The sequence below is a fragment of the Lysinibacillus sp. Bpr_S20 genome (assembly GCF_023337835.1).
Classification (GTDB): domain Bacteria; phylum Bacillota; class Bacilli; order Bacillales_A; family Planococcaceae; genus Lysinibacillus.
Map to the genome: position 1 here is coordinate 1 of NZ_JALNLQ010000006.1, position 57671 is coordinate 57671.

Below are 57671 nucleotides of genomic sequence, written 5' to 3' on the forward strand. Positions count from 1 at the left end.
AGGTAGATAGGTTCGAGGTGGAAGTGTGGTGACACATGGAGCTGACGAATACTAATCGATCGAGGACTTAACCAAAACGTTTGAAACATTCAATGCACCGTTTATCCAGTTTTGAAAGAATAATTCTTTCAATTAAATATGTCTAGTGATGATGGCAAAGAGGTCACACCCGTTCCCATACCGAACACGGAAGTTAAGCTCTTTAGCGCCGATGGTAGTTGGGGGCTTCCCCCTGTGAGAGTAGGACGTCGCTAGGCGCAAAAAGTCGCTGCTGATAAACTCAGTAGTGGCTTTTTTTATATCCAAAGAATATAAAATTTCAGCAATAGATAAAGGAGACATTTCAACCAAGTGATTGGTGAAATGTCTCCTTTTTTATTTTATACAGTTGCTGCTCGTAGCTCTATACGGCGAATCTTACCAGAAGTTGTTTTTGGTAGCTCATCGATAAAGACAATACTACGAGGATATTTATAAGGCGCTGTTAATGATTTAACGTGCTCCTGTAGTTCTTTTGTTAACTCGTCCTCATCACGATCTCTAAAGCCTTCTCGTAAGATGACAAAGGCTTTAACAATATGTCCTCTAATTTCATCTGGAGCTGCAACAACAGCACACTCTTGTACAGCTTCATGTTTATTTAAAGCATCCTCTACCTCGAATGGCCCAATTGTATAGCCTGAGGAAATAATGATGTCATCTCCTCGACCTTCAAACCAGAAGTAACCGTCTTCATCACATTTAGCTTGGTCACCAGTAATATACCAATCACCGCGGAAGGCAGCTTGTGTACGTTCAGGCTCACGATAGTACTCTTTAAATAGAGCAGGAGATGTTTTGTGTACGGCAATATCTCCAACTTCTCCAACTGGGGCTTCGTTGCCTTCATGATCTATAATGCGAACAATATTGCCTGGTGTAGGAACACCCATTGAACCAGGACGTAACTCAGTATTTTCAAGTGTGCCGATTAATAAAGTATTTTCTGTTTGGCCATAGCCATCGCGAACTTTGAGTCCGAAGTTATTCATAAATGCTTCGATGACTGGGCGATTTAATGGTTCACCAGCCGAAACAGCGCTACGTAGTGAAGAAAGATTATAGTCTTTTAAATTATCAATTTTCGCCATAATTCGATATTCCGTTGGAGTACAGCATAATACATTGACCTTTTCATCTTGAAGCAGTTGAAGGTATGTTTTTGCATCAAATCCTCCGTGGTATACAAATGCAGTTGCGCCTAACATGATCGTCGATAAAAATGGGCTCCAAATCCATTTTTGCCATCCTGGAGCTGCTGTAGCCCAAACTAGATCACCTTCACGTACACCAAGCCATTGAGAAGCAGCTGTTCTAATATGTGCATATCCCCAACCGTGCGAATGAACAGCTCCTTTTGGTTTACCAGTCGTGCCTGATGTATAAGAAAGAAATGCCATATCATCTCTTTTCGTCGCCGCCGCTTTAAATGTATCCGGCTGCGTACTAGCCAATTCATTTAAAGACGTCCAATCACCTGTAGCAGCACCTATAACCAGCTTATTTTTTAAAGCATCTACTGATGAAGTAATATGATCTACCTCACTAGTGAATGCTTCATAGGCAATTACTGCCCTTGCAGAAGAGTGCTCCATACGATATTCTAAATCACTTGCACGTAACATTTCTGAACATGAAATAGGCACAATACCAGCCTTTAGACAGCCAAGGAAGACAAAATAAGCCTCAGGCAGACGTGGAATAATAACTAATACGCGATCTCCTTTTTGAAGCCCCTTCTTCGTAAAGGCATTCGCATATTGATTCATTTTTTGAACAAGTTCAACATAGGAAATTGTTCGGCGTTCCTGCTGCGCATTTAGCCATTGTATTGCTTGACGATTACTATCTTGAGAAAATTTCTCCAATTCCTCTGTAATATTATAGAATTCTGGTGCAATTAAATCGTTTGTTGCCATGTGAACATTCCTCCCCAAACAAATTTAATAGAAAATTCATAAAACTATTCTCATTTTAACAATTACAATAATATACAGCAAGAATATTCTGCGCATAAAATAGAAATATTAGATTTTATAGAGAACTATTAGGTTTTTGGTAATGATCAGGAATGCTTAGATAAAAAATATTAAAATTTTCACAAAAAGTATTGCATAAATTATAATGCTTGCTATAATAATAAATGTACTTAAGAGGTTTTAAAAAACCGAATTGAATAGTATTGTTCCGAAGTAGCTCAGTTGGTAGTAGCACCTGACTGTTAATCAGGTTGTCGCAGGTTCGAGTCCTGCCTTCGGAGCCATTTTTTTGCTCATTTTTAAAGTTGATGTTATACATATAAAAAGTTGTAAAATAAGTATTGCATTGAACAGTAATAAATGTTATCATAATTCTTGTCTTGTTTAAGACATTTAAAAAATGGCCCCTTGGTCAAGTGGTTAAGACACCGCCCTTTCACGGCGGTAACACGGGTTCGAATCCCGTAGGGGTCACCATTTTTAAAGCATTGTAGTAATGCAAAGGCTTAAAAAGAAAATAAACTGTGAAGAAATGAACACCTGTTTTTATGGAGGATTAGCTCAGCTGGGAGAGCATCTGCCTTACAAGCAGAGGGTCGGCGGTTCGAGCCCGTCATCCTCCACCATAATGTGTTATTTCGGAGGGGTAGCGAAGTGGCTAAACGCGGCGGACTGTAAATCCGCTCCTTAGGGTTCGGCGGTTCGAATCCGTCCCCCTCCACCAGTTTTATTTTAATGATTGGGGTATAGCCAAGCGGTAAGGCAACGGATTTTGATTCCGTCATGCCTAGGTTCGAATCCTAGTACCCCAGCCATTTTTATTTTGAGCCATTAGCTCAGTTGGTAGAGCATCTGACTTTTAATCAGAGGGTCGAAGGTTCGAGTCCTTCATGGCTCACTTTTATAGAATAAAGTATATTCAAAAGTGTAACATTAACTACAGATACTAATCTCTTGCTGAAAACAGCAGGAGATTTTTTTATACCTTTTTTAATTGTATAAATATTCACGAAAATGTTGAGTTGAGCCAGGTAGGATATAGGCTTTACAATAGTCTTACAACTTAAAGGGGGTATGAAAAAATGAATAAACTAAATATTGCTATTATTGGAGTACCGACTGATTATGGGCAAACTCGTAGAGGGGTAGATATGGGGCCAAGTGCTATTCGTTACGCAGGTGTTGTGGAGCGCTTAGAGGCAATCGGACATGCAGTACATGATCAAGGGGATATACGTGTTAGTCAAAAAATAGAAGGTACTGTTGTTGATAAACAACTACTTAATTTAGAGGAAGTTATTGATGTAAGTACATCCTTGGCTAATAGTGTAAATGAAGCGATTGAGCACAAGGCGTTTCCGCTTGTACTTGGTGGCGACCATAGTATTGCTATTGGTACACTTGCAGGGCTTGGTGAGCATTATAAAAATTTAGGCGTTATTTGGTTTGATGCGCATGCGGACCTAAATACACCTGATACGACACCGTCTGGTAATATACATGGTATGCCGCTAGCTGTTAGCATTGGACTTGGACATGAACGGTTAGTGAAAATTCGTAATGATGTACCGAAAATTAAACCTGAAAACGTCATTATTATTGGAGCACGTTCTGTAGACCCAGGAGAACGTGAATTAATTAGACAGCAAGGGATTAAGGTGTATACAATGCACGAGGTAGATCGTCTTGGAATGACAAGAGTAATGGAAGATGCACTTGCCTATTTAAGAGAGCGCAATATAGATGGTTTGCATTTATCACTTGATTTAGATGGGTTAGATCCTCTTTATACTCCTGGAGTTGGGACACCTGTACCTGGTGGTATTACGTATCGAGAAAGCCATTTGGCGATGGAAATGCTTCAGGAATCAGGTATGCTAACATCTGCTGAATTCGTTGAGGTTAATCCGATTTTAGATGAAAAGAATAGAACAGCTGATGTTGCAGTAGCATTGATGGGATCTTTATTTGGAGAAACGCTCGTTTAAAGAAATTTGACAAAAAATTACCTATTGCCACATTGTATAAAAATCTTTTGTTATAATTAATAACAAAATGAAACTTTTCTTATCGATGGGTCGTATAGTATAAGACAGTTGTAAAGGTGGAGAAATCGACACAATGGATGCGTTAGTAAACAAGAAAATAAAACAAGTGCTTAAAGGCGATCAAAACGCATTTGCAGATATTGTGAGTCTCTATCAGCACAAACTGTATCAAGTATGCTATAGGATGTTGGGGAACAAGCAAGAATCTGAGGACATTGCACAAGAGGCATTTGTTCGTGCCTATATGAACTTGCATACTTTTGATCAGAAAAGAAAATTTTCGACGTGGCTTTATCGCATAGCGACAAACCTTTGTATAGACCGTATCCGGAAGAAAAAGCCGGATTACTATTTAGATGCGGAAGTAGCTGGTACAGAAGGGCTTGATATGTATTCGCAGATCGCAGCAGATGACCAGCTACCAGAGGAACAGATAGAGAAACTGGAACTGCAAGATCGCATTCAATATGAGATTGGACGTTTGCCGGATAAATACCGTTCAGTTATAGTATTGAAATATATTGAAGAATTATCATTACAAGAAATTAGCGAGATTTTAGATATGCCTCTTGGAACGGTGAAAACGAGGATTCACCGCGGACGTGAAGCATTACGTAAGCAATTAAACAATCTGTAGGAGGGGAAGCGTCATGAATACTTGTCCAGAGCATATAATAGACTATATCCATGATTATTTAGATGGTGACATTAGTCGTGAGCATGAGCAAGAGTTAAAACGACATTTGCATACATGCAGTGATTGTAAACAGTTGATGCAGGAATTAAGTGAAACAATCGCCTTTGTGAAGAGTGCTTCCCACATTACACCACCTCCGCGTTTTGAAGAAGCTGTGATGGCTCGTTTACCGAAACCTAAAAGTCGTGTAGGTATGCAGAAGTGGATTCGCCGACATCCACTCTTTGTGGCAGCAGCAGTGTTTTGTTTATTTATGAGTGCAACTTTACTAGGTAGTTTTATGGATGACCAACATTTCTCTGTGACTAAACAACCGAACCTAGTTGTTGAAGGTCAAACGGTTATTGTGCCAGAGGGAGAAGTTGTAAAGGGCGACATTGTTGTTAAAAATGGTGATTTAATTGTTGAGGGTGAAGTGGATGGCAATGTTACCGTTATTAACGGACAGTATATGGCATCTTCGGCAGTTGTTTCAGGAAAAATAGAAGAAATTGACGAAGTATTCGAATGGCTCTGGTATACGATTAAAAATTCAGTTAAGTCTGCTGTGACATTCGAGGAGAAACAAGCAACTAAATAACACTCTATACGTCCTAATAGATAGTGCACGTGAGAGGCTGAACGGTCTACTCTTTTGAGTAGACTTTTTAATTGAAAAAAGTTACATTTGATAAGAATGTGCTATACTTAAATGTGTATGGATTCGCAATGAAAAGTGGGGGATGCCACGTGCAAATTATCGAACATTTCGCTAATTTAACACCTGTGAATATTGTTATTAACTTATTAGATGTACTGCTCGTATGGTACGTTGTTTATAAAATTTTAACCCTCATTAAAGGTACGAAGGCTGTCCAATTATTAAAGGGAATTTTCGTAATTATTATTGCGCGCCTTGCTACAGAGTTTTTAGGGTTAGAAACGTTAGGATGGATGTTACAACAAGTTATCGATTTCGGTTTCTTGGCGATTATTATCATTTTCCAACCGGAAATAAGACGTGGTCTTGAACAAATTGGTAGAGGGAAGTTATTCCAACGTTCAATTAATCAAGTTGAGGAAGAACAGACAAGGCTTATTGAGGCGATGAAGAAATCAGTTAGTTATATGGCCAAACGTCGTATAGGGGCGTTAATTTCTATTGAAAAAGAAACTGGTCTAAATGAATATATAGAAACGGGCATAGGACTAAATGCTGAGATATCATCGGAGCTACTTATCAACATTTTTATACCGAATACGCCACTGCATGATGGAGCAGTTATTATGCAGAAAGATAAAATCTCAGCAGCGGCTTGTTATTTACCGCTTTCTGAGAGTCCGTTTATCTCTAAAGAGCTTGGGACGCGCCATCGAGCTGCACTCGGCTTAAGTGAAGTGACAGATGCCATTACTATTGTTGTATCGGAAGAAACCGGTGCCATTAGTCTTACAATGAATGGTAATCTTCATCGAAATCTTTCTCTAGAGGAATTCGAAGAACTGTTACGTAAAATGTGGTTCGGATTAGCACAGGAGTCAGATGCAGCCTCTAAGTTAACTTGGAGGGGGAAAAAGAATGGATAAAATGATGGATAGCCCTTGGGTTTTACGAATCGTTGCACTATTTCTAGCCTTTTTGTTATTTTTCTCTGTTCGTACCGAATTATCTCCTAAAAATAAATCAATATTGAATGAGCAAACAGTAGTAATTCGCGATGTGCCAGTAGATGTTTTTTATGACGATAAGAATCTTATTGTAACAGGGATACCAAAGACGGTGAACGTTACGATAAAAGGTCCAACGCCACTCGCTTTAAAAGCTCAAACTTCTAGAGATTTTTCTATATTTGCGGATTTGAGTAAATTACTCATAGGTGAGCATAATGTTAGACTACAATACGAAAATATTTCGGATAAGTTACAAGTTACATTAGACCCAGCAACTATTAAGGTAAACATTGAGGAAAAAGTCACGCAGGAGTTTCGTGTTGACCCTGAGCTAAATACGCGTTTAATTGAAGAAGGATATATTTTAAATAGCATGTCTTCTAATCCAGCTACGGTGTATGTTACAGGTGCCAAAAGTGCCATTGAAAACATTAGTTATGTAAAAGCTACTGTTACGGGTGAACAAGGCTTAAGAGAACCGTTCTCACAAGTAGCGGAGGTTAAAGTATTAGATCGCGATTTAAATAAGTTAGATGTGACAATTGAACCGGCAACGGTGAAGGTACAAGTAGATATTGGAGCTTACAGTAGAGAATTGCCTGTTGTGCTTAAGGAAATAGGGAAAGCGGCGAATAGTATTACCGTCAACCAATTAACAATTAGTCCTACAAAGGTGAGAGTATACGGTAAAAAATCTATCATAGATGCTTTAACTGCAATACCATTAGAGGTTGATTTATCAAAAATTACAGAATCAAAAACTTATGAATTTGAAGTGAAATTGCCAGAAGGTGTGACAAAAATATCTGATTCAAAAATTAAAGTGAAAGCGGATATTACGAAGGTAGAGCAGGAAAAAACAACAACGACAACAACAACAACTACCACTCCTGCACCTCCACCTACTCCTCCGCCAACTTCGGAGGAATCGAAAACGCCTTCTGAGGACGACACGCCGCCTGCGGAGAAAACAGAAGATATTGATTCTTAAACAATAACTGACTATAATTTTATTTTGATTCAGTAGAGAGTTCGTTCTCTATCGGTAAGGTTATTCATTTTCAGATTTGAAACAGTACGAGAAAAGTTGCCCAGGCTAAAATCAAAATACTCTAGCCAATTTATCTGCGCTGTTTTACTAGTTCAGATAAATTTACATAGGGGCATAATTAATAGTTACCAGAGAATGAACGAAAATAGACTTTTCCAAAAGTAAGCAGATGAGCGGTCTAGTTGTCGTTGTAGACAAGCGTGACAACCGTCTTGCATTGAAGGAGAGAATAATTAAAATGGGTAAATATTTTGGAACAGATGGCGTCCGTGGCGTCGCGAATAGTGAATTAACACCGGAGTTTGCATTTAAGCTTGGCCGCGTAGGTGGCTACGTTTTAACGAAGGATGCAACTGACCGTCCAAAGGTTTTAATCGGTCGCGACACACGTATTTCAGGTGAAATGCTTGAAGGTGCACTTGTAGCTGGTCTTTTATCGATCGGCGTAGAGGTAATGCGTCTTGGTGTTATTTCAACACCAGGTGTGGCTTACCTTACTCGAATTATGAGCGCAAATGCAGGCGTTATGATTTCAGCATCACATAACCCAGTGGCTGACAATGGTATTAAATTTTTCGGTCCTGATGGCTTTAAGCTAACAGATGCGCAAGAAGCCGAAATCGAAGCAATATTAGATGCACAAGAAGATACATTGCCGCGTCCAATCGGAGCAGATTTAGGTTCTGTAAGCGACTACTTCGAGGGTGGTCAAAAATATATTCAATACTTAAAACAAACAGTGACTGAAGAATTTGATGGCATCCACGTAGCATTAGATTGTGCACATGGCGCTACGTCTTCACTAGCTACACACTTATTTGCGGATTTAGAAGCGGATATCTCAACGATGGGTGCTTCACCAACAGGCTTAAATATTAATGACGGTGTCGGTTCAACACATCCAGAGGAATTAGCTAAATTTGTAGCAGAAAAGGGTGCTGATGTTGGTTTAGCATTCGATGGCGATGGTGACCGTTTAATCGCAGTAGATGAAAACGGTAAAATTGTTGATGGTGATCAAATTATGTTCATCATTGGTAAGCATTTAAATACAGTTGGTCGCTTGAAAAAGCAAACAATCGTTTCAACGGTTATGAGTAATATGGGCTTCTATAAAGCTGTTGAAGATAACGAAATGCATAGTGTACAGACAGCTGTAGGTGATCGTTATGTCGTGGAAGAAATGCGTGCCAATGATTATAATCTAGGCGGCGAGCAATCGGGTCATATTGTTTTCCTAGACTTTAACACAACTGGTGATGGCTTATTAACAGGTATTCAGCTTGTTAACATTATGAAAGCTACAGGTAAAAAACTGTCAGAGCTTGCTGCTGAAATGAAAATCTTCCCACAACGTTTAGTGAACGTACGTGTAACAGACAAGCATGCTGTGACGGAAAATGCAAAAGTTGCTGCAGTGATTGCTGAGGTAGAAGCAGATATGGCTGGTAACGGTCGCGTGTTAGTGCGTCCATCTGGTACTGAGCCACTTGTACGAGTAATGGTGGAAGCAGCTACAGAAGGGGACTGCGAGCGTTACGTAGAGCGTATTGCAGATGTAGTCCGTGCTGAAATGGGCTTAACAGAATAACTACAATTACGCCAAGGCGATAATGATCAACTCGATTTCCTTTGAAAGGAGGTCGAGTTTTTTTATTAGAATGGATAAAAGCGAAAGTCGTGGATAGACTCCTTTGTTCTTTAAATATTGAAAGCTCACCGACGAAATGAATGTTTTTGAAACGAATGGGAACAGTAGTACAGAGTCACAATTACAAGGAGTGTTGAATCGCAATGGCTAAAATTGCTACAGTGATTACCAATATGTTTGAGGACGCTGAATATACAAGTCCTAAAGGAGCATTAGAAGCGGCAGGTCATGAACTAATAACGATTGATACGACGGCAGGCATTGAGGTAGAAGGTAAGCATGGAGAGAAAGTAAAAATTGATAAAGATATCGATGAGGTAAATGCTTCTGAATTCGATGCATTATTCATCCCAGGCGGTTTTTCTCCTGATATACTACGTGTAGATGATCGTATTGTGGCATTTGTCAAAGAATTTATGGATGAGATGAAGCCAACCTTTGCTATTTGTCATGGTCCTCAATTACTCATTACAGCAAAAACATTAAATGGTCGTGACGCAACTGGCTACAAATCGATTCGAGTAGATTTAGAAAATGCAGGTGCAATATTCCATGACGAGGAAGTGTTTGTTTGTCAAAAACAATTAGTAACAAGTCGTACACCAGAGGATCTACCAGCATTTAATCGGGAAATTGTGAAATTATTAGAGAATGAAGAAGGCTAAGTTTAAAAGGCACAAGTGAATTTACCTGTGCCTTTTATCTATAAATTACTTCTTTTTTAACGCTATAATAGCATTGGTAATTTGCCCAAGTCCGATACCAATGATAATGCCAACACCGGCACCGATTGCAGTGTCGATCCAGCCTTTATCTAAAAAAGCTTCGTAGCCACCGCCAGTTAGAAAACCAGTTAATCCTCCGATACCTAATCCTAAAAACAGGAAGCCGCCATAAAACAACCCGATTGCCTCATAATCTGCGGGATCACGATTTTCGTAATATTGCTTGAAGCGCTCATTTAAATCCTCTGATTGCTCAGAGTTACTGGCGAATTGCAATTCCTCACTGGCCTTATTAAAAGCTTCCTGCTCCGTTAACCCCTGTGACATTAAATCATTCATATAATCACTCATATAGAGTATCATGTCGTCTTGCGCTTCTCGCCCCTGATCGGAACGCCCTTTAAATTTGGAAAGGTGCTTGTCGACCTTACGTTTAGTTTGCCCACTTTTTTTTCGCAGCTTTTCAATATAAGTCATTTCAGCGTCCTGCAAATAATTCTGAGATTGTTCTTTCGCAAAACGATTCATTCTATCCTGTATTTCACGACTAAAGCTCATGTTTGTTCCCTCCATTATCTCTTAAAATTTCAATACGACTACTTAAAAAATCCCATTTAGCCCAGAAGGACATCAGTTTCTCTTTCCCTTGTTCATTAAGCGTATAGAATTTTCTTGGTGGACCCATTTCAGATGGCTTTTTGACAATATTGACAAGACGATTTCTTTCTAACCGCATAAGTAACGCATAAACAGTTCCCTCAGCTATGCCCTCGAACCCCATTTGCGTGAGATGTTTGACAATCTCATAACCATAGATTTCACCACGGCTAATAATTTCTAATACAATACCTTCTAAAACTCCTTTGAGCATTTCACTCAGATTATCCATGAACTCACCCCCGGGCTTAGCTTTACCTGTACTAAGTGTTGCTAAGTACTGTATATAGTATTGCTAAGTAGTGACTTTGTCAAGTGATAAAAAAATGGGATAACCGTGTTGCTAACCCAAGGAAGATTGCATCATATTTTTATTGGGAATTTCAAAATATTGTTTTATAGCAGATAGTTTGTCTACTTTTTGTCATTAAAAAGTAGGATAAATAGGTGTTTTTTATAACGAAAATTTGACGTACAGCATATGATTGAGTATGATGGAGAAGTTGAATATGAGGTCCGACCTTATCATTTAACGAGAGCGCATAAGGAGGGAAGAAAAGCGCAAAATCGGAAAACAATTATAGCGCCTGAGCTGAAGAAATTGGACGAAACTATCTTCAGCAGACGAGGTGGAGGTTTATCGAGAATTCGGCGGATGCCTCCCGATCGACATACCCGATTGTCACTTTCCATTTTGAAAGCATTTGAGTGATTGAATGTACAGAAAATGGAGAAGGTATAGTTAAAGCAATAGATAAATAGAGAAACCTCACGTATCGAATGGTTACTATTCAGATGACTGAATGAGTGTTAACACTGTGCATGTATGGCATGCTAATTTTCATTAGCAAAGCAGTTACATTCACAAAAATTTCGATAGGTTGAGGTCTAGTTTGTCATTGCGTCAAATTGACGATATCGGAGGATAAGAAATTTATGTGTGGAATTGTAGGATATATTGGTGAAACAGATGCAAAGGAAATCTTATTAAAAGGTTTAGAGAAACTAGAGTACCGTGGCTATGACTCAGCAGGTATTGCAGTGCGTAACGAAGAGGGTGTAACAGTCTTCAAAGAAAAGGGACGTATTGCAGATTTACGTGAGGCAGTGGACGAGGACGTTGCTGCAAAAGTGGGTATTGGTCATACACGTTGGGCAACTCATGGTGTACCAAATCGCTTAAATGCACACCCTCATCAAAGTGCATCAGGTCGTTTTACGCTAGTACACAACGGAGTTATTGAAAACTATCATTTATTACAAAAAACTTATTTAAAAGGTATTCCGATGAAATCTGATACAGACACAGAAGTCATCGTGCAATTAGTTGAGCTATTTGTGAAAGAAGGTTTAAGCACGGCTGAAGCGTTCCGTAAAACGTTATCTTTATTACACGGCTCTTACGCATTAGCTCTTTTAGATGCTGAAGCGGCTGATACAATTTTCGTTGCGAAAAACAAATCTCCACTTTTAGTAGGTATTGGTGAAGGCTTTAATGTTGTAGCTTCAGATGCGATGGCGATGCTACAAGTAACAGATCAATATGTAGAGCTACACGATAAAGAAGTCGTAATCGTACACAAGGCTAGCGTTGAAATTACAAAGTTAGACGGTTCATTAGTAGAGCGTGCACCATACACAGCAGAGCTTGATATGAGCGATATTGAAAAAGGTACTTACCCTCACTATATGTTAAAAGAAATGGATGAGCAGCCAACAGTTATTCGTAAAATCATTCAAGCATACGAAGGTGAGAATGGCGAATTAACAATTGATGCTGATATTTTAAAAGCATTACAAGCGGCAGACCGTCTATATATTATTGCAGCCGGCACAAGCTATCATGCAGGCTTAATCGGTAAGCAATATTTCGAAAAAATGGCTGGTATCCCAGTAGAAGTTCATATTTCAAGTGAGTTCGGCTACAATATGCCATTACTTTCAGAAAAACCATTGTTTATCTTTATTACACAATCAGGTGAAACAGCAGATAGTCGTCAAGTACTTGTGAAAATTAAAGAGCTTGGTTATCCAACATTAACAATTACAAACGTACCTGGTTCTACGCTATCACGTGAAGCGGACCATACACTGTTATTACATGCAGGTCCAGAAATTGCAGTAGCTTCTACAAAAGCATATGTAGCGCAAGTAGCTGTACTTGCTGTAACAGCATATGTAACGGCGAAAGCTAATGGCAAAGGCTTAGAATTTGATTTAAAACAAGAACTTGCGATTGCAGCAAATGGTATCCAAACAATTATCGATTCAAAAGATGTATTAGAGGATATCGCAGAGGATTACTTAAAAATCGCACGCAACGCATTCTTCATCGGCCGTAACATAGACTTCTATGTAAGCCTTGAAGGTGCCTTAAAGTTAAAAGAAATCTCTTACATCCAAGCAGAAGGCTTCGCAGGTGGCGAGCTAAAACACGGTACAATTGCCTTAATCGAAGAAGGTACACCAGTGTTTGCCCTAGTTACACAAGCAGAAGTAGGATTGAACATCCGTGGTAACGTCAAAGAGGTAGCTGCACGTGGAGCATACCCATGCATTATTGCTATGGCTGGCGTAGATGAAGACGGTGACCGTTTAGTAATCCCTCAAGTTCATGAATACCTAACACCACTTGTATCGGTAGTGCCATTACAATTAATTAGTTACTACGCAGCACTACACCGCCGCTGTGATGTGGATAAACCACGTAACTTGGCTAAATCGGTGACTGTTGAATAATACGCTATTTATGTTGAGTATTGAATTTTGATTAAAAAAGAAAAGAGCCTTACTACATTCTACGTAGTAAAGGCTCTTTTTGGTAATGGATCATAATTAAACTATTTTTCTGAATAATAGGTAATAACATTAAAATCTTATAGTGCTATCGTATTTATATCAAATTACGATAGCACTACTATTATTATCTTTCTATAAAACGTTTTCCTTTATTTAAACTATGTCAATTAGTTTCTCATTTCTAAGAGAACCGGTCCTTCTTCTTCAGATTTCTTTAGCTGCTCATTTGTAATAGTTAAATCCGATTTATTGAGTTCTTTTAATTCTTGTTCTATTTTCTTTTCATGTCGCTCAGTTTCCTTCATCCAGCTATCATAGCCCACTTGAAGAAGTTCTTTATTATGTCTAGAGAAACTGATTTGCACAGCTTCACCTTTATCAGACTTTACACGGAAGGAAATGTCCGCATTTTTACCTCCTTGTCTATCTTCTGAGTACCCTTGTCCGCTATACTCAACAGCTGTTATTTTACCAGATAATAATTGATATTTTTCTACTGCCTCTTTTGCTAAAATTTGATATTCCTGATTATTCTTTAATAGATTTTTATCCATGCCTGCATTAATTTTCGCTTTATGGTAAACCCACTTTGCTATCAAATGATTTTCACCTGTTACTGCATCTAATTGAAAGGCATATGACAGCATATCATTGATTTTAATGTTGGCTTCCCATGTAGCACGTTGCTGTGTCTCATTATTTACTGGGTTATATGTCATTTCCACTGTTTTACCATTTAAATCAAGTTTGAAAACCTTCCACAGATTTTGACTCGCAAGCTCTGCTGCCTCTTTCATCTTCATGTCGTTTACTGTCGGTTTGTCTTCTCCAACTAACTTTACTTTATAATCTTTCTTCACATAATCTTGCGGTACGCTTTTACTTCCGATTTCTGCATAAGAAACATTGTAGCTAGTAGGGACCGTCTGCGTTTTACCAAGTTCTGCTGCCTTAACTGTGTGATTAATACCACTAAAGACCATTGTCGTCATAGCTAATGCTCCTACAGTTCCAAGTACAAGATTTTTCATTTCACTTTTTTTAGCCATATTCAATCTCCTTTTCATTTTAATAAGTGTGATCACAGTTATAATTGTATAAACAGTAGGTTATCAAACTATCATGAACTTATTATTAACTTGTAAAAGTTAATTTGGCTGTTGTTCCCTTCCCGATTTCCGATGAAAAACTTAACTCTGCATGATGGTTAACTGCAATTTGCTTACAAAGCGTTAAACCTAATCCTGCACCTCCAGCAGAGCGACTTCGAGAAGAGTCTACTCGGTAAAATGCTTCTGTTATATGATTAAGATGCTCCTTTGACATTCCTTTTCCATTATCTTGAACGACAATTACCTTATGTTCATTCTCTATATATGCATTTAGTGTAATCAATCCACCTGAACTAGAAGCTTTGAGTGCATTATCGATTAAATTAACTAGCAGAATATGCATGAGATCTGCGTCACAAAACAGTGTATTAAAATGATGCTCATAGGAAATCTCAATTTGTTTTTCCTTTGCTTTCATAGATAAAGATTGCTCAACATCACGAATTAGCTCGCTCATTTCAATTTTTTTTCGTTCACTTTCGCTTGTGCGAAGAGTTGCCATCTCTAATAATAAAACGGAAATATTTTGCAATCTGCGGCATTCAGACATAATATAATTTGTTGCAAATATCCTATCTTCTTCAGTACGAACGATCTTCTGAATATATTCTGCATAGCCATAAATCGATGTTAAGGGTGTTCTAAGTTCGTGGGCTAAGTTATCTACAAACTGCTGCTTCTGTTCCGCCGCAATAGCCAGTTGCTGCATCTGACTTTGAATTTCTTCAGCCATATGATTGAAACTCTGAGCCATTTCAGCGAGTTCATCATCTCCTTTAACCTCAATTCGATTTCCATATTGTCCATTTGCAATACTTTTAGAAGTAGACGAAATGAGCTGCAATGGCTTAAACACACGGTTTAGTACAAATAATAAACATACTGCAAGCAATCCACAAATAAGCATCCCAATCAAAAACAGCGTAACCGTCATTTTGTACCATGAAGAAATAACGTCAGATACATTATAATAATAGGCAAGTGTATAGGAATCATATGGTGCTGGCAGAGTACCAACCACTCTGACGTAGTCCTTATCTTCGAGCTTTTCAATTGAAACGAGCCTTTCACTCGCTTTAATATTTTCGGAAATTTCAGGAAGTTTGTAAGACTCTTCTGTTAAATTTGCATACAGACGCTTGTTCTCCTTTGAAATAGTCAATATCACTTTTTGTTTGCTATAAAAATTAAAATAAGAGCGATAAAGAGACTCCACTCCACTATCGATAGAAACATCTCTATTTTCTAATGCGTTTAAATCCTTTGCATACGACGTTGCGATAAAATAATGCTCTCGTAGACTGCGATCTTTAGAACTTTCTAGATTGTTTATAAGCGTCATTGATGAAATGAGTAAAATTCCGCTGTAAAAAAATAAAAGAAAAAGGATAAATGTGAATAAAAAAGTCTTTATTTTCATATTTACACTTCCAAACGATAGCCCATTTTATAGACAGTTTTAATTCTTGATTCCAGTTTTAATTTCTTTCTTAGCTTTTGAATATGAACATCTACTGTTCTTGTATCCCCTATATAATCATAGCCCCAAGCAAGCTCAAGTAGCTTGTCTCGTGATAATGCAATATTGCGGTTATTTACCAATACCTCCAGCAAATCAAATTCCCTCGGCGTACATTCAACTAGATTTTTATGAAGGAATACTTGTCTGCTTTTAAAATCGACTTCCACACCATCTAATTTAAAATTCCTTGTTTCTTTGTTCGTGCGTCTTAATAATGCTTCTACTCGCGCCAACAGCTCCATCATATCAAATGGCTTAACAAGATAATCGTCAGCTCCGAGAGTCAGCCCCTTTACCTTATCTGACAGACTGCTTCGAGCTGTTAAAAAAATAGTAGGGGTCCCATGAATCTGCTGAAATACCTCATATCCATCAATCTCTGGAAGCATAATATCCAACAATACAAGATCTATTTCTTGCTGTGCAAGCTCATCAATCGCTTCCATTCCATCAAAAGCAGAAATACATCTATGTCCAACTGATTGGAGATTTCTTTTAATAAGCTCATTGATTGGAATTTCATCTTCGACAATTAAAATGGTTGCCACTAGAATCACCTCATCATTAGCATAGCATTTTAATGTAATAGAGTTGTAAAATCGGTTCTTCACCAAAAGTAGTGGTTGTCAAAATTAGCGACCTATTCTCAAACGTAAACGAAGGAATGAATAGTTGCCGGTATGGAGCGTTATAATAAAGTCATTTGGCAAAAACAATGGTTTAAATACTAGCAATTCACATCCGTTCGCTGAGAATAAAAGAAGCGAACGGATGCTTTTTTAAATTTGGATGTTTCATGGTAATAAAGATTAGAATCGTTTAAAAGAGGGTATTTCCTTACAAAGAAATAGTGATTGTCCTAAGCCAATCCGGATTCTATAATAGTGAAGGTAGATTAATTAAATAACAAAGAATGAGGTGGATTATGAAAAGGCAATGGAACTTAATATTAGCAATAATTGTGGTCTTAATTATCGCGATTTTTTCAGTGATCAATGTTGACCAGGTAACAGTTAATTATTTATTTGGAAAAGCTGAATGGCCATTAATCCTCGTCATTATTGGTTCAGTCTTATTGGGAGCCCTATTAGTTGGATTAATTAGTATGATGAAAATTTATCAACTTCAAAGAGCTTTGAAAAAGGCAGGAGGGGAAATAGATCAGCATTCTTAAATGTTGATCCATTTTTCTAAGAGTCCTAAAATAGTTAAGTATTTTATATCAATAATTTTAATCCCGTCCTAAAAATTAGGGCGTTTTTTTGTATTTAAGGTTAGAAAATTAAAACTCTGTATACAAATAAATTTGTTGATAGCTCTGAGGTAGTAACTATTGGGAAGCAAGCTCAATTATTAAAGAAAAAAGAGAATGGTTATGTTAGATTTGGAACGTTAATCAAAATAGATATACCGTTCATTTTTATCGTAATGGGGACGGCCTTCGGTGTTTAGTGTTTCTGCGCGACAATGGGGAATCATTGTGCTGAATGTTAGTTTAAAACAAAGGCGAACTGCCTATGTTTAATTCCTAAAGGAGCATTTTTTATTTTTTGGGTTAAATAAAATATAATATAACATATAACTTATTTTTAATCGCTTAGGTGGTTGAAAAATTTAACAATGAAATGAGCGAGAATCGTATGCAAGAAACAAATAAATTCCCACTCTTATCGGGAAATATTTCATTAGATTTAGTAAATACTGAGGTAGTAAGATGGGGACAACGATATGATCTATTTATCAATGATGAAGATATATTGGATTGGCTCTATGCGGTAAAAGAAGATAATTCGTTTTGGAATGAGCCACTGTTTATAAAAATTAAGGAACGATTGAGCCAAGTAACATCAAATATTTTAGAAATGCGGAAGGTTATAAGAAAAGAATTTGAAGCCATTGCAGAACAACATCACATTTCGAATAGTTTTATCACTTTTCTAGAAAAGAAAATTGAAAAAGCACCTTTTACATATAAACTGACAGAACATAAATTAATCCCTTTTCCGATTGGAGAGATTGAGGATGTACTTTTATCAATAATTGCTTTTGATGTATTAAGTTTAATCGAAGAAAATAAACTTACTTTTCTCAAGAGATGCTCAAATCCAGAGTGTGTTCTATTGTTTATAGATGTGAATGGGAGACGTAAATGGTGTTCCATGAAAATATGTGGAAATAGAAAAAAAGCGGCAAGATTTCAACATCGAAAATTAGAGGATAACTAAAGAATCAACTTTTTGAGAGTTGGTTCTTTTATTTTTGCTAATTTAAACTAACCCTCCAAATTTATATTTACAGGTTAGTTTTGTTAATGTAGAATAAATTGTAAATATGGGGGCGATAAAAATGAGTAGTGAAACGGCCATCAATCGTGGAGACAAGAAATTAATCAGTGATCGGTACCTATCGAAGATGAAGGGAAAAGGAAGAAGTCCATTGCAAGTTAATGTAAAAGACTCCTTTACGGGATTAACTGGCGGATTTCTAACAATCGTTACTTTAATTTATTTAACTAATATGACTTCTACTGAATGGTTAATGGCTCCGTTCGGCGCAAGTTGTGTGTTAGTATTTGGTGTTTGGAACGCACCACTATCACAACCTAGAAATGTAATTGGTGGTCATTTTGTTTCAACATTCATTGGTCTATTTGTATATCATCTATTTGGTAATGAACCGTGGGCGATTGCTTTTTCAGTTGGTTTAGCGATTGCAATGATGATATTAACGAAAACTACACATCCGCCAGCAGGAGCAGATCCACTTGTTGTTATGTTTGGAGTACATAGTTGGAATTATTTAATTTCCCCTGTGTTAATTGGCTCCATCATTATTGTGTTTTTTGCATTGTTAATCAATAACATGCGTAGGAACAGAAATTATCCAACATTTTGGATATAGATTAATTATCTATATGGGAGGAATTTAAGTGGACCACTATATTTTCAAGCAATTGAGATTTGTTCGAGAAAGTACACTAAGTCAAGTTTTAGGAATGAAAGACGAAGAATCACTATTAATACCAAAAGGTTTTAATAACAATATTAAATGGAATTTAGGTCATATCTATGTGATACAAGAAAAGTTCGGTTTCCAAATTACAGAAGAGGAAACTCAATTACCAAATTATTTTATGGAATTGTTTGGTTCGGGTACTAAGCCTACTGAATGGGGAAATCAAGAGTTGCCAACTATCCATGAATTAATTCAGTTGTTAAGAAATCAATTAGACAGAATTGAGCATAATTTAGAAGGCCGTTTAGAGGATGAGATAATCCCTTACACTACTTCTACAGGTCTTTTCCTATCAAAGGTGAAGGAATTAATTAGCTTTTGTCTATATCATGAAGGAATGCATTTCGATGCAATTAAATCAATCAAAAGAATGATTTAAATTATGAAATCTAAGTTATCTCTACATTGTATAATAAAAGTTTAGTTTAAGATTGATCAGAGAAAATGATCAATCTTTTTTACAAAAGTTGTGCAATGTTTCGCAAATAAAGACCCTGTTTTGATCAATCTTTTTCCAAAACGGGGTCTTTTAAGTTAACGTAAAATGTGGGTTGTGAGGTATTTTTCCCTATGGGTCGATATAATTTTCGTTTGCGATATTGTCTTCATAGACTGATACGTTAACCAATCTGCATAATTGTCAATGAAGCGCCAAGCGTACCGTTACTAGCAGTCGTAGTATTTGTGTTATCATCATTGAACATCTGAAGAACGTTAACACCGGGTCCAGTATTCAGAATGTATGCACCGGAGAGTTGTGCATCGACCCCAACAGCGCCTCCGTTACCAACATGACTCCCAAAAAGAGGAACCCCGTTCAGGCGAAGCGCGAATCCGATACCGCCAGTTGGCGTCTCAAACCCTTCCAAATAGCTATCGATCCAATAGACGCTATTCGGACTTAGATTGATATTTGGTGATCCAGGTGTATGTGTAATACCGATTCCATTGCTATTTATTGTTGAATCAAACACATAAGGTGACCCTGGTGTAATTACTTGCTGAATGAAGCTTCCTACCTTGATGTTGTTGGCTGTAACCGTACTGCCTGTAGCTCCCGTAGCTCCCGTAGCTCCTGTAGCTCCTGTAGCTCCCGTAGCTCCTGTAGCTCCTGTAGCTCCTGTAGCTCCTGTAGCTCCTGTAGCTCCTGTAGCTCCTGTAGCTCCTGTAGCTCCTGTAGCTCCTGTGGCTCCTGTGGCTCCTGTAGCTCCTGTAGCTCCTGTAGCTCCTGTAGCTCCTGTGGCTCCCGTTGGCCCTGTGGCTCCCGTTAGCCCTGTAGCCCCAGTCGCACCAGATGGTCCTGTGGCTCCCGTTAGCCCTGTAGCCCCAGTCGCACCAGATGACCCTGTAGCTCCCGTTGACCCTGTAGCCCCAGTCGCACCAGTTTGGCCTGCTGCAGAAGAAGCAGACAAGATGTTTTCCAGTTTAGATTGAAGGAGCAGTTCTTTCTTAATTAATCCTTGCATGGTAGTTTGAACACTTGAATTAACCTGCAGCAATTCATTGAGGGTCGCCGGAACCGAAAGTCCTGGCAGCGTACCAACAGCGTACTGGATTTTCTCCGCTTCGGCATTAATAATGTGTCCTAGCCCTAATTCTTCAATTGCTATAGAAGCTAATAAGAGGTTCAAGGCGTCATCTCTAGTAATAGTAATGTTAGGGGTTATATTAGGAATATTTGCTTGCGACACTGTCTTCATCCTTTCTCGATTTTCAAAGTCTTTGAATTTATCGATCTAATAGAGAGGTCTCCCTCCTTTTAGTCGTATAATGCAGAATATGATTTTTTCTCGTTAACGGTATGAGCTTTCAACCCTTAAAGAAGCCATTTTTACAAATACATACCAAAGTATTGAATCTCCCTAGAGTCGGACACGAAGAGCCCTGAAATTAATATTTTCACTTTAAGAGCGTATATATTTTATCATTGACTGCGGAGCAGGAATTTGTGGTTACTTGGTTTACTTATCGATTTATAAATAAAAATATATGGTTTGATGTGATAAAGAATAAAGCGAATTTGGAAGATAGTAATTCCGAACTCGCTTCTTTTTGTTTGAGTATGATAAAGGTTCATGAAAATTATCTTATAATTTTCAAGATGTTTAGGTATTCGCTTCCATGGCTGGTTGCTTCTAGAGTCTACTCACATAGTAAGAACACTGTTAGCCTTTCTCCAGTGCTTATCGTGCCTAAAAGAGTAAAAGAACTTTTTGGTAAAAATTAGTGTACATATAAACATAAAAAAAATACAACCTAATGTTAATGTCGAAATTTTAGGAGGTTACCATGGCTAATTCAAGACAATCGAAACCAGATGATAGATCCAATAATGTTGAACGAATTCGTGATATCGTTAAGAACACGGAAGAAAAACTTCATGAAGCGGAAATTAGTTTGGAATTTGCAGACCCTATGCAAAGTGAAATGATTAAAGAAAAAAATAAGCGACGTCAACAGTCAATTGAAGGTTTAAAAGAAGAAATGAAAGATGAAATGGCAGCACGTAAAAAAGGAGAAGTGTGAATTACTTTATTTTCTCTTCACATCTTCGGAACTATATAGAATTGATAAAAACCACCTCATTAGCGATTTTGAGGTGGTTTTTTACTGGATATTTGTGTTAAAATTAGTGCTTGTCTTGTGGAATATTGATAATGAGCCATTTATCAAGAAGGTTAATGAAGAACAATATAACTTTTTCTTGTGGCGATTGTTCAATTAGAACGATTGCTTTTTGTACTAGCTATGGTTGATTAGTTGAAGTACATTTAAGAGGGAGAAATTATGTTTGAGATTTCATTGTGAAGCTTTAGAAGATATACAGTTATTCGTGGATAATTAATGAAAAATACGTAGTTACATATTGAATAATTTTAACTGTTTAAGAAGTAAAGAGCACATCTCCAAAAGTTATGGAAGACATGTGTTGAAAAATATACTATATAATAAGTTGATTGGCGTGCAGACTGGACGCTCCCTAGAAGCTTGGCTTTGTAGCGAAAGCGAAGTGGAAGTCTTAAAGTGCCCAGTAGGAACGGATATCAACCACACGCTTTGGTGATGAGAGGGTAAATATGAGAAAAAAAGTTATTTTATCATTAATGTTAATGACATTTCTTTCTGCTGTAGAAGGAACAATTATTAGTACAGCCATTCCCCGTATAACGAATGATTTGTCAGGCGTCGAACTTGTTAGTTGGGTATATGCAATTTATATGCTTGCCACAGCTGTTTCGACGCCAATTTACGGGAAACTGGCTGATTTATTTGGCCGGAAAAAAGTTTTACTGATCGGGGCTACTATATTTTTAGTCGGCTCTGCACTTTGTGGCGTCGTTACGTCGATGGAACAGCTCATCGTCTTTCGTGCTCTTCAAGGTTTAGGTGCGGGTGCCATTATGCCAATAACAATGACAATCATTGGTGATTTATATAGCGAAGTGAAAGACAGGGCAAAAGCACAAGGGTGGATTAGTGCTGTTTGGGGTATATCGGGTGTGATCGGACCATTAGTTGGTGGATTTTTAGTGGATTCCCTTTCTTGGCGCTACATCTTCTTCTTAAATGTGCCATTTGGAATTATCGCGTGCTTAATGATTACAATTTATTATAAAGAATCTATTAAGCCTGCTAAGCATCATATCGACTATCTTGGTGCAACAGTATTTTCATTGAGTACAATCGCTCTTCTATACGCATTATTAACAGGTAGTAGTAAGCAAAACTGGGGGGACATGACGATTGTTGGCCTCTTAATCTTTGCAGCTATTTCATTCATTATTTTCTTATTCATTGAGAGAAAGTCTCCGGAGCCATTAATTCCACTAGCACTGTTCTCTAACCGTACATTATCTACTATAAACATACTAACACTTATTTCTGGTGCAATGCTTATTAGTATTACAATGTATCTTCCGATTTGGAGCCAGGGTGTATTAGGGAAAAATGCGACAGACGCCGGACTCATTTTAATGCCACTACCTGTAATGTGGACATTTGGTACTATTTTTTCTGGTAAATTAGTGGGTAAATTAAATACGAAACAAATCATTCTATTGGGAGCTAGCGTTCTTTCAGTAGCTGCTTTTTCATTATTTACATTGTCAACAGATTCACCAGCATTCCTTATTTATGTTGCAGTTGGATTATTCGGCTTAGGAATGGGGCTTATTACACCGATCTACATGGTAACAATTCAAGCGGCTGTTCCAAATCATACGCGCGGGACGGCAATTGGCTTAAACACATTTATCAATACGTTTAGCCAAACATTAGGAGCGGCAGTTTTCGGCGCGATGTTTAACACGATGATTCATGCACGTGGTATTAAAAACCTTGATCTTGTATCTTCTAGTGGACATGGAGAAACGACAGCAAACGTAGTAACTGAGTCACAAGAAGCATTAGCTTCAAGTGTACATTTTATTTATATGGTTACTTTTATATTAGCACTAGCAACTTTAGTAATTGTTTGGCTTTTATTAAAACCATCCACACAAATTAGTGAACAATAAAAAAAATATATAAATAAGCTATGAAGAAATTTTTCTTTATAGCTTATTTTTATTTTGTTTGAAGATGTGTTGTTCCAGAGGCAGAGCTGCTTTTTTGTTCTGCTAATAACGGTCACTGAACTGAATTGTGATAAGATAAAATTAACATAACTTATGATTAAAGGAAGATTTAAATGGAGAATCGATTTTCAATAGGGGAAATGGCTAAGCTTCATAATACAACTATAAAGACTTTAAGACATTATGATGAAATTGGAATATTAAAGCCTATTCAAATTGACATAAAGAACGGATATAGATACTATTCAACCGAACAATTTGAACAACTAAACACAATTCTTTATTTAAAGGAGTTAGGTTTTTCTTTAAAAGAAATCAAAGGTCACCTGGAACATAGAGATATTAATGGTTTTTTGGATTTGTTAAAGAAACAAAAAGAATTAACTGAAATTAAAATTATGGAATTAGAACAAGTAAACCGTAGATTTCAAAATCGAATTAAGGATATTAATGAAGCACGAGAAATAAAAGAATTAGGAGTTGTATCTATAGAAACATTTAAAGCGAGGAAAATTGTAAGGTTGATGGAAAAAATCAGTTCAGAACCTCAGCTGGAAGTTTCTCTGCAACAATTGAAAAATTTATCTAATATGAATTCTTCTATATTTATTGGAGGAGTGGGTCTTACGGTAAGTATAGATAATATATTAAATAACAAGTTCAATGAATATAACTCGATATTTATTTTAGTCGAGGAAGATGATATTCAAAGTCCTTTAGTGACAACTCTTCCAGAAGGTAAGTATGCCTGTATTTATTATAACGGAGATCATAACAATTCCCTCGGAAGTTATAGATCCTTACTAAATTGTATTCAAGATAAAGGGTTCCAAGTTATCGGGGATTCTATTGAAAGAACGATAATTAATGACTATATTTCAGGAAGTAAAGAAGATTACCTAACAGAAATACAAATACCAATAAAGTGTTGACCCTCCCCTTGCAGGAGGGTTTATATTTTGGGTTAAAAGTATTATCTAATAGGAGAAATGATTATGATTGGAACAATATTTAATACAATGATGATAATAGTCGGGAGTATTGTGGGAAGCATCTTTAAAAAGGGGATAAAAGATGAATATCATAATATTTTAATGCAGGCTATGGGGCTAGTAGCTATGGGATTAGGAATAAATGCACTAGTACAACATTTACCTTCAAGCAAATATCCAGTGCTTTTTATTGTAAGTTTAGCTATAGGAGGTTTACTAGGTCAAAAACTAAAGTTAGAAACAAGATTTAATGCATTAGTAAATAAGTACTCTAAGGGTAATTTAGCTGAAGGGTTATCGACTGCTATCTTATTATTTTGTATTGGAACTTTATCAATTTTGGGTCCTGTTGAGGCTGCGTTAAAGGGAGACTATACATATTTGCTTGCAAACGGTATGTTGGATGGAATTACTTCGATTGTTTTAGCTTCCACCTTTGGTATTGGGATAGCTGTTGCAGGGATAGTATTATTTGTATGGCAAGGTTCTATTTATTTAATTGCGATATTAATGGAGAATTCTTTAAGTAATGATCTTCTAAATGAAGTGACTATTGTAGGGGGTATATTAATATTAGCTTCAGGTTTAAGTATTTTAGGGATCAAGAAATTTAATACGTTAAATCTTCTGCCATCATTAATGATTCCTCCTATAGTATTTTTGATTATTCACTTAGCCCATTTATAATTTTAATGAGATATTGCAAGAAAGCGGAGTGTAAACGAAGCGGCAGCCCAGCCGGAGCGGAAATCAACCCCACGTTATAATGGTTGAAAAATAATTTATTGACAATTCAAATAAAGGGACTATAATATTTAACAAGATTTGCATAACGAAAAATTGTTGATAACGATTTGGAGTATAAGAGTAAAAGCGTTGAAGAGAACGAGTAATTTTAATGGAACTTACAGAAAGTAGCCGGTCGATGAGAGGCGCAAGGAAAGTTAAAATGAATACATCTTGGAGCTGCGTACCGAACTTTAAGTAGGCTACGACGGGTTTGCATCCGTAATTAATGCAAAGGTATCGCTATTTAGCCGTACCTATTGAGAAGGGTTATGTGAATAACTCTTAAATTAAGGTGGTAACACGTTCATACACGTCCTTTAGGTTGATTCCTAAAGGGCGTTTTTTGCTCTTATAGAACTTGCAATATCAATTCAATAGTAAGGAGTTGTATTGTATGTTTTTAAAACCAGAGGAACAATTACAAATTATTCAAAAGGGTGTAGAAAAGATTGTTAATGAAGAAGAGTTATTAGCAAAATTAGACCATTCTTTTAAGGAACAAAAGCCTTTAACGATTAAGCTTGGTTTAGATCCTTCTGCGCCAGACATTCATTTAGGGCATGCTGTTGTGCTACGGAAAATTAAACAAATGCAAGACTTAGGTCATCAAGTTGTCATTATTATTGGTGATTTTACTGGTCGTATAGGAGACCCGACAGGAAAAGCCAAGGGGCGCGTTGCACTAACTGATGAAATTGTAAAAGAAAATGCTAAAACATATTGTGAGCAAATTTTTAAAATTTTAGATAAGGAAAAGACCACTGTACGTTTTAATAGTGAGTGGTTATCAACTTTAACATTTGAGGAAGTGATCAAATTAGCTGCGACGACTTCTGTAGCGCGTATTTTAGAACGTGATGATTTCCAAAAACGTTATAACAGTCAAGTACCAATTGGCATTCATGAATTTTTCTATCCACTAATGCAAGCATATGATTCAGTTGAAATTTTTGCTGATATTGAATTAGGCGGTACTGACCAAACGTTTAATATTTTAATGGGACGTACATTACAAAAGCATTTAGGGCTGGAGAAACAAATTGCCATTTTTATGCCGTTATTAGAAGGTTTAGATGGTGTTGAAAAAATGAGTAAAAGTTTAGGGAATTATATTGGCGTAAATGAAGCACCAGAAGTAATGTTCAAAAAAGTAATGGAAGTACCTGATGCATTAATTATTAAATACTTTGAACTTGCAACAGATGAGCATCCTAAAGTGATAAAAGAAATAGAAAAACGATTATTAAAAGGCGAAAATCCGCGAGATATCAAACTAGAGTTAGCAGAAATTATTACTACTTTATATCATGGGGAAGAATCTATGAAGGAAGCGGAGCAATATTTTGAAATAGCATTTCAAAAGAAAAAAATCCCGGATAACATCCCCTCCATGTTAATCGAAATAGGAAAAGAATCTGTACTAGATATTATTCCAGCATTAATTGCCAATGATTATATTCAAAGTAAAAGTGAATTTATACGATTAATGAAACAAAATGGCGTTTCTTTAAATGGTGAAAAACTTACAGTAGAGGATACTGATAGAATAGTAATGAATGAAGAAGTTTTGCAAATTGGGAAGAAACGATTTGTACGATTTATAAAATAAATGTCCTTTTTCTTTTCCTTTTAGTTTTCCAATATAATAATTATGCAAGGATGTCTCCAAAATTTTATACGTTAAACCGTTTAGAATAGCCACATGGTTACTATGATAGAAGGAGAATTATGCAATTAATCCAAGTGCCTTCAAGTGTAATTGCTATAAGAAGAATCTACTTTTCATGTAGTGTAAGTTCCTTGCCATAAAAGATTTTGGTATAAAAATACAATAAGATGTCATGTCAAATTAGAAGGATATGCTTTTCAACATTCCAACACTAAAATTGAATTTTTTGTTAATTTCTCTCTCATTTTACCATTGCTATGCAAATTAATGGTATGCTATATCACGATAATAGTTTATGGAGGCGGTATTATGTATTACAGTAATGGTAATTATGAGGCTTTCGCACGTCCTAAAAAACCTGTGGGTGTTGATGAGAAATCAGCGTACCTTGTTGGTTCGGGGCTAGCTTCACTGTCAGCCGCATGTTTTTTAATTCGTGATGGTCAAATGAAAGGTGAAAATATTCATATTCTTGAAGAGCTAGATATCTCAGGGGGAAGTCTTGATGGTATTTTAAATCCTACTAGAGGTTTCATTATTCGTGGTGGTCGTGAAATGGAAGATCATTTTGAGTGCTTATGGGACCTGTTCCGTTCAATCCCATCATTAGAAATAGAAAACGCTTCTGTTTTAGATGAATTTTATTGGTTAAATAAAGAGGATCCTAACTATTCAAAATGTAGATTGATTGAAAATAGAGGACAAAGACTTGAGGATGATGGCAAGTTTACATTATCTGATAAAGCGTCTGAAGAAATGATTAAACTTTTCTTTACGCCTGAAGAGAAATTAGACGATGTGAAAATTACAGATGTTTTCTCTGAAGAGTTCTTTGAATCGAATTTCTGGCTATATTGGTCTACGATGTTTGCTTTTGAAAAATGGCATTCAGCAATGGAAATGCGTCGCTATATTATGCGTTTCATTCATCATGTTGGGGGCTTACCTGATTTATCTGCATTGAAATTTACAAAATATAACCAGTACGAATCGTTAGTACTTCCTATGATTAAATATTTGGAAAGCCATAATGTTGATTTCCAATTTAATACAGTTGTAGAGAATGTTTTAGTTGATAAAGTTGGCGACAAAAAAGTAGCTCACACTTTAGTGTTAAAACAAGATGGTGTGAAAAAGAATATTGAGCTAACAGAAAATGAATTAGTGTTTGTGACAAATGGTAGTATTACGGAGAGTACAACTTATGGTGACAATAATACGCCTGCCCCTGTAAGCACTGATTTAGGCGGTAGCTGGTCACTTTGGAAAAACATCGCTTCTCAAGACGCTGAGTTTGGTAGACCAGAGAAGTTCTGCGATGATCTGCCAGAAGAAAGTTGGTTTGTTTCAGCAACACTAACTACATTGGATGATCGAGTTGCTCCATATATTGAAAAAATCAGTAAAAGAGATCCATATGCAGGTAAGGTAGTTACTGGTGGTATTGTAACGGCTACAGATTCTAATTGGATGCTAAGCTATACATTAAACCGACAACCGCATTTTAAAGATCAACCAAAAGACCAATTAGTCGTTTGGATTTATGGTTTACTATCTAATAAACCAGGTGATTTTATTAAGAAAAGTATTACTGAATGCTCTGGTAGTGAGATCGCGCAAGAGTGGTTGTACCATATGGGTGTGCCTGTAGACGAAATACCAGATTTGGCGCAAAATTCTTGTAATACAATTCCATGTTATATGCCATATATAACTTCTTACTTCATGCCTAGAGCGAAGGGAGATCGTCCTTTAGTTGTACCTAATGGATCTACTAACTTAGCCTTCATTGGGAACTTTAGTGAAACAGAAAGAGATACTGTATTCACAACTGAATATTCAGTAAGAACAGCGATGGAAGCTGTTTATCAATTATTAGATATCGATCGAGGCGTTCCAGAAGTATTTGCATCGACTTATGATATTCGTACATTGTTATCTTCAACAGCTCGCTTACTGGATGGTAAAAAATTAACGGATGTTGATGCTCCATTTATCTTAAAACAAATAGGTAAATTTGGTATTCATAAAACGAAAGACACGATCATCTATGATTTACTTAAAGACAGTAAATTGATCTAAAGATATATACTAAAAAAGCTGATTCATAATTGAATCAGCTTTTTTTGTTCAGTTAAATAGTGAATTTTTTCATTTCATCTCTTAAAGCATCGACCATAACGGTTAGATCCTTCGCTTTTTCAGAAACAGTTTCAATGCCTTTAAGCTGTTCATTTGCGGATGCCGAAACTTGTTCTGCTCCGGCTGAGGTTTCTACTGCAGAAGCGGATATGTTTTGAACTGCACTAACGATTTGCTCCTTGCGCTCATTCATCTCATGAGATAAATGTTTTACCTCTTGTGCCACTTCACTTGTTTGATCTAGTGCTACCTTTATTGTATGGAAGATTTCGCTAGTATCATTTGTAGCTTTTACATTTTGTTCGACGATGCTAAGGCTTGTACTAATTTCCTGCACAGCACTTTTAGAAATAGCCTGAATGGCAGAGATTTTATGTTTAATATCTTCCGTGGCTATAGATGTCTGTTCCGATAATTTTCGAATTTCATCTGCAACAACCGCGAAACCTTTACCTGCTTCACCTACTCGAGCTGACTCAATGGAAGCATTTAGAGCCAATAGATTAGTTTGCGTTGCGATCTCTGTAATTGTATTGACAATACTTGATATATCAGATGAAGTTTTATTTACTTCTTGAACGATGTTACTTACTTGTTGAGAAGAATCACGGTTCTTTTCTGACCAAATAGACAGTTGGTTGATCGTTTCTACACCTTCATTACTTAACTGATCAATATCATCTGTCATGGAAGCAATCTTCTCAGTGCGCTCAATAACACGATCAATATTTCCAGAAAGTTGATTTAATTGTTCTGCACTTTGTTCTGTATCATGAGCCTGCTCTTCTGTAGCTTTTGCTATTTCATTAATAGCTGAGCTAATTTCGTCCGTTGTACGTACCGTATCTTCTGCTACTTGAATAAGAATCTTTGAGGAATCTGATAACTCGGTGCTAGTATTATGAATGTTGACGGTAACATTCTTTAATGCCGATTGCATGCCAGAGATGCCTTTTGCCATCAAACCGATTTCATCTTGATGGTGTAATAGCTTCTCTAACTCTGGATTTGCGGTAAAATCTAAGCTAGTAGTTTGATGAATAATATTTTCTAGATTTTTAATGGCAGCAACAATGCGACCAATAATCCACCACATTAAAGCACCTATAATAATAAAACTCACTATGCCAGTAATAATCTGGTATATTAATACAGAGTTTGTAATAGATTGAATGCCGCTTTCAGGCACCCCAATATCAATCACTCCATAAAGCTCTCCATCTTTATAGATAGGCTCCATGATGTCATATGTCCATATACCTTGAACTTCAGCATACCATCTTGTAAATTGTTTCTTTCCGTGTTTAGCACCGTCGATTGTATATGTATCCTTATACGATTTACCTAATTTCCCCGTATCACTATGTGCCACAGCTTTTACATTCGTATCAATGACAATAGCATACGTTACATTCTCTTGTTTTGCTTTTAATTCTACAAAATCTTGTAAAGATGAGATGGGATCTCTCTCGGAGTTTAATATAGTTTCTGCTTGCTTGGCGATTTCATAGACCTGTTCATTAGCTTTCTCAATTAGAACCTCTTTACTATTTTTGCCGACAATCCATACACTTAATGCGGAATTGAGTACAGAGGACAATAACAACAAACTTAATGTAAAAAATAATAATCGTCGCTTAATACTTTTGCTTTTCAAATAGTTCCCTCCTTTGAGTTTTATTGGAACTTTATGCCTATAAAAACTCGAATTTTAAGTATAGTATTATGCAATAAAACATGAATGTCAATAATAAATTGACAGACTTATTACTTAATGTGTGTCGAATTGAGGTATAAAAGTCCTTTGTTTTTCGGTTTTTTTATAGAGGTTTGAAAAGAGTTGAAATACCTAATTGGGGAAAGAAAACAGCACCAGTTGTTTTAAATATCCTCCCATTTACAATTTAAGTAGCAACCGACTTTTATTTCGTCGGTTGCTTTTTAGTACTATAAATAATAAATCAGTGCAACTAACGATCCATCAAAATGCTCTAACGATATGAAAGAGAAAAAAGAGGTGATGGCATAGAAGAAGGCTGCTTAAGACAGTTTGAATGTCATAGTGTGACAGGAGAATGTAAAGATATGTTGATCTATAGTTTGTTGCATACAGAGTTTTCGGAGAAGAATATATAAGTTTTATAGTAATTTCAAATGGATCATAATAATCCTGGCAATCGAGAATGATAGGGATACTATGGTGAATATGCTTTGTGATATTTGTAGAAAGTATTTATGAAACGGATTGTTAATATGATTTATAAGTGCGACAAAAACCTATTTAGTGATTTTTGTCGCACTTTTATATAGTTTCTATTTTCCTCTATTTCAAAAATTCCTGTTAATATAAATTCCAATATGTGATAATTACCATAAATTAAGGTAAGAAAAGGGTGATGAAATGGAGAAAAATACTTTAAATTTCAAACTAAAAAGTATTAAATATAGCTTAATTAGTTATATCATTATTTTTATTGTAACCTTAATAATCAGAGGTTTGGCAAATGCAGAACAGTATCAAAACATTGTATCTAAGGACGTTATTGAGGTTTTTAAAGTGTTCGCAAGTGCATTTGTACAAAATATAGGGATTGCTTTACTACCCGCAATGATCATTGGTTTCGTTTGTTATTTTTATATTTTCCCTAAACAATCAAGACAGTAGATATAGATCGATTGAAGGACTTAGAGGGGTGATTTTTCTTAGTGTCAATATACTTTAAGTTTTCAAATATTGGGTTTGTGACGTATTTTAAAGAACGAGGGGATGGATTAGGTTGGAAATATCAATTAATAGCTTACAAGAATGTGACGCGGAAGAATTATTAGAGTTTGAAAAGAATAATAGACTATTTTTTGAACAAATGGTACCAAGTCGTGGGGAAGATTATTATAAGTTTGAAACGTTTAACATAAAGCATAGAAAGCTTTTAGCTGAACAAGAAGAAGAGAAATCGAAATTTTACTTAATAAGGGATAACGCAGGCAATATTGTTGGAAGAATTAATTTAGTAGATATAGATACAGCGAACAATACAGCAGAAGTCGGCTATAGAGTAGGTAAAGAATATGGTGGAAAAGGAATAGGGGCGAAAGCCTTAAAGCTACTTTTAGAAACAGAGGTCAGTGTAAAAAAGATTAAAGCAAAAACAACGACAAATAATATTGCCTCTCAAAAGGTTCTTGAAAAAAACGGTTTTAAACAAGTGTGTACAAGTGGTGATGAGTTCGAAATGAATGGTCAAAAGATGCGGTTTATCGATTACATGTTGGAACTCTAAAAGCTATACAAATGTTGTTGGGGGAGTTTGTTAATTTGTTTTTGGTGGATAGTAAAAATCTTGTGAGGGGTAGTTGAAAGACGGTGTTTAAACGAATCTTGATACTTTTTTCAATTATTATAGCGATACTTTTGTTAATCATTACGACAAGTTATATTATTCATCACAACCAATTATCAAAGGAAGATCAATTATTTACGCCACCAGGGAAAATGGTAGAAGTGAATGGTCATCAAATGCATGTGTATACAGAAGGGAATGGAGAAGAAACGCTTGTATTTATGTCTGGAGGAGGCACAAGTTCACCTGTTTTAGATTTTAAATCATTATTTTCTCTGTTAAGCGATAACTATAAAATCGTTGTCGTTGAAAAGGCAGGCTATGGCTTTAGTGACATCTCAGATTCTGACCGTGATATTGATACAATTTTACAAGAAACAAGAGAAGCTCTATTAAAATCAGGTGTTGAAGGACCATATATTTTATTTCCCCATTCTATGTCTGGTATTGAAGCATTGTATTGGGCACAAGTCTACCCGAATGAAGTAAAAGCAATTATAGGGTTGGATATGGCTGTTCCTGCTACATATAAAGATTATGATCTAAATATGCCTCTAGTTCATGTAAGTGCCTTTGCTGCGAATATTGGTATAACTAGGTGGATTCCGGGCATTTCTGAAAGTGATGCCATAAAATATGGGACTTTAACCGATGAGGAAAAAGAATTGTATAAAGTGATTTTTTATCGTAGAACGGTAACTAAAAATATGTTGAATGAAATTAAGTCTATTCAGGCAAATGCTGAAAAGGTAGGAGCGGCTGGAATACCAAATGTTCCTATGCTGTTGTTCCTTTCAAATGGTCAAGGGACAGGCTGGAATGAAGAGGAGTGGAATGAATTTCAAAGAGATTTCATTAGTAAGCATAATGACGGCACATTCATAAAATTAGATTGCTCACACTATATTCATGATATTGAATTTAAGCGAATAGCTGATGAATCAGAAAAATATATAGAAGATCTTTAATCTTACACTATTCAAATTATGTACAATTTCAAAAGTCTACTGTCATTCAAATTGACGGTAGACTTTTCCTTTACTCAATAAATACTTGCCCTTTAATTCCTGACAAAACTTATGACCCTTTTTTTATAAAAAACATTAAATTTAATTTCCACTTGCAAAATATGTTTATTGTGTATATATTGTATATAAAGTATATACACAATATTTCGGAAGCGGAGTATTTTCCTGAAAGAGCTCAAGGAAATGCTTACATTATTGCATACGGAGGATGAAAGATGGAAAATGTCATTGAATTACAGCATGTTCATAAATCTTTTAAGGGATTTCAGATAAAGGATTTCTCTATCAACGTAAAAAAGGGTTTTGTAACTGGATTTATCGGGGGAAATGGTGCAGGGAAATCTACAACAATCAAGCTGATTATGAATTTACTAAGGCAAGATAGTGGTACTGTTTCAGTGTTTGGGATGAATTATAAGAAACATGAAAAAGAAATAAAGGAACGTATTGGCTTTGTCTATGATGAAAATGTCTTTTATGAAAACGTAACGTTAAAGGATATGAAAAGGATTATTAAACCGGCCTATAAAAACTGGGATGATGAAGCCTTTCAACGTTATGTTAATCAGTTCGAACTACCATTGAATAAAAATATGAAGACCTTTTCGAAGGGGATGAAGATGAAAGCTTCATTAGCTATAGCCCTAGCTCATCATGCAGAATTAATAATTATGGATGAACCTACTGCCGGGCTTGATCCGATATTTCGTAGAGAGTTACTAAATATTTTACATGAATTAATGCAAGATGAAGATAAAACGATTTTCTTCTCGACACATATAACAACAGATTTAGATCGAATTGCAGATTATATTACCTTTGTTCATAATGGTGAGCATATATTCACGAAGGAATTTTACAAGATTGAAGAAGAATATGCCATTGTCAAAGGGACATTGAATTTATTGGATCAGGAAACGGAACGAGAGTTTGTTGCCATCCGAAAATCGAACACAGGCTTTGAGGCATTAACTGCGGATAAAAATCGTGTGGCGAACATATTTGGGGATTCTGTCATTATGGAAAAACCGACGCTTGAAGATATTATGTACTATACGAAAAAAGGATGGTAATGGGATGGTTAATCTAATACTTAAGGATGTTTTAATTCAAAAGAAAATAATTTTAATATACATTGCTACAATTATACTTTATTTATTTATAGAGGTGTCCCTAGTAAAGATAGGATTCTTATATAGTATGGCTTTTATCACTCAGACCTTTGCTTATGATGAAAAAGATAACGCTAATATTTTGCTTAATTCGTTACCATATACGAGAAAGGAAATCGTTAGTTCGAAATATATAGGTGCATTGGTATATACGTCACTAATTATATTCATTACTTCTATAGCTGATTTCTTCTTAAATGGAAAAGAGGTATTGTTTTTATGGAAAGATATATTGCTAATTATCGGTCTTGTTATGGTCACTTTGTCATTTATACTGCCAATCTTTTATAAATTTAAAACGCAATCTTTAATGATTGCTGTAGGTGCTTTATTTGGAATATATATTTTAATCATTAAATTTTTATCCCCTAGTCTGAATGTTACATTAAGAGAATCGATACAAAAATTCATGACTTTACAAGAAACGCAAATGTATTTTGTAGCTATCCTTACAATCATTATTTTATATGTTGGATCGTGGCTACTATCTATTCGTATTTATACGAGAAAGGTTTTTTGAAATAGACTGTTTTCGTAACGATTATAGCTCTTCAACTAACTGGGCAGGTTACTTTATATGTTTGGGAGTAATAACAATTAGAGGGGGATATAACTTGTCTGATAAACAAAAAAATCCAATTCCATTTTTGAAAAAATCATGGGTATCTCTTATTGGTTCATTTTTATTGTCACAGCTAATATTTATTACATTTGAAGTAACAGGCTGGATACCTAATTTGAAAGACATTGATGGAACTCTATTCGGAAGAATTGCAAAATCCCCAATTTTCAATGAGTGGTTTTCTTTTTATGACACATCACATTTTAATTTATTTACTGTCTTTTTTGGTCTAGTACTTCTTGTGCCAGGAATAATAAATGCAATAATAGATATTTTTTTCACCAAGACTTCCAAAAGTAAAAGCAACAATCTTTGAGAAAACAGCTTGAGCCCATTGATGTAGGCTCAAGCTGTTTAAGTACGCTTAAACAAAAAGTCCCATATAATAAAATCTGAGTATAGCCGACCTTGGCTTCCGATGCCGATGTAACAAATGACAGTATACAAGCTGTCTGTTGTTAACATATTTAATAAACCGAGATAATTTTCGTAATAAAAATTCTAAAGGTTCATGCTAACGGAATAACCATCGTCTTCTGTACTGATCACATAAAAATAAAGAAGAGGTATTTGCATGCAAATTATTATTTCAAACAGTTCAAAAGAGCCGATTTATGAGCAGATTTATGCTCAGATCAAAAAGCTTATTTTAACAGGTGACCTACAAGAAGGGCAGTCATTGCCGTCTATGCGCCAGCTTGCAAAGGATCTAGAAATTAGCGTAATTACAACAAAACGCGCTTATGAAGAGCTAGAGAAAAATGGGTTTATTTATTCGATTGTTGGAAAAGGTTCGTTCATCTCTGAACAAAATAAGGAAATGATGAGGGAAAGAAAAATAAAGGTAGTTGAAGAAAATCTGTTGATTGCCATTCAAAATGCTAAAGAAATGAACATTGGCTTATCAGAGCTCAAAGAAATGCTCACGCTATTGTATTCAGAGGATGAGTGATGGAGAAAGCTACAAAAATCGTGGGACGAACATATTCGGAGATCCGATTATTATGATAAAGCCTACACGCGAAGATAGTTTGTATTATTGGAAAAAGGATGGTAATTGGATGATTAACCTTATACTTAAGGATGTTTTAATACAAAAGAAAATAATTTTATTTTACATTGCTACTTTAATAATCTATTTATTTGCAGGTGTACCCTCCCTAATACCTTTGGGAATTCTTTATAGTGTAATATTTATACTAAATACTTTCGCTTACGATGAAAAAGACAACGCTAATATGCTGCTCAATTCTCTACCATATACCAGAAAGGAAATTGTCAGTTCAAAATATATAGGTTCACTAATATTTACAACAATATTTATTTTCATGATTTATACGGGGGATTTCCTCATACATGGAAAAGGGGGTCTTTTTATATGGAAAGAGATGTTGCTTATTATGGGGCTAGTTATGGTCGCTATATCATTCATGTTTCCAATCGCCTATAAATTTAAAACGCATTATTTATTGATTGCTTTAGGTGTTTTATTTGGTATCTATATGTTAACAATTAGTTTACTAGTTCCTATAAATGATATCTTAAGAGAACTAGCACGAAAGTTCTTGACGTTACAAGAAACGCAAATGTATTTTGTAGCTTGCATTACGGTTATTATTTTATATATTGGGTCGTGGCTACTATCTATTTATATATATGAGAGAAAAGCTTTTTAACTTCTGCATGCCAAAGTACAAAACCGATTCCGCAAGGCATTATTGATCATAATAAAACGGCTTGAGCATAGGCTCAAGCCGTTTTCATACGCTTAAACGCAAGCCTCCATAGTACGAAATTCGCGATGACTAACGCGATTAAGTAAATGATTGCCCCATAAGTAGTATGAGTAGTCAGGAAGTAATGCAGTGCCGCTAGAGCACCTAATGGGATAAGCAATATAAGCGTTTTCCAGCTCTGAGCATCGCCAACTTCATTATATGGCTTTGTGAAAGGAATCTTGCTTCCCATGCCGATGTAACAAATGACGGTGTATATGCAGCTTGCTACTAAAACAATTAGCAAATCTGGGATAATTCTCGTACCAAAAATGAAGCAGAAAATGATGCTTAGAACAATATACAATGGAATATACAACTTAATCAGAAATGCTTTTAAGCTACCTTTTTTTAAATCTGTATAGTCTTTGATTGGAAAGACTTTATAGATCCAAGCTGCTTTATATTTTCCCGAATGTCCGAGCAAAAGTACAGCGGATGGAATAATTAGCATACTAAAATAAATATTTAAATAGCTCATGCTAATGGCATAATCAACCGTTTCGGACCTTGAAAAAGAAAACATAAAAATAAATGGAATAACAAAAGAATAGCCTAAAGATGGATATACTTTTAGTTTGAATTCTCGCTCCTGCTTCATCATAAGAGAGGCGAAGCGATAGAAAGCTCTTTCTTCTTTAGTTCTACAAATGATTGTTAACCAAAGCGTTTTAAGTCGATTGTTCTTTTCTTTTTTAGATTTGCTTGTGTTTAATAGTTTTTGAAGATTACGTTCAAAGGTTGGAATTAGTTTTAAATAAAGCCATATCGAGATGAGTGGCATAACGATAGCAAATATACTGAAGACCACTGTAAATATAGAATTGTTACCGTTTAGCAGTAGCTCATAAGGAGCGGCAAACCACATAGGGATTAGAAAAATACTCCACCAATGAAACACTACTGCCATATCAAAATTAACAAATTCAAAGGACCTAATAAGAACTTGATAGCCAATCATCAACATTAACGATAAGCCGATTTGTACATAATTGATGATATCTTTTAGCTTTTCACCATCAAAGAATCTTAAAATAGCTATATATAAAATAGCGGTTAATACAACAATAAAAATATTAATTAAAACTAGTAAGAGCACAGTTAAAATAAAGAATACAAACCCTTGTTGATATAGTCCCACCATAAGGGGGATGGCAGTAAATGCAATAGTCAAATACGTCAAGTAAATGAATATATGCATGAACTTGGCTGCATTAATTGTTTTAGCAGAAATCGGCTTGGTCGATAGGATACTTCTGTCCCGTACATCTAAAAGTACCGAAGAAAAATCAGAAATCAATGTCGTCATGATGATAAAAATAATCATGGCATAAGCAATACTCATCTGGAAAAGATAGTTTTGACCAAATCCCATAAAAGGAATGAGCATAAGTCCAATTAAAACGTAAATCCATAAAGATTTAATGTAGCTATATTTTTGCTCTTCCTTGTTTTTATTTGCTGATTGATTAAATATTGTTGGTACTTTACGCTCATCCATTGTTAGTTTAATATGGAGGATCTTTCTCATGCTGTCGTAATCAACGCCCATTTTCACAAAAATAAATTGAATCTTATCAAGCAGTTGTAGAACTTTGAAATCTTTCATAGTCATACCTCTTGTACAATAGAAACGAATTTCTCACCAATCTCCTGATGATCATGGAAGCCTGTTAGTTGGTTGAAAATCTTCTCCAGAGTCCCTTCAGTATTGTCTGCCTGTAGTTGGGCAAATGTCCCATCGGCAGCGATTTTTCCATCATTCAGCAGGATGATACGACTACTGATTTTTTCGACAACATCCATGATATGAGAGGAATAAAATATGGTTTTACCTTGGGCAGCTAGTTGAATCAAAATTTCTTTGAAGATCATCACACTGTTCGCATCTAATCCGTTGATTGGTTCATCTAAAAATAACAAATCGGGATTATGTATAAGACTAGCGATAATTAATAGCTTTTGCCGCATCCCTTTTGAGTAGGAAGATATTCTTGTATGATAGGCTTCTCCAACACCGAACAATGTCATTAAGGATTTTGATTTATCAGCAGCGACTTCGAATTCAAGGCCATAAAGCTGGCCGATGAAGGTTAAATACTCATAACCAGTTAAATTATCATAAACATCTGCTATTTCAGGTACATAGCCAATTTTCCTTTTATATTCAATGCTGTCTTGGCTGATATTCTCTCCGAAAAGCTTAACTTCTCCACTGTAATCGCCTTCTATCCCTAAAATGATTTTGACGGTTGTACTTTTACCTGCGCCATTCGGACCGATATAACCAATTATTTCTCCTCTTGAGACGTGTAAATCGATGCCTTTCAATATTTCCTTGTTACCATAACTCTTCGTCAAATTCGTAATCGTCAAGATTTCTTCCATGTTGCAGCCCCTTTCTGTTTATCCCGCAGTGCAGGCAGTAGTTTATCTGTACCGATAACCCTTAAAATCCCGATTAGTGAAGGCTAATCGGGAGAATGAAAAAATTCCTTGCAGATTGAAGTTTCACTTAATCTTATGTTTAGTGTAATTGATTTAGAGAAAATATCCATATATTTCACCGATTTACTTAAAAGCCTAACTCAACATCACGCGAAAGCGCGGAGGAGTAACCCCGTAATAGTTCAACAGATACTATTGCTCCTTATTGAATGCGTGTTTCTGTTTCTAAGTCAAAGAAATGCGCACGCGACATGTCAAATAGTAGATGAGCGACTTGGCCCTGTGTAATCTTTGTATCGGAGTTCACCCGTGCAATATAAGGCTGACCATTTAATTGGGCATGTAACATTAGCTCAGCACCTGTTAATTCGGATACTTCGATAGTTGCATCAACTGCTGTGAAGAACGGCTCGTGATTTACAGATGATTTTTCATAAATATGCTCAGGGCGAATGCCAAGAAACAGCTCCTTGTGTAAATAGCCTCGTTCTTTTAGTAATTTACTTTTTTCTGTTGGGATAGCTAGGGTCAAATCATCAATCTGAATCCCGTTTTCTTGCAAAGTACCCTTAAAGAAGTTCATTGATGGTGAGCCTATAAAGTCGCCAACAAATTTGTTCTCTGGTGTTTCATATACTTCTTCAGGTGTCCCGATTTGTTGAAGTAAACCATCTTTCATGACAACGAGACGAGTTGCCATTGTCATCGCTTCTGTCTGATCATGTGTTACATAAATCGTAGTCGTTTTTAAGCGTTGGTGAAGTTTTGTAATTTCAGCACGCATTTGTACGCGAAGCTTTGCATCTAAATTGGACAAAGGCTCATCCATTAAGAAAATATTTGCATCACGGACGATTGCTCGACCAAGTGCTACACGTTGTCTCTGCCCGCCTGACAGAGCTTTCGGTTTGCGATCTAAATACTTTTCTAAATCGAGAATCTCGGCTGCGTTATGAACTCGCTCTTTAATCTCCTGCTTAGAAAACTTACGAAGCTTTAAGCCAAAGGCCATATTATCATAGACGGTCATATGCGGATATAGTGCGTAGTTTTGAAAAACCATAGCAATATCCCGTTCCTTAGATGGTACATTGTTCATTTTCTTGCCATCAATTAAAAAATCACCAGACGAGATTTCTTCTAAGCCGGCAATCATCCTCAACATTGTAGATTTCCCACAACCAGAAGGACCAACAAGTACAATAAACTCGCGATCTTGAATAGTTAAATTAAAATCAGATATAGCTTTTACGCAGCCATCGTATGTTTTAACAATATTTTTTAGTATGATTTTTTCCATGTTCATAGTCCCCTTTGTTCATTTTTTTTCTAGGGAATATTCTTATTTTTGTTGTTGAAGTGCGGTGCAGCCATTTACGCAGAAATACTAGCATTTTCAGTGTAACATTTTGTATTTCAATGAACATTAGGAAGTATCAAAACGAATAGAAGGAGAGGTAGAAAGATTGATAACATTTTTGGAGGGCTATCCCATATAATTAATAGATAGACTATTTTTCGTTATTCAAATAAATGTATTTTTAATCCTCAGTTATAATAGGCGCAATTCTTCATTTTGAAGGATTGCATTTTTTGTGAGTTAGAAGCCATACCACAAGGAAGGGAAAATCCCTATACTGTGGACCTTTTGAGTTAGATACGATTATGCAAAAATAAAGCAAGGGGGTACAGAAAGTGTTTAATGATTTTAAGCTTATCGATGAACGCCCGGTTTATATTCAATTAAAAGATTATTTGAAAGAAATGATTATGAGGGGGCACTTGCTGGAGCATCAGAAGCTTCCATCTACCCGTGAACTTAGTAAATTATTATCGGTCAGTAGAAATACTGTACTGAATGCATATGCAGATTTAGAACAAGAGGGCATCATCTATGCAGTGAAAGGAAAAGGGAATTTTGTAGGGAAAGTCGAAACGTTGAAAGCTTCATCTATCGAATTTAATTGGAAGGAGAGGCTTAATAACGTTACCTTGTTAGCAGATGAATTAGATTTAATGAAACAAGATAACCACTGGGAAAAAGGGATGATTTCCTTCAATAGTGTTGCCCCTGAAGAAAAGCTTTTTGATGTTGAAAATTTTAAAAGAGCCTTTCTGACCCGGATGTCCCTTGAAGGAGATATCGTTTTGAATTATGGATATGCAAAGGGCTATAAACCTTTAATCGAGTACCTCCTTCACTATATGGAAATGAAGGGGATAAATATTTCCAATAAGGATATTTTGATTACGAATGGCTTTACCGAAGGATTAGATATTCTGTTATCTTCCTTAGCGAAAAAGTCTGGACGTGTTATTTGCGAAAATCCTACTCATCATGCAGCATTAAAGCTTTTTCGCTTACATGGATTTGACATCCACGGAATCGACATGAAAGATGACGGTATCGATATTGAACAAGTTGAGAAAAGTTTATCGAAAAAGGAATTTGATTTTGCTTACTTAATCCCGTCTTACCATAATCCGACAGGCATTGTTACCTCCTCCGAAAAAAGAACTGAAATTATTAGGCTTTTTTCACAATATCAAATTCCGATTGTGGAGGATGGATTTAATGAGGAATTACGTTATTCAGGCGCGCATTTAGCACCACTAATGACTTTTATTGGCGATGGTAACAATGTTATTTATATTAGTAGCTTTTCTAAAATACTTTTTCCAGGCTTAAGAGTTGGCTGGATATTAGCCGATAAGGAACTCATCCACTGTCTGGAAAGTATGAAAAGAGCACGTACAATTCATACATCGACGCTAGATCAAGCTGTGCTTTATCAATATTTACAGGATGGGTATTTTGAAAAATACTTAAAAAAAGCAAAGTTCGTTTATAAGAAAAAATATGAGTTAGCTCGTCAAGCCTGCAAACAATATATTCCTTTCAAAAGAATGACTGGAGATGGTGGACTTCATCTTTTTATTGAGCTAGAAGATGGAATGAATGCCCGTGCACTATTGGAAAAGTGCTATCAAAGGGGAGTTGTTTTTTATCCTGGTGACGTTTTTTACAGCAATGGCGAGGGCAGTAACACATTTCGCTTAGGATTTTCTCGGCTAAAAGAAGAGGATATTGTGCGTGGTATTAAGATTATTGGTGATACTTTGAAAAATGAAATGGGGAGTTGAACATATGAAAGTTGGCGTTATTATGGGGGGCGTTTCCTCGGAAAAGCAAGTCTCTATCATGACAGGGGAAGAAATTATCGCTCATTTAGATAAAAGTAAATACGAAGCGGTAGCTATTAAACTAAATGAAAATAACACGGCAGAGCTTATTGAAAAGGTGAAAGATATCGATATTGCTTTATTAGCGCTACATGGGAAATTTGGAGAGGATGGCACAATTCAAGGTGTACTAGAGACTATGGGTGTTCCATATACGGGAAGTGGTATACTTTCAAGCAGTATTTGCATGGATAAAAATATTTCAAAAAAAATTCTACGTTATGACGGCATTGAAACACCGGATTGGCTTCATCTTTCGAATAGCGAGGAGCTTCAGTTGGATGAACTAGACAGAATGGGATATCCATTAGTCGTAAAGCCTAATTCGGGTGGCTCCAGTGTAGGAGTAAAAATAGTTGATGATAGAGATGCCTTACTAAGATCGGTTGAGGAAGTATTCAAATGGGATTCTGAAATCATTATTGAGAAATATATAAAGGGTGAAGAAATAACATGCTCCATTTTGGACGGCGAGCTATTTCCAATCATTTCGATTCAACATACAGCGCAGTTCTTTGACTATAAGGCGAAATATGAGGATGCCGCTACGATAGAGGAGATTGTAGAACTTCCACCGGCAATACATGAACGAGTTGCTGAAGCCGCAAAAGGTTGCTATAAAGCATTAAAGTGTAGTGTTTATGCCCGAATCGATATGATGATCAAGGATGAAATCCCATATGTAATGGAAGTTAACACTTTGCCAGGGATGACAAAAAACAGCTTACTCCCAAAAAGTGCTTCCGCGGCAGGAATAACTTATACAAAGCTTTTAGATAGGATAATTGAAACTTCCTTACGGATTAGGGAATAAAGGCTTCATCATTAATTTAGAATGAACCATGCATATAAGTTGATTGGAGTGGAGACTGGGCGACTCCTTGGGGACCAGCGATATAGTGGAACGAAGGCTAAATGCATCACGTCCTGTGATAACGCCTTCGTGACCAACATCCTGTTGGCCCGAGACCCTGGAGCGAAGCGAAGCGGGAAGGGGAACGAAGGCTAAGAGCATCACGTCCTGTGATAACGCCTTCGTGACCAACATCCTGTTGCCCCGACGCCCCCAGGAAAGCGCCCAGTCGGAACGGAAATCAACCACTCGTTATGGTGGTGATAATCAAATTGGATAAGTATGAGTCTAAAAATAGCATTGAAAAAACACCTTTATGTTGATAAGAGATTAAACTCATTTTCAACAAAAGGTGTTTCTCAGTGGCCTAATTAAGCTTTAGACAATTCAATAAATCCATGTCCAAAGACATCTCGTACATCATGAATGGCAATAAAGGCATCCTTGTCTATTTCTTTGACAATTTTCTTTAGTTTTACAACTTCTTGTTTACTAATAACAATATACAGAATTTCTTTTTGTTCCTTCGTGTAATAGCCATGGCCTGATAGAACCGTCACGCCTCGATTCATAAAACCGTTCACATGACTGGCAATCTCTTCTGGCTTTTTCGAAATAATCGTAACGGCCTTTTTCGGGTTTACACCTTCAATAACAAACTCCATCACCTTTGTTCCAACATACAGCATAATAATAGTAAGCATTAATGCTTCTGCCCCGATAATAAAGTACGATGAAAAAGCTACAATTAAATCAAAAAACAATAAACCGTAACTAATACTCCAGCCTAAATATTTGTTCGTCATTCTAGCTAAGATTGTGGAACCTGCTGTTGTTCCACCAACTCTTATAATTAAGCCTATGCCAACTCCAGCGAACACGCCACCAAAAATAGTATTCACGATAATTTCATTTGAAGAAATTGACCAAGACTCTGTTAAATGTAAAAACAGTGAATGGAGGGAAACGGCAATAATCGTATAAATAGTTGTTTGTCTACTTAAAAATTTATAGCCGACTACCAATAAAGCTGCGTTTAACAAAAGGCTCACAATACTTGGCGACCATCCAAACAAATAATAGAAGATGATTGTTACACCCGTTACGCCACCTTCACCTAAATCATTAGGTATAACAAATAAGTTTACCGCCAGTGCAAATAACAGCGCTCCGACCGTAAGCATTAAAAAATCCATACTGAACTTCTTCATATATACACCACCACAACAAATTGATTTTTTCCTAAATACATACTATATCAAGTTCTAGACATTTTATATACTTTTTGGAATGTTCGTTTATGATAAATCTATACTTGTTAGTATGTCCTTTATTAGAGAAAAAGTCGAATTGAAAATAATCGCTGCTATTAAACAGTTATGTGGAATCAAGCTGAAATCAGCTTATAATATATACTATATCCGAACTTAAAATTAGACCGTTAGAGTTGTTTTAAAAAGAGGATGTGAATTGGGGGAAGGGATATCTTTAAAACAAATGATAAGGAGTGTTAGCAGCAGTTATGGATCAATCTTTAGCAATTCGTACTATGAAGATGAGTTTGAGAATATTAAATGTATTATTAATCGCTACTATAAGCATCATATCATCATGTGTTTTAGTACTCTTTGGTTTATTCGTTGTAGCATTAACAGTCTCGGGTGAGAAGATTATTAAATGGGTTTTAGATTCTAACATTGACATTTCTTTTAATTTTAATGGAATGACTGTTTTTCTTAATAAAGATGTAATGAGTAATTTTATTTATGATAAAAGTGAAGCAATCGTATTAATGTTACTTTTGATGATCTTTACGTTGATTGTTCTGTCAATTTTTATTTTATTATGGAAGTTTGTTAAATCGGCAATTGTTGGGGATGTATTTACTCTCAGAAATAGTAAAAGAATAGAGTTAGTGGGATATAGTTTGTTAATTTTAAGTGTTTTAAGTAATACGGTTCAAGCATACCTAGTTTCAACGGTACTACATATGCTTATAAATAATCATGAATTAGACAATATTGAATGGATTCAAACCGTATCTTTTAGATTTTTTGATATAAATTGGAGCATACTACTATGTAGTTTTATAGTTTGGACAATTGGTAGGATATTTAGATATGGCTCTTTTTTGCAAGAAGAGTATGATGCAACAGTATAGGAAGTGAAGAAATTGACGATTATCGTGAGATTGGATCGTGTATTGGCAGATAGGAAAATGCAATTAAGTGAGCTTGCGGAAGCAGTAGATATATCGATTGTCAATTTATCGAATTTAAAAACGGGGAAGGTAAAGGCAATACGTTTTTCTACGTTAAATGCAATTTGTAAAGCATTAGATTGCCAACCTGGTGATATTTTAGAGTATGCTGAGGATACTTTTGAGTAAAAAATTATATTGTTTAATTTTAGCAGTATATAGGATGGAAGTACGTATAAGTACATTTCTAGAACAAGTTGCATAGGATAACCTTATAATGTGTGAGGGGATTGAGAAAATGTACTACATTCCTTATTACGGAAACGTGCCTATGTATAACTATGGAGAGCAACTTGTTTATTGGCCACCTCCTTATCAGGTAGGGTATGCGAACAGAGTGGAACCTTCCCGTTTTTCCGATGGTGGAAGAATGGAATTAAAAGATTATGGGGCTCAGCCACTTGTCATCAATCTTGAAGGTGCAGCGAAGCAAAACGATACTTATCGTACGGCTCTGTGGACGGGAAAAAATTTGCAGATTACGTTAATGAGTATTAATGTTGGTGATAATATCGGTTTGGAAGTACACCCAAATGTTGATCAATTTTTATATATTGAACAGGGTGAGGGACTTGCTCAAATGGGCCCAAGTAAAAATAATTTAAACTATGAAAGAAAGGTCAATGAAAATTATGCTGTAGTAGTGCCCGCTGGAACATGGCATAACGTCACGAATACAGGGAATGTGCCACTAAAACTTTATTCCATATACGCTCCTCCAAACCATCCGTTCGGTACGGTACATGTGATGAAAGCAGACGCTATGGCCTCGGAAGCGGACTATGGTCAGGGCAATGAATAATCAATATAACCTTTTCTCGATCATACAAAAGACAACTCCTACTTAGAGAAGTTGTCTTTTTTGACGTCGTTTAAACGAAATATATATAGATAATAAGCCATTCAATGATAAAAGGGTCACCAGTGCTATGGCCAAAAATGCAATGTCAGGAGCAAAATATCGAATAGTGTGCCAAGGTGTTCCTGTGTTATAGCTTAATAATGGAATGGTGATTATGGCCAATACTAAAAGTAAAAAACCGAATATACCCGACACTCTTCCTTTATTCGTTTTAACCTTTAATAGAAGATAGATAAACATCACAAAAAGTAAACATATTATAGCAATTGTTATGACTTGAAATGTTGGTTTATATGGAGGTGCGTCAACGGGCTCTTTTCCCTTTAAAATATCGATAATCCCTTGTTTCAAGTATAGAAGTGACTCTTCCTCGAATATATGACTTTTGTTAGTAAGAATCACACCACCCCAATCGGTTTCAGGTAGATAAAATACTTCTGAGCGTGCGTCAGGGTTTGAACCAGAATGCCATATCATTTCTTCTTTAGATTCTGGATATGAGATTCGTACACCCAAGCCGTAATATCGATACTTACTAGTTTGAACAAAAGGCGATATATAAAGGTTTATCGCATTTTTGCTTAAAAAATTGTTATGCTCATGTTGACTTAGAAGTTTAATGTACTGCACCATATCTGTTGCACTTGCTGTTATGTACCCATATGGTGCTCCTCCATTATCATATGTGACTGCACTTTTTACAGGGTGACCGAGCCATGATTGATAGCCAGATAAGTATCCTTTTTCATAAGCCATGCTACTATTAGCGGCTGCATTTTTCATCCCTAATGGAGAAAAAACTTGTTCCTCCATAAACTCAGAAAATGTTTGATGGGTCACTTCTTCGATGAGAGCGCCAAGAATAGAAAAGTTAGCATTACTATACTGATGTTTTTCTCCAGGAGCAGCAGTCAGCTTCACATTCGATAAGCTTTCTACATTGTCCTTTATAGCACTTAAATCTTTAGATTCCTTGTCCGATATAGCTAAGCCAGAATAAGTGCTTATCCCACTTGTTTGCGTAAGTAACTGTTTAATTGTTATTTGAGAAGCGGCTTGTTGATCTTGCAGGGTAAACCACGGCATATACTTTTGCACGGGGTCATCTAATTGAATGATGCCTGCATCAACCAGCCTCATGATGCCTAAGCCTGTCAATGATTTACTAATAGAGCCGACTACAAATGGAGTTTCAGCAGTTACCTTTTCTTCAGATTCTCCGGTTACGCCCCACGATTTGGAATAATAGATATCATTTTTATGAACAATAGCAATAGATGCCCCTGGAATTCGCTGCTCTTCTAAAAATTTTTCAACATACTTATCTATAGTACTCTTAATGTCTCGTCCTGCTTCTTTTGCGGAGATTTGTGAGACTGGTTGAAATAGATAGAGTGGAATTAATATTAAACATATTAATATAGTTTTATAAAGGGAACTTTTTTTCATTGTTGTTTTCACCTATTTCCTCCGAAATTTTTCTTTCATAATCATGACCTTTAATCCAAAAATTAAATTTAACAAAAATATACACTTTTTCATAGTATATGATATTTGTTGTGTATACTATTCGAAAGAACATTGTTTTTAAAAGCAGTATATGATGTTTTGTATATGATGACTTCCCTTTTACACTTCAAAATCAAAACTTTCGGGAGGATTATACGAATTGGACTATAAACTATTCGAAGATGAAATAGAAAATTTGGTAGAATTATTAACTCAAAATAAGTGGATTTATCATACCGATCAAAATTTAAAAGAAGAATCCGTTCGAAAAGCGTATGCAGAAGGATACTATCATAGCGATCGGGAAACACATTGGCTAATTGATAATGAAGAAAAGGTCGGGATTATTATCATTCATGATATAAGTGATACGATCCCGTTATTCGATATCCGTTTAGATACGCGTTATAGAGGAAAAGGATACGGAGTAAAAACCCTCCGTTGGTTACAAGATTACCTGTTTGGAGAAAAAGATAAGATTCGTATCGAAGGTTATACGAGAGTTGATAATATAGGGATGAGGAAATGTTTTGCGAAAGCTGGCTTTGTAAAAGAGGGCTATTTAAGAAATGCTTGGGAGAACGCAGATGGTACTGTAACAGATAGTATTGTTTATGGTGCAATCAAAGATGATTGGCTTTTAGGTAGAACAACGCCTATTAAAATCGATGACATCCCATATTAAGGTAGAAAAGGACGCTGAAGAATGTATACAGAAAATGAAGTGTTAAGAGCTTTAAAAAATCCTGGTCCATTCAATCTAGCTCAAAATGGAGTATAGATAATCCTGCAAAAGGCCAATGCGGAGTCACAGCATTAGTTGTAAATAATATTCTTAGAAGCGAAATCTATAAAACGTGGCTTGATGAAGGTTGGCATTTCTATAATATCCTAAATGGGGAAAGAAAGGATTTTACACAAGAACAATTTTCGAACAAATTTAAGAAAGAGCTAGGGAGCGAAAGTGTTATTCCAGATGAAAATCCACCTTTGTTTATTTTTGAATTTAAAGCTACTCACCAAAAGTTGGGGATGGTATATGTGATGTAAAATAAGTTGATTGGAGTGGAGACTGGGCGACTCCTTGGGGATTAGCGATAGGGGAACGAAGGCTAAAAGCATCACATCCTGTGATAACGCCTTCGTGACCAACATCGGTGCTGCTGCCGCTACGTTAGCACTACGCTTTCGCGCAAAAAACATCTGTTGGCCCGAGACCCTGGAGCGAGCAACGCGAGTGAAGCGGCTCATCGGACGCCCCCAGGAAAGCGCCCAGTCGGAACGGAAATCAACCACTCGTTATAGTGATGAGCTATATTAATTAAGCAAAGCAGAGATGTTTTTATGATAACATCTCTGCTTTTTTTAAAACATTAAACAAACTTGTTGACGTAAATTAAACCGTCGTGTTATTATTATCTCGAATTCAAGATAACTAAATTCAAGATAAATGAATTCGAACCTTTTAATCCATGTAGAAAAGTTTTACTTTTCATCATAAGGAGGTAATCATAATGGGTTTTTTAAATAAATTATTTGCTTCAAAAAAAGAGGAGGAAAAAACAATGGCAGAATTAAATATCGGAATTATTATCGGATCAACACGTGAAGGTCGTGTAAGTCCACAAGTAGCACAATGGGTAAAAGAAATCGCAGATCAACGAGGAGATGCTAACTATACAATTATTGATATTGCAGATTACAAATTACCTTTACTAGGTGAACCAGGACAAGACGCTTCAGGCGCTCAAGCTTGGTCAGAAATTGTTACAAAACAAGATGGATTTGTATTTATCGTACAAGAGTACAATCACTCTATTACAGGTGCTCTCAAAAATGCACTAGATTATTTACGTGTAGAATGGAATAACAAAGCTGCAGGTATTGTATCGTATGGTTCTGTAGGTGGTGCACGTGCAGCTGAACATTTACGTGGTATTATGGGTGAACTTTTAATTGCAGATGTACGTGTACATCCAGCATTGTCACTATTCACAGACTTTGAAAATGGTACTGACTTCAAACCAAAAGAAGTACAAACAGATTCTGTTAACCAAATGTTAGATCAATTAATTCCTTGGTCAAAAGCTTTATATACAATTCGTTAATCAAGATTGAGGTAGAACGTTATTGGATAAAGTATAGGTGAGAAATACATTTATCATGAAAGGGACTGTTAACATGAAAAAACATACTGCGGGTATTCACCATATCACTGCCATTGTAGGGCATCCACAAGAAAATATTGATTTTTATGCGGGTGTATTAGGTTTACGTTTAGTTAAACAAACAGTAAACTTCGATGACCCAGGCACATATCATCTTTACTTCGGTAACAAAGGTGGTAAACCGGGGACAATTATTACATTCTTCCCATGGGCAGATGCTTATCAAGGTCGCATTGGTGATGGTCAAGTTGGTGTCACTACGTATGTTGTACCAGAGGGAGCACTACCTTTTTGGATTAATCGACTTGCGAAATTCGCTATTCCATTCCAAAAAGCTGAACGCTTTGGTGAACAAGTAATACAATTTGATGATCCACACGGACTTCATATTGAATTAGTGGCACGTGCGGAAGGTGAATGGAATGAATGGACATTTGGCGAAGTAACTCCTGAGGTGGCGATTAAAGGATTTGGTGGTGCAACACTTTATTCGAGTCACCCTGAAGAAACGGCAAAGGTCTTAACTGAAGTCATGGGGCTTGAGGAAGTAGCAACGGAAGGCGAGTATACTCGTTATAAATCCAGCGCAGATATCGGCAATACGGTAGATTTAAAAGTTGTTCCTGGTATGCGTGGTCAAATGGGAGTCGGAACGGTTCATCATATTGCCTGGAGAGCCCAGGATAATGCGGATCATCTAGAATGGCAAGAGTATGTCATGAATCATGGACAACATGTAACTGAAGTGAAAGATCGTAATTATTTTAATGCGATTTATTTCCGTGAACCTGGTGAGATTTTATTTGAAATTGCGACAGATCCACCTGGATTCGCTCATGATGAAACACCTGAAACTATGGGTAGCCAATTAATGTTACCAGCTCAATACGAACAGCATCGTGAACAATTAGAAAGAACATTAATTCCGATTGAAGTGCGTGTGCTTGATTAAGGAGGATGAGTCGTTTGATTTCGATTGATCCTACAAAAAATACTGAGCGTGAAAACTATAAATTATTAATTGGTAGCATTATTCCGAGACCAATTGCTTTTGTTACGACCAAGTCAGAGCAAGGGGTCATCAATGGCGCACCTTTTAGTTTCTTTAATATTGTGTCATCAAATCCACCGATGATTTCTCTGGCGGTTCAAAGACCAAATGGGCGCTTAAAAGATACTGCTCGCCATATCCATCATCAGCAACAATTTGTTGTGCATATTGTAGATGAGGATAATGTGAAGCAGGTGAATGAAACAGCCGCTTCCTTACCTGTAACAGAAAGCGAAATTGATCGAGCTCAATTTACATTAGCCGATAGCCAGCTTATATCTGTACCGGGTATTCAAGAGGCAAAGGTTCGAATGGAATGCCGTTTAGTACAGGCAATTCCTTTAATGAATGGGGACGAGCAGACAGGCGATTTGTTTATTGGTGAAGTCGTACAATATCATATAGATGAGGCCATTTATAATGAAGGGCGAATTGATCCAAGAGAACTAAAAGCCGTTAGTAGATTAGCTGGTTCGAATTACGCAAAGATTGGTGATATATTTGCGATAGAACGTCCAGAATAAAAAAATGCGAAAATGTTGATATAACAGCATTTTCGCATTTTTATTTTATGCTAAAACTCTTTCTATATTCACTAACTCTTCGTTTGTTAATAGGACATCGCTTGCTTTCACGTTGGTAGCTACCTGGCTCTTCTGTTTCCCGCCTGGGATAACGGCATCAACGCCATCTTGAGCTAATAACCAAGCAAGCGCAAGATTTGGTAATGTCGTTTGTTTTTCCTCTGCAATTCCCTTTAATGCATCCACTTTTGCTAAAGTTTGTTCAAATAATTCGCCTTGGAATAAAGGATCCGAAATTCGCCAATCTCCGGTACCTAACTTAAAGTTTTTTGTATACTTTCCGCCAAGTAGGCCGTATGCAAGTGGACCGTATGGAACAAAAGAAATATCATTTTTTACACAGTATGGCAATAAATCTTGTTCTGAAGAACGATTTAACATATTGTACGAAGATTGTAATACTGAAATATCATTGTGCACATTAGCTTCTATAAGTTGATCTAGTGTTACATTAGAAATACCTATTGCTCGGATCTTTCCTTCTTCTTTTAAGCGAGATAATTCACCAATCGCCTCCGCAAGAGGGGTCTCGTTGTCTGGGAAGTGTAAATAATAAAGGTCTACATAATCCATCTGTAGTCGATTCAAGCTATTTTCAAGTGCGCTTCGTAAAAATTGCGGATGATTATTTGTTTTTACTGAACCATCCTCAAACCAATGTCTACCACCTTTTGTTGCTAAAACGAAATCTTCCCTTGAGTAGTTTTTTAATACTTCACCAACAAGTTCTTCTGAACGCCCTTTCCCATATATATCTGCTGTATCAAAAAAAGTTATCCCTAAGTCAAGTGCAGCCGAGACTAGTTCCTTCCCATTTTGTTCATCCAAGTTTTCATATAAGTTATGGCCACCTACAGCATTCGTCCCAAGGCCAATTTCAGAAATTTTGATAGTCGTTTTTTTTAATGTATGAAATTTCATATTCCTACCTCCTCTGTTTTCTGTAATCAGAATAGAATAAAAAAGTTATTTTACCAACATACATAGTTATCGTTTCATATATAGAAACAAGAGCGTTTTAATTGCAAATACAAAACCAATTAATTTTTAACATGATGTTAATAGGTAATTGATTTCTTTCGTCAATTGCTGACTAGTCTCTTCTAATTTTTTTACAAACGACCTTATGGCAGATTTCTTTATTTGATTCGTTGCACCATGCAAAGCAATGGCACCGATGACTTCTTCATTCACATAAATCGGAACTGCAATACAACATTTACCTACATTCGTTTCTTCATTATCAACAGCATATCCCTGTGCTTTAATGACCTGTAAATGAGGAATCAACAGACCATAATCATAGAAGGTTTTTGTTGTGAATGTATTAAGTTCAATACTATTTAATATTTCACGTTGTTTTTTAGGTGACAGATGAGCTAAAACTACTTTTCCGAGTGCGCTTGAATGCATAGGTGTCCGAGTATCGATTGCATGAAAAGTAGGATGTTCAAATGGCTCACTAATCACATTTTTTATCGCCATCTCACAATCTTCCAAAATAGCAATATAAGTAGTTATTTTTTCTTGGCGGGCTAATTGATAGGGCGCTACGAGAGACGTCCATTGGATATCTTTGTGCCAATACAAGTGCTCATCCCTAAAAATATGCGGATTTAATTGATAAAACTTTTTGTAGTGAATAACATAATTCATTTTTTCTAGCGTATAAAGCATGCGAAAAACGGATGTCTTATTCATTGATAATTCTTCGGTAATTTCAGTTAATGTAAGAGAATGCTTTTGACGTAATACATCCAAAATCAAAAGGCCCTTTTTTAATGTCGATACTTCATAGGAATCCATTTTGTCCTCTCCAAACTTCTAGATTTATAGCTTGTACAATATCATCTTTAATTTTGATTTACTAGAATTTAAAGCCTCTGGGATGTTAAGAAATCAGAAAGGAGTTTATATAGGATGTTAGCTTAAAATCCTTGACCATGCTGTCCTAAGCATAAAGCCGATTTCGAACGCATTGTTTATCTGAGCGAAAGCAAGGCAACTCTACAATTAGGTAGGGGCATAAATAATTATAAAGAGTGCGTCGATTTACTCATTTTCTAGTAAAAGAGAAATTGCTATACTAATCTAATTGTTGACTCAGTTCGAAAATATAGCTAATATACTGATTATTGATAAAAATGAATAAAAATGAAAGTTATTACCTTTTTTGTTGGAAATGGAGTGGTTATTATGGCGAATTTTTTACGAAGAAAGTCAATCGAACAAGCCAATAAAATAACTGAAGTCGAACGTTTTAAACTAAAGCGTGAATTAGGGTCGTTACAGTTATTATTGTATGTACTAGGAGCGACAATAGGGGCCGGAATTTTTGTATTGCCAGGTACTACAGCTGCTCTACATGCAGGTCCTGGTGTCGTTGTTTCTTTCTTAATTGGGGGTCTTGTAACAATTGCAGTGGGATTAGCCTATGTCGAATTCGCAGCAATGGCGCCCGTCGCAGGGAGCGCTTACACCTATTCTTATATTGCGTTAGGTGAAATTATTGCTTGGATCATCGGTTGGGATTTATTATTGGAATTTATCGTTATTTCTAGTACAGTCGCAGTTGGTTGGAGTGGCTACGTAGATTCGTTTTTACAATCTGTAGGAATTCACTTGCCAGGCGTTTTAACAAAGGATATTGCTCATGGTGGGGTTGTGAATCTACCTGCTGTGGTTGGTTGGCTTATTGTAGCTTGGATTGCAATGAGTGGGATTAAAAACGTTGGCCGATCAAACATGTTATTTACAATGGCAAAAGTCGGCGCGATTGTCTTATTCCTTGCTATCGGGGCTTTTCATGTTAACCCTGTAAACTGGACGCCATTTACACCGTTTGGCTGGTCAGGTGTCATGGCGGGAGCGGCATTAGTGTTCTTTGCCTTTACTGGATTTGATGGTGTAACAACTGTTCTGGAAGAAGTAAAAAATCCACAAAAAACAATACCAAAAGCTTTAATTGGTGGTCTGAGTGTATTAACGCTTATATATGCATTTGTTGCACTAGTATTAACGGGTATTGTACCATTCCCTGAATTGGATGTTCCAAATCCTACAGTTTATGCACTGCAATCTGTTGGTATTCAGTGGGGAGGCGCTATCATCGCAGTATCAGTTATTTTTGGATTGCTTGCTACGATGATTGCCAACACAACAAGTGCAACACGCGTGCTGTTTGCAATGAGCCGTGATGGGCTTCTACCAGATCGTATTGCACAAACAAATAAAAAAACAGGAGTTCCTGTATTATCAACTTTAATCGTGGTTGGAACAGGTATTCTCTTATCAGGATTTTTATCAATTGGGGAATTGGCGGAATTTGCCAACATCGGAGGTTTAACTGCTTTTGCTTTAACGACAGTTAGTGTTGTTGTTCTTCGCTATACACGACCAGATCAACCACGTGTATTCAAAGTGCCAGCGTTATGGCTTGTAGCAACTGTAGGTATTGGAGGATGTATTGTATTAATTTTTAGTCTGCCGGTATTCACTATAGTGCGCTTTATGATTTGGTTAGCAATAGGTATAATTATTTACATAAGCTATGGATACAAGCATGCTAAAATAAACACTAAAAATGAAGATCTATAAATGAGATAAAGTGCTTGGACAAAATTTTAAAAGTGCGAGAAACCAATTTTGAAACGTTGGTTTTTCGCACTTTTTTTGATGTAGGTGAATTTTGCTAATCTTACAGGTCTGAATGCACATTCTCCTTAATTTCAACATATTATAAGAATGAATTACCTTATCTATCCAGTTGTCAATTTCAAACACGAAAGGTGATTGCTAAGAGTTCCTGTATTATTTCTTTTCTCTGAACAGTTTTTATTTCCCCAATCAAATGATCTTTGTTAAATCTTGAATATGTGGGCTTTCAAGATTCCTCTATATATTTTCCGATTCCAACTTCAGTTGAGCTAATGGCTCTTCAGGTGCAGTCACATCGTTTTCCATCTTTTCTATTATTGTTAGTTTAAAATTTTTATAAGAATATCATACTGAAACTAAGGAGTAATACCAAAATTTGTTCTTGATTCAAAAGTATTTTTTCAAATGAAAGCACATGGAAACGAAGGAGGCTCAGAGCTCTTGAGAAGCATACTTAAGGAAGTATGTGAATATTTTGGTGATGAGCTGAAACAAAAGAAAAAAATTATATTTTTAGTACCATTACAAAAGAACTTACATTGGCTATCATGGTGTTCATAGGTTTATAATAGACTAATAGAATTAAGGCTTGTAACGCTGATACGGCTTTCAAAAAAATTGTTATTAATATGATAAGGCATAATATTCTTTTCGCTCCTTGGATTCATTAAATTCTTATGAGACTTATAAAGTGCAAGCATTTAAGTCTTATTCTAAGTATTGATGGGAATAATAATCCAATGAAGGGGGGCATCTACATAAGAATGATACGTAATGTTTTAAATCAATTTATTAATTGCTTATGTTCATTTGATAGCGAAACCCAGGCAGTAAAGGCAGCAAAGCCGTATTGTAGAAGGAGTGAATACATGAGTAATTTCTTTCGAAGCCATGGATTTAAACGGTTTATAATCCTAGCTGGGATCGCTTTTGCACTATATATGTTGCGAAGTATGATCAATCTTATTCTTCTTACGTTCATCATTACTTACTTGATGAATCAACTTACCACGAAGACAACAAAAGAGATTCGAAAGTACGTACGGATGGGCGAGAAGGCTGTGACAGTTACCCTCTATCTTTTACTTCTTGCAGGTATTGTTGCAATTATCTACAAGTATTTGCCTATCGTGACCCAACAAATTACACAGCTCTTTGATCTTATTGCTAGCTTTAGTCTCAATCCAAATGATAACGAGATTGCAAGGTATTTAGCTCCTACCTTTGAGAAGATTGAACTGGGTAAATATTTAGAGCAGGGTGTAGACCTCACGCTGAAAAATCTGACGAATATCGGTAAAATCATTTTGCATATATTTATCGCACTAATTTTGAGCTTGTTTATTTTACTTGAGAAAAAACGTATTATAGAGTTTACGGCAAAATTTAAAGATAGTAAAATGAGCCATCTATACGATGAACTACATTATTTCTCAAAGATATTCATCCGTTCTTTCGGTAAAGTGATTGAGGCGCAGTTCATTATTGCCGCTGTCAACTGTGTTTTATCTGTTATTGCTTTATACATTATGGGCTTCCCACATTTAATTGCGCTGGGGATTATGCTTTTTATACTGGGATTAGTGCCAGTTGCAGGAGTCATCATGTCCTTGATTCCTCTAACGATCATTGCATACAGTATCGGCGGACCAATGTATATTGTCTATATCCTGGTTATCGTTATGGTATTACATGCTATGGAGGCCTACTTCTTAAATCCAAAGTTGATGTCTGCTAAGACGAATCTTCCGATTTTCTATACCTTCATCGTCATTCTCTTCTCAGAGCATTTTCTGGGTGTATGGGGATTAATTATTGGTATTCCTTTGTTCATGTTCCTTCTCGATATTCTCGGGGTAATGTCCTTAGATGATGAACTGCAACAGGCAACGGACATACAAGATGACCCAAAGATTGAATAAAATTTCATTCATAAAGGAATCAAGTTGTGTATGATTCCTTTTTGTTTTTTTCTTAGGAAGTT

Annotated in this window: 52 protein-coding genes, 6 tRNA genes, 1 rRNA gene, 1 pseudogene and 1 other annotated feature; of the genes and pseudogenes, 45 read left to right on the forward strand and 15 right to left on the reverse strand. The window is 36.1% G+C overall.

The window, feature by feature from the left end; translation table 11 throughout:
* Positions 1-141 precede the first annotated feature (141 nt).
* A 5S ribosomal RNA gene (rrf, locus tag MWJ95_RS15270) occupies positions 142-257 on the forward strand.
* 123 nt (positions 258-380) lie between these two features.
* Here the strand turns inward: rrf and mbcS are convergent.
* The gene (mbcS, locus tag MWJ95_RS15275) at positions 381-1958 is read right to left on the reverse strand and encodes an acyl-CoA synthetase MbcS (protein WP_249106564.1); all 1578 of its coding nucleotides are present in this window, start codon (positions 1956-1958) and stop codon (positions 381-383) included.
* Positions 1959-2225: 267 nt separating this feature from the next.
* On the opposite strand from mbcS, the gene MWJ95_RS15280 reads away from it, so the two are divergent.
* The 13 genes from MWJ95_RS15280 to MWJ95_RS15340 all read left to right on the forward strand — a co-directional run bounded on the left by MWJ95_RS15280 (position 2226) and on the right by MWJ95_RS15340 (position 9780).
* Positions 2226-2302: transfer RNA gene (locus tag MWJ95_RS15280), tRNA-Asn, on the forward strand.
* A gap of 118 nt (positions 2303-2420) precedes the next feature.
* Positions 2421-2495, forward strand: a tRNA-Glu gene (locus MWJ95_RS15285).
* Positions 2496-2568: 73 nt separating this feature from the next.
* Positions 2569-2644 (forward strand) — tRNA-Val (locus MWJ95_RS15290).
* Between the two features lie 14 nt (positions 2645-2658).
* Positions 2659-2742, forward strand: a tRNA-Tyr gene (locus tag MWJ95_RS15295).
* Between the two features lie 16 nt (positions 2743-2758).
* Positions 2759-2833, forward strand: a tRNA-Gln gene (locus MWJ95_RS15300).
* 10 nt (positions 2834-2843) lie between these two features.
* Positions 2844-2916 (forward strand) — tRNA-Lys (locus MWJ95_RS15305).
* Positions 2917-3100: 184 nt separating this feature from the next.
* On the forward strand, positions 3101-4006 hold the full coding sequence (gene rocF, locus MWJ95_RS15310; RefSeq protein WP_249074946.1) for an arginase: 906 nt from the start codon (positions 3101-3103) through the stop codon (positions 4004-4006).
* Positions 4007-4139: 133 nt separating this feature from the next.
* The gene (gene sigW, locus MWJ95_RS15315) at positions 4140-4703 is read left to right on the forward strand and encodes an RNA polymerase sigma factor SigW (RefSeq protein WP_249074945.1); all 564 of its coding nucleotides are present in this window, start codon (positions 4140-4142) and stop codon (positions 4701-4703) included.
* Between the two features lie 13 nt (positions 4704-4716).
* Positions 4717-5343 (forward strand): anti-sigma factor family protein, encoded by a 627-nt coding sequence (locus MWJ95_RS15320; RefSeq protein ID WP_249074944.1) that lies wholly within the window; start codon positions 4717-4719, stop codon positions 5341-5343.
* Positions 5344-5492: 149 nt separating this feature from the next.
* Positions 5493-6329 (forward strand): diadenylate cyclase CdaA, encoded by an 837-nt coding sequence (gene cdaA / locus MWJ95_RS15325; protein WP_249074943.1) that lies wholly within the window; start codon positions 5493-5495, stop codon positions 6327-6329.
* A complete protein-coding gene (locus MWJ95_RS15330) occupies positions 6322-7404 on the forward strand; it encodes a CdaR family protein (RefSeq protein ID WP_249106567.1) in 1083 nt (360 codons plus the stop codon). The genes cdaA and MWJ95_RS15330 overlap by 8 nt, the downstream gene beginning before the upstream one ends.
* 298 nt (positions 7405-7702) lie before the next feature.
* A complete protein-coding gene (gene glmM / locus MWJ95_RS15335) occupies positions 7703-9055 on the forward strand; it encodes a phosphoglucosamine mutase (protein WP_249074941.1) in 1353 nt (450 codons plus the stop codon).
* Positions 9056-9258: 203 nt separating this feature from the next.
* Positions 9259-9780 (forward strand): type 1 glutamine amidotransferase domain-containing protein, encoded by a 522-nt coding sequence (locus MWJ95_RS15340; protein WP_249074940.1) that lies wholly within the window; start codon positions 9259-9261, stop codon positions 9778-9780.
* Positions 9781-9825: 45 nt separating this feature from the next.
* On the opposite strand, the gene MWJ95_RS15345 is transcribed toward MWJ95_RS15340, so the two are convergent.
* Both MWJ95_RS15345 and MWJ95_RS15350 read right to left on the reverse strand, forming a co-directional pair.
* A complete protein-coding gene (locus MWJ95_RS15345) occupies positions 9826-10398 on the reverse strand; it encodes a hypothetical protein (RefSeq protein ID WP_249074939.1) in 573 nt (190 codons plus the stop codon).
* A complete protein-coding gene (locus MWJ95_RS15350) occupies positions 10388-10729 on the reverse strand; it encodes a PadR family transcriptional regulator (protein ID WP_249074938.1) in 342 nt (113 codons plus the stop codon). Before MWJ95_RS15350 ends, MWJ95_RS15345 begins: the two co-directional genes overlap by 11 nt.
* A gap of 704 nt (positions 10730-11433) precedes the next feature.
* Between MWJ95_RS15350 and glmS the strand changes: the two genes are divergently transcribed.
* Complete coding sequence (gene glmS, locus MWJ95_RS15355) at positions 11434-13236, forward strand: glutamine--fructose-6-phosphate transaminase (isomerizing) (RefSeq protein WP_249074937.1); 1803 nt, start codon at positions 11434-11436, stop codon at positions 13234-13236.
* 227 nt (positions 13237-13463) lie between these two features.
* Here the strand turns inward: glmS and MWJ95_RS15360 are convergent, their stop codons facing one another.
* The 3 genes from MWJ95_RS15360 to MWJ95_RS15370 form a co-directional block, all read right to left on the reverse strand.
* The gene (locus MWJ95_RS15360) at positions 13464-14345 is read right to left on the reverse strand and encodes a hypothetical protein (protein ID WP_249074936.1); all 882 of its coding nucleotides are present in this window, start codon (positions 14343-14345) and stop codon (positions 13464-13466) included.
* Between the two features lie 85 nt (positions 14346-14430).
* Positions 14431-15828 (reverse strand): sensor histidine kinase, encoded by a 1398-nt coding sequence (locus tag MWJ95_RS15365; RefSeq protein ID WP_249106569.1) that lies wholly within the window; start codon positions 15826-15828, stop codon positions 14431-14433.
* A 2-nt stretch (positions 15829-15830) separates the two neighbouring features.
* Entirely contained in the window at positions 15831-16478 is a 648-nt protein-coding gene (locus MWJ95_RS15370) for a response regulator transcription factor (protein ID WP_249106570.1), read from the reverse strand.
* 377 nt (positions 16479-16855) lie between these two features.
* On the opposite strand from MWJ95_RS15370, the gene MWJ95_RS15375 reads away from it, so the two are divergent.
* From MWJ95_RS15375 to MWJ95_RS15390, 4 genes are all read left to right on the forward strand, one after another.
* On the forward strand, positions 16856-17104 hold the full coding sequence (locus tag MWJ95_RS15375) for a LapA family protein (RefSeq protein WP_249074933.1): 249 nt from the start codon (positions 16856-16858) through the stop codon (positions 17102-17104).
* A gap of 466 nt (positions 17105-17570) precedes the next feature.
* Complete coding sequence (locus tag MWJ95_RS15380) at positions 17571-18155, forward strand: CGNR zinc finger domain-containing protein (RefSeq protein WP_249074932.1); 585 nt, start codon at positions 17571-17573, stop codon at positions 18153-18155.
* Positions 18156-18276: 121 nt separating this feature from the next.
* A complete protein-coding gene (locus tag MWJ95_RS15385) occupies positions 18277-18831 on the forward strand; it encodes an HPP family protein (protein WP_249074931.1) in 555 nt (184 codons plus the stop codon).
* Between the two features lie 28 nt (positions 18832-18859).
* Positions 18860-19324 carry a DinB family protein gene (locus tag MWJ95_RS15390; RefSeq protein WP_249106572.1) on the forward strand — a complete coding sequence of 155 codons (465 nt, stop codon included), beginning with the start codon at positions 18860-18862 and terminating at the stop codon, positions 19322-19324.
* 241 nt (positions 19325-19565) lie between these two features.
* Here the strand turns inward: MWJ95_RS15390 and MWJ95_RS15395 are convergent, their stop codons facing one another.
* Positions 19566-20636, reverse strand: coding sequence for a collagen-like triple helix repeat-containing protein (locus MWJ95_RS15395; RefSeq protein ID WP_481817356.1), 1071 nt, complete (start codon positions 20634-20636; stop codon positions 19566-19568).
* 598 nt (positions 20637-21234) lie between these two features.
* Between MWJ95_RS15395 and tlp the strand changes: the two genes are divergently transcribed.
* The 6 genes from tlp to MWJ95_RS15425 all read left to right on the forward strand — a co-directional run bounded on the left by tlp (position 21235) and on the right by MWJ95_RS15425 (position 29054).
* Positions 21235-21471, forward strand: a complete 237-nt coding sequence (gene tlp / locus MWJ95_RS15400) for a small acid-soluble spore protein Tlp (RefSeq protein ID WP_249074928.1) — start codon at positions 21235-21237, stop codon at positions 21469-21471.
* A gap of 551 nt (positions 21472-22022) precedes the next feature.
* The gene (locus tag MWJ95_RS15405; protein ID WP_249106577.1) at positions 22023-23462 is read left to right on the forward strand and encodes an MDR family MFS transporter; all 1440 of its coding nucleotides are present in this window, start codon (positions 22023-22025) and stop codon (positions 23460-23462) included.
* Between the two features lie 173 nt (positions 23463-23635).
* Positions 23636-24454 (forward strand): MerR family transcriptional regulator, encoded by an 819-nt coding sequence (locus tag MWJ95_RS15410; RefSeq protein ID WP_249106578.1) that lies wholly within the window; start codon positions 23636-23638, stop codon positions 24452-24454.
* A gap of 63 nt (positions 24455-24517) precedes the next feature.
* Positions 24518-25201, forward strand: coding sequence for a DUF554 domain-containing protein (locus tag MWJ95_RS15415; protein ID WP_249074925.1), 684 nt, complete (start codon positions 24518-24520; stop codon positions 25199-25201).
* Between the two features lie 180 nt (positions 25202-25381).
* Positions 25382-25624 (forward strand) — a binding site (T-box leader).
* A gap of 73 nt (positions 25625-25697) precedes the next feature.
* The gene (gene tyrS / locus MWJ95_RS15420) at positions 25698-26912 is read left to right on the forward strand and encodes a tyrosine--tRNA ligase (RefSeq protein ID WP_249106579.1); all 1215 of its coding nucleotides are present in this window, start codon (positions 25698-25700) and stop codon (positions 26910-26912) included.
* 369 nt (positions 26913-27281) lie between these two features.
* Positions 27282-29054 carry an oleate hydratase gene (locus tag MWJ95_RS15425; protein WP_249074923.1) on the forward strand — a complete coding sequence of 591 codons (1773 nt, stop codon included), beginning with the start codon at positions 27282-27284 and terminating at the stop codon, positions 29052-29054.
* 52 nt (positions 29055-29106) lie between these two features.
* Here MWJ95_RS15425 and MWJ95_RS15430 read toward each other — a convergent pair whose 3' ends face one another.
* The gene (locus MWJ95_RS15430) at positions 29107-30771 is read right to left on the reverse strand and encodes a methyl-accepting chemotaxis protein (RefSeq protein ID WP_249106582.1); all 1665 of its coding nucleotides are present in this window, start codon (positions 30769-30771) and stop codon (positions 29107-29109) included.
* A gap of 744 nt (positions 30772-31515) precedes the next feature.
* Here MWJ95_RS15430 and MWJ95_RS15435 point away from each other — a divergent pair.
* The 8 genes from MWJ95_RS15435 (at position 31516) to MWJ95_RS15470 (ending at position 36953) form a co-directional block, all read left to right on the forward strand.
* Complete coding sequence (locus tag MWJ95_RS15435; RefSeq protein ID WP_249074917.1) at positions 31516-31779, forward strand: hypothetical protein; 264 nt, start codon at positions 31516-31518, stop codon at positions 31777-31779.
* Positions 31780-31891: 112 nt separating this feature from the next.
* Positions 31892-32395 (forward strand): GNAT family N-acetyltransferase, encoded by a 504-nt coding sequence (locus tag MWJ95_RS15440; protein ID WP_249074916.1) that lies wholly within the window; start codon positions 31892-31894, stop codon positions 32393-32395.
* A gap of 83 nt (positions 32396-32478) precedes the next feature.
* The gene (locus tag MWJ95_RS15445) at positions 32479-33423 is read left to right on the forward strand and encodes an alpha/beta hydrolase (RefSeq protein ID WP_249074915.1); all 945 of its coding nucleotides are present in this window, start codon (positions 32479-32481) and stop codon (positions 33421-33423) included.
* 275 nt (positions 33424-33698) lie between these two features.
* Complete coding sequence (locus MWJ95_RS15450; RefSeq protein ID WP_249074914.1) at positions 33699-34556, forward strand: ABC transporter ATP-binding protein; 858 nt, start codon at positions 33699-33701, stop codon at positions 34554-34556.
* Positions 34557-34560: 4 nt separating this feature from the next.
* Positions 34561-35175, forward strand: coding sequence for an ABC-2 transporter permease (locus MWJ95_RS15455; RefSeq protein ID WP_249106585.1), 615 nt, complete (start codon positions 34561-34563; stop codon positions 35173-35175).
* Positions 35176-35269: 94 nt separating this feature from the next.
* Positions 35270-35593, forward strand: coding sequence for a YfzA family protein (locus MWJ95_RS15460; RefSeq protein WP_249106587.1), 324 nt, complete (start codon positions 35270-35272; stop codon positions 35591-35593).
* A gap of 258 nt (positions 35594-35851) precedes the next feature.
* Positions 35852-36229 (forward strand): GntR family transcriptional regulator, encoded by a 378-nt coding sequence (locus MWJ95_RS15465; RefSeq protein WP_249074911.1) that lies wholly within the window; start codon positions 35852-35854, stop codon positions 36227-36229.
* 52 nt (positions 36230-36281) lie between these two features.
* Positions 36282-36953, forward strand: coding sequence for an ABC-2 transporter permease (locus tag MWJ95_RS15470; RefSeq protein WP_249074910.1), 672 nt, complete (start codon positions 36282-36284; stop codon positions 36951-36953).
* Between the two features lie 73 nt (positions 36954-37026).
* On the opposite strand, the gene MWJ95_RS15475 is transcribed toward MWJ95_RS15470, so the two are convergent.
* The 3 genes from MWJ95_RS15475 to MWJ95_RS15485 all read right to left on the reverse strand — a co-directional run bounded on the left by MWJ95_RS15475 (position 37027) and on the right by MWJ95_RS15485 (position 40800).
* Positions 37027-38661 (reverse strand): hypothetical protein, encoded by a 1635-nt coding sequence (locus tag MWJ95_RS15475; RefSeq protein ID WP_249106588.1) that lies wholly within the window; start codon positions 38659-38661, stop codon positions 37027-37029.
* A gap of 2 nt (positions 38662-38663) precedes the next feature.
* A complete protein-coding gene (locus MWJ95_RS15480) occupies positions 38664-39440 on the reverse strand; it encodes an ABC transporter ATP-binding protein (protein ID WP_249106590.1) in 777 nt (258 codons plus the stop codon).
* A 262-nt stretch (positions 39441-39702) separates the two neighbouring features.
* On the reverse strand, positions 39703-40800 hold the full coding sequence (locus tag MWJ95_RS15485; RefSeq protein WP_249106601.1) for an ABC transporter ATP-binding protein: 1098 nt from the start codon (positions 40798-40800) through the stop codon (positions 39703-39705).
* A gap of 395 nt (positions 40801-41195) precedes the next feature.
* On the opposite strand from MWJ95_RS15485, the gene pdxR reads away from it, so the two are divergent.
* Together pdxR and MWJ95_RS15495 are read left to right on the forward strand one after the other, a co-directional pair.
* A complete protein-coding gene (gene pdxR / locus MWJ95_RS15490; protein ID WP_249106603.1) occupies positions 41196-42644 on the forward strand; it encodes a MocR-like pyridoxine biosynthesis transcription factor PdxR in 1449 nt (482 codons plus the stop codon).
* 4 nt (positions 42645-42648) lie between these two features.
* Complete coding sequence (locus MWJ95_RS15495; protein WP_249106605.1) at positions 42649-43557, forward strand: D-alanine--D-alanine ligase; 909 nt, start codon at positions 42649-42651, stop codon at positions 43555-43557.
* Between the two features lie 410 nt (positions 43558-43967).
* Here the strand turns inward: MWJ95_RS15495 and MWJ95_RS15500 are convergent, their stop codons facing one another.
* Positions 43968-44807 (reverse strand): YitT family protein, encoded by an 840-nt coding sequence (locus MWJ95_RS15500; protein WP_249074904.1) that lies wholly within the window; start codon positions 44805-44807, stop codon positions 43968-43970.
* Between the two features lie 311 nt (positions 44808-45118).
* On the opposite strand from MWJ95_RS15500, the gene MWJ95_RS15505 reads away from it, so the two are divergent.
* From MWJ95_RS15505 to MWJ95_RS15515, 3 genes are all read left to right on the forward strand, one after another.
* Positions 45119-45757 carry a DUF2975 domain-containing protein gene (locus tag MWJ95_RS15505; RefSeq protein WP_249074903.1) on the forward strand — a complete coding sequence of 213 codons (639 nt, stop codon included), beginning with the start codon at positions 45119-45121 and terminating at the stop codon, positions 45755-45757.
* 12 nt (positions 45758-45769) lie between these two features.
* Entirely contained in the window at positions 45770-45985 is a 216-nt protein-coding gene (locus tag MWJ95_RS15510; protein ID WP_249074902.1) for a helix-turn-helix domain-containing protein, read from the forward strand.
* Positions 45986-46094: 109 nt separating this feature from the next.
* On the forward strand, positions 46095-46658 hold the full coding sequence (locus MWJ95_RS15515; RefSeq protein ID WP_249106607.1) for a cupin domain-containing protein: 564 nt from the start codon (positions 46095-46097) through the stop codon (positions 46656-46658).
* 42 nt (positions 46659-46700) lie between these two features.
* On the opposite strand, the gene MWJ95_RS15520 is transcribed toward MWJ95_RS15515, so the two are convergent.
* Complete coding sequence (locus MWJ95_RS15520) at positions 46701-48167, reverse strand: serine hydrolase (protein WP_249106757.1); 1467 nt, start codon at positions 48165-48167, stop codon at positions 46701-46703.
* A 220-nt stretch (positions 48168-48387) separates the two neighbouring features.
* On the opposite strand from MWJ95_RS15520, the gene MWJ95_RS15525 reads away from it, so the two are divergent.
* The 5 genes and pseudogenes from MWJ95_RS15525 to MWJ95_RS15540 all read left to right on the forward strand — a co-directional run bounded on the left by MWJ95_RS15525 (position 48388) and on the right by MWJ95_RS15540 (position 51970).
* Positions 48388-48912 (forward strand): GNAT family N-acetyltransferase, encoded by a 525-nt coding sequence (locus MWJ95_RS15525; RefSeq protein ID WP_249106609.1) that lies wholly within the window; start codon positions 48388-48390, stop codon positions 48910-48912.
* 44 nt (positions 48913-48956) lie between these two features.
* Positions 48957-49157 (forward strand): annotated as a pseudogene (locus MWJ95_RS24705) (YunG family protein); the annotation flags it as partial.
* Positions 49158-49741: 584 nt separating this feature from the next.
* The gene (locus MWJ95_RS15530; protein WP_249074899.1) at positions 49742-50335 is read left to right on the forward strand and encodes an NADPH-dependent FMN reductase; all 594 of its coding nucleotides are present in this window, start codon (positions 49742-49744) and stop codon (positions 50333-50335) included.
* 73 nt (positions 50336-50408) lie between these two features.
* Positions 50409-51347 (forward strand): ring-cleaving dioxygenase, encoded by a 939-nt coding sequence (locus tag MWJ95_RS15535; protein WP_249074898.1) that lies wholly within the window; start codon positions 50409-50411, stop codon positions 51345-51347.
* Positions 51348-51361: 14 nt separating this feature from the next.
* Positions 51362-51970, forward strand: a complete 609-nt coding sequence (locus tag MWJ95_RS15540; protein ID WP_249074897.1) for a flavin reductase family protein — start codon at positions 51362-51364, stop codon at positions 51968-51970.
* A gap of 45 nt (positions 51971-52015) precedes the next feature.
* Here MWJ95_RS15540 and MWJ95_RS15545 read toward each other — a convergent pair whose 3' ends face one another.
* Positions 52016-52951 (reverse strand): aldo/keto reductase, encoded by a 936-nt coding sequence (locus MWJ95_RS15545; RefSeq protein WP_249074896.1) that lies wholly within the window; start codon positions 52949-52951, stop codon positions 52016-52018.
* A 126-nt stretch (positions 52952-53077) separates the two neighbouring features.
* Positions 53078-53836, reverse strand: a complete 759-nt coding sequence (locus MWJ95_RS15550; protein WP_249074895.1) for an IclR family transcriptional regulator — start codon at positions 53834-53836, stop codon at positions 53078-53080.
* A 390-nt stretch (positions 53837-54226) separates the two neighbouring features.
* Between MWJ95_RS15550 and MWJ95_RS15555 the strand changes: the two genes are divergently transcribed.
* Positions 54227-55627 carry an amino acid permease gene (locus MWJ95_RS15555; RefSeq protein WP_249074894.1) on the forward strand — a complete coding sequence of 467 codons (1401 nt, stop codon included), beginning with the start codon at positions 54227-54229 and terminating at the stop codon, positions 55625-55627.
* Positions 55628-56556: 929 nt separating this feature from the next.
* Positions 56557-57609 carry an AI-2E family transporter gene (locus tag MWJ95_RS15560; protein ID WP_249074893.1) on the forward strand — a complete coding sequence of 351 codons (1053 nt, stop codon included), beginning with the start codon at positions 56557-56559 and terminating at the stop codon, positions 57607-57609.
* Positions 57610-57671: the final 62 nt, after the last annotated feature.

Excerpts from the sequence above, each read along its gene's own strand:
- mbcS (WP_249106564.1), bottom strand. The coding sequence starts at position 1,958 with ATGGCAACAAACGATTTAATTGCACCAGAATTCTATAATATTACAGAG.
- rocF (WP_249074946.1), top strand. The coding sequence starts at position 3,101 with ATGAATAAACTAAATATTGCTATTATTGGAGTACCGACTGATTATGGG.
- sigW (WP_249074945.1), top strand. The coding sequence starts at position 4,140 with ATGGATGCGTTAGTAAACAAGAAAATAAAACAAGTGCTTAAAGGCGAT.
- MWJ95_RS15320 (WP_249074944.1), top strand. The coding sequence starts at position 4,717 with ATGAATACTTGTCCAGAGCATATAATAGACTATATCCATGATTATTTA.
- MWJ95_RS15330 (WP_249106567.1), top strand. The coding sequence starts at position 6,322 with ATGGATAAAATGATGGATAGCCCTTGGGTTTTACGAATCGTTGCACTA.
- glmM (WP_249074941.1), top strand. The coding sequence starts at position 7,703 with ATGGGTAAATATTTTGGAACAGATGGCGTCCGTGGCGTCGCGAATAGT.
- MWJ95_RS15340 (WP_249074940.1), top strand. The coding sequence starts at position 9,259 with ATGGCTAAAATTGCTACAGTGATTACCAATATGTTTGAGGACGCTGAA.
- MWJ95_RS15345 (WP_249074939.1), bottom strand. The coding sequence starts at position 10,398 with ATGAGCTTTAGTCGTGAAATACAGGATAGAATGAATCGTTTTGCGAAA.
- MWJ95_RS15350 (WP_249074938.1), bottom strand. The coding sequence starts at position 10,729 with ATGGATAATCTGAGTGAAATGCTCAAAGGAGTTTTAGAAGGTATTGTA.
- glmS (WP_249074937.1), top strand. The coding sequence starts at position 11,434 with ATGTGTGGAATTGTAGGATATATTGGTGAAACAGATGCAAAGGAAATC.
- MWJ95_RS15360 (WP_249074936.1), bottom strand. The coding sequence starts at position 14,345 with ATGGCTAAAAAAAGTGAAATGAAAAATCTTGTACTTGGAACTGTAGGA.
- MWJ95_RS15365 (WP_249106569.1), bottom strand. The coding sequence starts at position 15,828 with ATGAAAATAAAGACTTTTTTATTCACATTTATCCTTTTTCTTTTATTT.
- MWJ95_RS15375 (WP_249074933.1), top strand. The coding sequence starts at position 16,856 with ATGAAAAGGCAATGGAACTTAATATTAGCAATAATTGTGGTCTTAATT.
- MWJ95_RS15380 (WP_249074932.1), top strand. The coding sequence starts at position 17,571 with ATGCAAGAAACAAATAAATTCCCACTCTTATCGGGAAATATTTCATTA.
- MWJ95_RS15385 (WP_249074931.1), top strand. The coding sequence starts at position 18,277 with ATGAGTAGTGAAACGGCCATCAATCGTGGAGACAAGAAATTAATCAGT.
- tlp (WP_249074928.1), top strand. The coding sequence starts at position 21,235 with ATGGCTAATTCAAGACAATCGAAACCAGATGATAGATCCAATAATGTT.
- MWJ95_RS15405 (WP_249106577.1), top strand. The coding sequence starts at position 22,023 with ATGAGAAAAAAAGTTATTTTATCATTAATGTTAATGACATTTCTTTCT.
- MWJ95_RS15410 (WP_249106578.1), top strand. The coding sequence starts at position 23,636 with ATGGAGAATCGATTTTCAATAGGGGAAATGGCTAAGCTTCATAATACA.
- MWJ95_RS15415 (WP_249074925.1), top strand. The coding sequence starts at position 24,518 with ATGATTGGAACAATATTTAATACAATGATGATAATAGTCGGGAGTATT.
- tyrS (WP_249106579.1), top strand. The coding sequence starts at position 25,698 with ATGTTTTTAAAACCAGAGGAACAATTACAAATTATTCAAAAGGGTGTA.
- MWJ95_RS15425 (WP_249074923.1), top strand. The coding sequence starts at position 27,282 with ATGTATTACAGTAATGGTAATTATGAGGCTTTCGCACGTCCTAAAAAA.
- MWJ95_RS15435 (WP_249074917.1), top strand. The coding sequence starts at position 31,516 with ATGGAGAAAAATACTTTAAATTTCAAACTAAAAAGTATTAAATATAGC.
- MWJ95_RS15450 (WP_249074914.1), top strand. The coding sequence starts at position 33,699 with ATGGAAAATGTCATTGAATTACAGCATGTTCATAAATCTTTTAAGGGA.
- MWJ95_RS15455 (WP_249106585.1), top strand. The coding sequence starts at position 34,561 with ATGGTTAATCTAATACTTAAGGATGTTTTAATTCAAAAGAAAATAATT.
- MWJ95_RS15465 (WP_249074911.1), top strand. The coding sequence starts at position 35,852 with ATGCAAATTATTATTTCAAACAGTTCAAAAGAGCCGATTTATGAGCAG.
- MWJ95_RS15470 (WP_249074910.1), top strand. The coding sequence starts at position 36,282 with ATGATAAAGCCTACACGCGAAGATAGTTTGTATTATTGGAAAAAGGAT.
- MWJ95_RS15475 (WP_249106588.1), bottom strand. The coding sequence starts at position 38,661 with ATGAAAGATTTCAAAGTTCTACAACTGCTTGATAAGATTCAATTTATT.
- MWJ95_RS15480 (WP_249106590.1), bottom strand. The coding sequence starts at position 39,440 with ATGGAAGAAATCTTGACGATTACGAATTTGACGAAGAGTTATGGTAAC.
- MWJ95_RS15485 (WP_249106601.1), bottom strand. The coding sequence starts at position 40,800 with ATGGAAAAAATCATACTAAAAAATATTGTTAAAACATACGATGGCTGC.
- MWJ95_RS15495 (WP_249106605.1), top strand. The coding sequence starts at position 42,649 with ATGAAAGTTGGCGTTATTATGGGGGGCGTTTCCTCGGAAAAGCAAGTC.
- MWJ95_RS15500 (WP_249074904.1), bottom strand. The coding sequence starts at position 44,807 with ATGAAGAAGTTCAGTATGGATTTTTTAATGCTTACGGTCGGAGCGCTG.
- MWJ95_RS15505 (WP_249074903.1), top strand. The coding sequence starts at position 45,119 with ATGGATCAATCTTTAGCAATTCGTACTATGAAGATGAGTTTGAGAATA.
- MWJ95_RS15515 (WP_249106607.1), top strand. The coding sequence starts at position 46,095 with ATGTACTACATTCCTTATTACGGAAACGTGCCTATGTATAACTATGGA.
- MWJ95_RS15520 (WP_249106757.1), bottom strand. The coding sequence starts at position 48,167 with ATGAAAAAAAGTTCCCTTTATAAAACTATATTAATATGTTTAATATTA.
- MWJ95_RS15530 (WP_249074899.1), top strand. The coding sequence starts at position 49,742 with ATGGGTTTTTTAAATAAATTATTTGCTTCAAAAAAAGAGGAGGAAAAA.
- MWJ95_RS15535 (WP_249074898.1), top strand. The coding sequence starts at position 50,409 with ATGAAAAAACATACTGCGGGTATTCACCATATCACTGCCATTGTAGGG.
- MWJ95_RS15545 (WP_249074896.1), bottom strand. The coding sequence starts at position 52,951 with ATGAAATTTCATACATTAAAAAAAACGACTATCAAAATTTCTGAAATT.
- MWJ95_RS15550 (WP_249074895.1), bottom strand. The coding sequence starts at position 53,836 with ATGGATTCCTATGAAGTATCGACATTAAAAAAGGGCCTTTTGATTTTG.
- MWJ95_RS15555 (WP_249074894.1), top strand. The coding sequence starts at position 54,227 with ATGGCGAATTTTTTACGAAGAAAGTCAATCGAACAAGCCAATAAAATA.
- MWJ95_RS15560 (WP_249074893.1), top strand. The coding sequence starts at position 56,557 with ATGAGTAATTTCTTTCGAAGCCATGGATTTAAACGGTTTATAATCCTA.